General features: G+C 72.0%; 61 protein-coding genes (2 of these 61 running past the window's edge). 33 read left to right on the top strand and 28 right to left on the bottom strand.

The genetic code is table 11. The features are described from left to right. The 5 genes in view from gap to FHU40_RS22030 are tightly spaced (at most 46 nt apart) and all read left to right on the top strand, a layout consistent with a single transcriptional unit that may run on beyond the window. On the top strand, positions 1–197 hold the 3' portion of the coding sequence (gene gap, locus FHU40_RS22010) for a type I glyceraldehyde-3-phosphate dehydrogenase (RefSeq protein ID WP_183594532.1). Its footprint begins 802 nt before the window's first position; 197 of the gene's 999 nt are visible here — the last part of the coding sequence; its start codon lies off the left edge, out of view; it ends in the stop codon at positions 195–197. A gap of 2 nt (positions 198–199) precedes the next feature. Next, positions 200–1,399, top strand: coding sequence for a phosphoglycerate kinase (locus FHU40_RS22015; RefSeq protein WP_183594533.1), 1,200 nt, complete (start codon positions 200–202; stop codon positions 1,397–1,399). Positions 1,400–1,403: 4 nt separating this feature from the next. Then, positions 1,404–2,213 carry a triose-phosphate isomerase gene (gene tpiA / locus FHU40_RS22020; RefSeq protein WP_183594534.1) on the top strand — a complete coding sequence of 270 codons (810 nt, stop codon included), beginning with the start codon at positions 1,404–1,406 and terminating at the stop codon, positions 2,211–2,213. Between the two features lie 31 nt (positions 2,214–2,244). Continuing rightward, positions 2,245–2,475, top strand: a complete 231-nt coding sequence (secG, locus tag FHU40_RS22025; RefSeq protein ID WP_215524240.1) for a preprotein translocase subunit SecG — start codon at positions 2,245–2,247, stop codon at positions 2,473–2,475. Between the two features lie 46 nt (positions 2,476–2,521). Continuing rightward, positions 2,522–2,881 carry an RNA polymerase-binding protein RbpA gene (locus FHU40_RS22030; protein WP_183594536.1) on the top strand — a complete coding sequence of 120 codons (360 nt, stop codon included), beginning with the start codon at positions 2,522–2,524 and terminating at the stop codon, positions 2,879–2,881. A 281-nt stretch (positions 2,882–3,162) separates the two neighbouring features. On the opposite strand, the gene FHU40_RS22035 is transcribed toward FHU40_RS22030, so the two are convergent. The 9 genes from FHU40_RS22035 to tkt all read right to left on the bottom strand — a co-directional run bounded on the left by FHU40_RS22035 (position 3,163) and on the right by tkt (position 13,970). Continuing rightward, positions 3,163–4,098 carry a calcium/sodium antiporter gene (locus FHU40_RS22035; RefSeq protein ID WP_183594538.1) on the bottom strand — a complete coding sequence of 312 codons (936 nt, stop codon included), beginning with the start codon at positions 4,096–4,098 and terminating at the stop codon, positions 3,163–3,165. A 161-nt stretch (positions 4,099–4,259) separates the two neighbouring features. Next, a complete protein-coding gene (locus FHU40_RS29135) occupies positions 4,260–5,201 on the bottom strand; it encodes a methyl-accepting chemotaxis protein (RefSeq protein ID WP_221200100.1) in 942 nt (313 codons plus the stop codon). Continuing rightward, on the bottom strand, positions 5,198–5,740 hold the full coding sequence (locus FHU40_RS22045; protein WP_183594540.1) for a PAS domain-containing protein: 543 nt from the start codon (positions 5,738–5,740) through the stop codon (positions 5,198–5,200). The genes FHU40_RS29135 and FHU40_RS22045 overlap by 4 nt, the downstream gene beginning before the upstream one ends. Positions 5,741–5,800: 60 nt before the next feature. After that, complete coding sequence (pgl, locus tag FHU40_RS22050; protein WP_183594542.1) at positions 5,801–6,520, bottom strand: 6-phosphogluconolactonase; 720 nt, start codon at positions 6,518–6,520, stop codon at positions 5,801–5,803. After that, a complete protein-coding gene (locus FHU40_RS22055) occupies positions 6,517–7,428 on the bottom strand; it encodes a glucose-6-phosphate dehydrogenase assembly protein OpcA (RefSeq protein WP_183594544.1) in 912 nt (303 codons plus the stop codon). The genes pgl and FHU40_RS22055 overlap by 4 nt, the downstream gene beginning before the upstream one ends. Before the next feature lie 145 nt (positions 7,429–7,573). Beyond that, entirely contained in the window at positions 7,574–9,109 is a 1,536-nt protein-coding gene (gene zwf / locus FHU40_RS22060; protein ID WP_183594546.1) for a glucose-6-phosphate dehydrogenase, read from the bottom strand. Then, the gene (pgi, locus tag FHU40_RS22065; RefSeq protein ID WP_183594547.1) at positions 9,106–10,788 is read right to left on the bottom strand and encodes a glucose-6-phosphate isomerase; all 1,683 of its coding nucleotides are present in this window, start codon (positions 10,786–10,788) and stop codon (positions 9,106–9,108) included. Before pgi ends, zwf begins: the two co-directional genes overlap by 4 nt. Continuing rightward, positions 10,785–11,894, bottom strand: a complete 1,110-nt coding sequence (gene tal / locus FHU40_RS22070; RefSeq protein ID WP_183594549.1) for a transaldolase — start codon at positions 11,892–11,894, stop codon at positions 10,785–10,787. Before tal ends, pgi begins: the two co-directional genes overlap by 4 nt. Before the next feature lie 42 nt (positions 11,895–11,936). Beyond that, complete coding sequence (tkt, locus tag FHU40_RS22075; RefSeq protein WP_246391443.1) at positions 11,937–13,970, bottom strand: transketolase; 2,034 nt, start codon at positions 13,968–13,970, stop codon at positions 11,937–11,939. Between the two features lie 181 nt (positions 13,971–14,151). On the opposite strand from tkt, the gene FHU40_RS22080 reads away from it, so the two are divergent. Next, positions 14,152–15,096 carry a heme o synthase gene (locus FHU40_RS22080; protein WP_183594551.1) on the top strand — a complete coding sequence of 315 codons (945 nt, stop codon included), beginning with the start codon at positions 14,152–14,154 and terminating at the stop codon, positions 15,094–15,096. 167 nt (positions 15,097–15,263) lie between these two features. On the opposite strand, the gene FHU40_RS22085 is transcribed toward FHU40_RS22080, so the two are convergent. The 3 genes from FHU40_RS22085 to FHU40_RS22095 are packed head-to-tail and all read right to left on the bottom strand — an operon-like array spanning position 15,264 to position 17,807. After that, positions 15,264–16,172: a COX15/CtaA family protein gene (locus FHU40_RS22085; protein WP_343057984.1), complete on the bottom strand. Its 909-nt coding sequence runs from the start codon at positions 16,170–16,172 to the stop codon at positions 15,264–15,266. Further along, positions 16,163–16,936 (bottom strand): ABC transporter permease, encoded by a 774-nt coding sequence (locus FHU40_RS22090; protein ID WP_183594553.1) that lies wholly within the window; start codon positions 16,934–16,936, stop codon positions 16,163–16,165. Before FHU40_RS22090 ends, FHU40_RS22085 begins: the two co-directional genes overlap by 10 nt. Further along, entirely contained in the window at positions 16,929–17,807 is an 879-nt protein-coding gene (locus tag FHU40_RS22095; protein ID WP_425490203.1) for an ABC transporter ATP-binding protein, read from the bottom strand. The genes FHU40_RS22090 and FHU40_RS22095 overlap by 8 nt, the downstream gene beginning before the upstream one ends. Positions 17,808–17,912: 105 nt before the next feature. Between FHU40_RS22095 and FHU40_RS22100 the strand changes: the two genes are divergently transcribed. From FHU40_RS22100 to FHU40_RS22135, 8 genes are all read left to right on the top strand, one after another. Continuing rightward, positions 17,913–18,632 carry a helix-turn-helix domain-containing protein gene (locus FHU40_RS22100; RefSeq protein ID WP_183594554.1) on the top strand — a complete coding sequence of 240 codons (720 nt, stop codon included), beginning with the start codon at positions 17,913–17,915 and terminating at the stop codon, positions 18,630–18,632. Then, positions 18,632–20,050, top strand: coding sequence for a Fe-S cluster assembly protein SufB (gene sufB / locus FHU40_RS22105; protein WP_183594556.1), 1,419 nt, complete (start codon positions 18,632–18,634; stop codon positions 20,048–20,050). The genes FHU40_RS22100 and sufB overlap by 1 nt, the downstream gene beginning before the upstream one ends. 149 nt (positions 20,051–20,199) lie before the next feature. Next, positions 20,200–21,378 carry a Fe-S cluster assembly protein SufD gene (sufD, locus tag FHU40_RS22110; protein WP_343057985.1) on the top strand — a complete coding sequence of 393 codons (1,179 nt, stop codon included), beginning with the start codon at positions 20,200–20,202 and terminating at the stop codon, positions 21,376–21,378. Next, positions 21,375–21,722 carry a Rieske 2Fe-2S domain-containing protein gene (locus FHU40_RS22115; protein WP_183594560.1) on the top strand — a complete coding sequence of 116 codons (348 nt, stop codon included), beginning with the start codon at positions 21,375–21,377 and terminating at the stop codon, positions 21,720–21,722. Before sufD ends, FHU40_RS22115 begins: the two co-directional genes overlap by 4 nt. A 76-nt stretch (positions 21,723–21,798) precedes the next feature. Further along, the gene (gene sufC / locus FHU40_RS22120) at positions 21,799–22,560 is read left to right on the top strand and encodes a Fe-S cluster assembly ATPase SufC (protein ID WP_183594562.1); all 762 of its coding nucleotides are present in this window, start codon (positions 21,799–21,801) and stop codon (positions 22,558–22,560) included. A gap of 1 nt (position 22,561) precedes the next feature. Beyond that, the gene (locus FHU40_RS22125; RefSeq protein ID WP_183594564.1) at positions 22,562–23,833 is read left to right on the top strand and encodes a cysteine desulfurase; all 1,272 of its coding nucleotides are present in this window, start codon (positions 22,562–22,564) and stop codon (positions 23,831–23,833) included. 2 nt (positions 23,834–23,835) lie between these two features. Then, positions 23,836–24,288 (top strand): Fe-S cluster assembly sulfur transfer protein SufU, encoded by a 453-nt coding sequence (gene sufU, locus FHU40_RS22130; protein ID WP_183594814.1) that lies wholly within the window; start codon positions 23,836–23,838, stop codon positions 24,286–24,288. Further along, on the top strand, positions 24,281–24,664 hold the full coding sequence (locus tag FHU40_RS22135) for a metal-sulfur cluster assembly factor (protein WP_183594566.1): 384 nt from the start codon (positions 24,281–24,283) through the stop codon (positions 24,662–24,664). Before sufU ends, FHU40_RS22135 begins: the two co-directional genes overlap by 8 nt. 141 nt (positions 24,665–24,805) lie before the next feature. On the opposite strand, the gene FHU40_RS22140 is transcribed toward FHU40_RS22135, so the two are convergent. Beyond that, positions 24,806–25,750, bottom strand: a complete 945-nt coding sequence (locus FHU40_RS22140) for a hypothetical protein (protein ID WP_183594568.1) — start codon at positions 25,748–25,750, stop codon at positions 24,806–24,808. A gap of 57 nt (positions 25,751–25,807) precedes the next feature. Between FHU40_RS22140 and FHU40_RS22145 the strand changes: the two genes are divergently transcribed. The 4 genes from FHU40_RS22145 to FHU40_RS22160 are packed head-to-tail and all read left to right on the top strand — an operon-like array spanning position 25,808 to position 29,842. Beyond that, positions 25,808–26,413, top strand: coding sequence for an acVLRF1 family peptidyl-tRNA hydrolase (locus tag FHU40_RS22145; RefSeq protein ID WP_183594569.1), 606 nt, complete (start codon positions 25,808–25,810; stop codon positions 26,411–26,413). 24 nt (positions 26,414–26,437) lie between these two features. Beyond that, positions 26,438–27,355 carry an ABC transporter ATP-binding protein gene (locus tag FHU40_RS22150; RefSeq protein WP_183594571.1) on the top strand — a complete coding sequence of 306 codons (918 nt, stop codon included), beginning with the start codon at positions 26,438–26,440 and terminating at the stop codon, positions 27,353–27,355. Further along, positions 27,352–28,923: an ABC transporter permease gene (locus FHU40_RS22155; protein WP_183594572.1), complete on the top strand. Its 1,572-nt coding sequence runs from the start codon at positions 27,352–27,354 to the stop codon at positions 28,921–28,923. The genes FHU40_RS22150 and FHU40_RS22155 overlap by 4 nt, the downstream gene beginning before the upstream one ends. 10 nt (positions 28,924–28,933) lie before the next feature. Next, positions 28,934–29,842 carry a phosphotransferase gene (locus FHU40_RS22160; RefSeq protein ID WP_183594574.1) on the top strand — a complete coding sequence of 303 codons (909 nt, stop codon included), beginning with the start codon at positions 28,934–28,936 and terminating at the stop codon, positions 29,840–29,842. A 280-nt stretch (positions 29,843–30,122) separates the two neighbouring features. Here FHU40_RS22160 and ypfJ read toward each other — a convergent pair whose 3' ends face one another. Next, a complete protein-coding gene (gene ypfJ, locus FHU40_RS22165) occupies positions 30,123–31,049 on the bottom strand; it encodes a KPN_02809 family neutral zinc metallopeptidase (protein WP_183594576.1) in 927 nt (308 codons plus the stop codon). Between the two features lie 213 nt (positions 31,050–31,262). Between ypfJ and FHU40_RS22170 the strand changes: the two genes are divergently transcribed. Genes FHU40_RS22170 through FHU40_RS22180 form a run of 3 tightly spaced genes read left to right on the top strand, consistent with a single transcriptional unit; the run spans position 31,263 to position 35,566 of the window. Further along, positions 31,263–32,861: an ABC-F family ATP-binding cassette domain-containing protein gene (locus FHU40_RS22170; protein ID WP_183594578.1), complete on the top strand. Its 1,599-nt coding sequence runs from the start codon at positions 31,263–31,265 to the stop codon at positions 32,859–32,861. Positions 32,862–32,898: 37 nt separating this feature from the next. After that, entirely contained in the window at positions 32,899–33,675 is a 777-nt protein-coding gene (locus FHU40_RS22175; protein ID WP_183594580.1) for an enoyl-CoA hydratase/isomerase family protein, read from the top strand. A 13-nt stretch (positions 33,676–33,688) separates the two neighbouring features. Continuing rightward, positions 33,689–35,566 (top strand): ABC transporter ATP-binding protein, encoded by a 1,878-nt coding sequence (locus FHU40_RS22180; protein WP_183594582.1) that lies wholly within the window; start codon positions 33,689–33,691, stop codon positions 35,564–35,566. 156 nt (positions 35,567–35,722) lie between these two features. Here FHU40_RS22180 and FHU40_RS22185 read toward each other — a convergent pair whose 3' ends face one another. Beyond that, on the bottom strand, positions 35,723–36,724 hold the full coding sequence (locus FHU40_RS22185; protein ID WP_183594584.1) for an SURF1 family cytochrome oxidase biogenesis protein: 1,002 nt from the start codon (positions 36,722–36,724) through the stop codon (positions 35,723–35,725). A gap of 84 nt (positions 36,725–36,808) precedes the next feature. On the opposite strand from FHU40_RS22185, the gene moaA reads away from it, so the two are divergent. After that, complete coding sequence (gene moaA / locus FHU40_RS22190) at positions 36,809–37,798, top strand: GTP 3',8-cyclase MoaA (RefSeq protein ID WP_183594585.1); 990 nt, start codon at positions 36,809–36,811, stop codon at positions 37,796–37,798. A gap of 37 nt (positions 37,799–37,835) precedes the next feature. Here the strand turns inward: moaA and FHU40_RS22195 are convergent, their stop codons facing one another. Continuing rightward, positions 37,836–38,063, bottom strand: a complete 228-nt coding sequence (locus FHU40_RS22195; RefSeq protein WP_246391479.1) for an acetone carboxylase — start codon at positions 38,061–38,063, stop codon at positions 37,836–37,838. Between the two features lie 129 nt (positions 38,064–38,192). Next, entirely contained in the window at positions 38,193–38,540 is a 348-nt protein-coding gene (locus FHU40_RS22200) for a DUF3099 domain-containing protein (protein ID WP_183594587.1), read from the bottom strand. A 43-nt stretch (positions 38,541–38,583) separates the two neighbouring features. Here FHU40_RS22200 and FHU40_RS22205 point away from each other — a divergent pair, with 43 nt between their 5' ends. The 4 genes from FHU40_RS22205 to FHU40_RS22220 are packed head-to-tail and all read left to right on the top strand — an operon-like array spanning position 38,584 to position 40,849. Beyond that, a complete protein-coding gene (locus FHU40_RS22205; RefSeq protein ID WP_183594589.1) occupies positions 38,584–38,796 on the top strand; it encodes a dodecin in 213 nt (70 codons plus the stop codon). Positions 38,797–38,839: 43 nt separating this feature from the next. After that, the gene (gene fabG, locus FHU40_RS22210) at positions 38,840–39,559 is read left to right on the top strand and encodes a 3-oxoacyl-ACP reductase FabG (RefSeq protein ID WP_183594591.1); all 720 of its coding nucleotides are present in this window, start codon (positions 38,840–38,842) and stop codon (positions 39,557–39,559) included. 5 nt (positions 39,560–39,564) lie between these two features. Then, positions 39,565–40,338, top strand: coding sequence for an enoyl-ACP reductase FabI (fabI, locus tag FHU40_RS22215; protein WP_183594593.1), 774 nt, complete (start codon positions 39,565–39,567; stop codon positions 40,336–40,338). A gap of 4 nt (positions 40,339–40,342) precedes the next feature. Then, positions 40,343–40,849 carry a SixA phosphatase family protein gene (locus FHU40_RS22220; RefSeq protein ID WP_183594595.1) on the top strand — a complete coding sequence of 169 codons (507 nt, stop codon included), beginning with the start codon at positions 40,343–40,345 and terminating at the stop codon, positions 40,847–40,849. 192 nt (positions 40,850–41,041) lie between these two features. Here FHU40_RS22220 and serB read toward each other — a convergent pair whose 3' ends face one another. Then, positions 41,042–42,256, bottom strand: coding sequence for a phosphoserine phosphatase SerB (gene serB, locus FHU40_RS22225; protein ID WP_183594597.1), 1,215 nt, complete (start codon positions 42,254–42,256; stop codon positions 41,042–41,044). 59 nt (positions 42,257–42,315) lie between these two features. Between serB and FHU40_RS22230 the strand changes: the two genes are divergently transcribed. Then, positions 42,316–42,678 carry a VOC family protein gene (locus FHU40_RS22230; protein ID WP_183594598.1) on the top strand — a complete coding sequence of 121 codons (363 nt, stop codon included), beginning with the start codon at positions 42,316–42,318 and terminating at the stop codon, positions 42,676–42,678. Between the two features lie 16 nt (positions 42,679–42,694). Here the strand turns inward: FHU40_RS22230 and FHU40_RS22235 are convergent, their stop codons facing one another. Next, positions 42,695–43,429 carry a hypothetical protein gene (locus FHU40_RS22235; RefSeq protein WP_183594600.1) on the bottom strand — a complete coding sequence of 245 codons (735 nt, stop codon included), beginning with the start codon at positions 43,427–43,429 and terminating at the stop codon, positions 42,695–42,697. 54 nt (positions 43,430–43,483) lie between these two features. Here FHU40_RS22235 and FHU40_RS22240 point away from each other — a divergent pair, with 54 nt between their 5' ends. Beyond that, positions 43,484–44,278, top strand: a complete 795-nt coding sequence (locus tag FHU40_RS22240; RefSeq protein WP_183594602.1) for an ABC transporter ATP-binding protein — start codon at positions 43,484–43,486, stop codon at positions 44,276–44,278. Between the two features lie 15 nt (positions 44,279–44,293). Here the strand turns inward: FHU40_RS22240 and FHU40_RS22245 are convergent, their stop codons facing one another. Further along, complete coding sequence (locus FHU40_RS22245; protein WP_183594604.1) at positions 44,294–45,064, bottom strand: phosphotransferase; 771 nt, start codon at positions 45,062–45,064, stop codon at positions 44,294–44,296. On the opposite strand from FHU40_RS22245, the gene FHU40_RS22250 reads away from it, so the two are divergent. Next, positions 45,059–46,117, top strand: coding sequence for a phosphotransferase (locus FHU40_RS22250; RefSeq protein WP_183594606.1), 1,059 nt, complete (start codon positions 45,059–45,061; stop codon positions 46,115–46,117). The genes FHU40_RS22245 and FHU40_RS22250 overlap by 6 nt on opposite strands. Here the strand turns inward: FHU40_RS22250 and FHU40_RS22255 are convergent. Next, on the bottom strand, positions 46,105–46,596 hold the full coding sequence (locus FHU40_RS22255) for an adenylyltransferase/cytidyltransferase family protein (protein ID WP_183594608.1): 492 nt from the start codon (positions 46,594–46,596) through the stop codon (positions 46,105–46,107). The genes FHU40_RS22250 and FHU40_RS22255 overlap by 13 nt on opposite strands. Before the next feature lie 10 nt (positions 46,597–46,606). Further along, positions 46,607–47,476 (bottom strand): hypothetical protein, encoded by an 870-nt coding sequence (locus FHU40_RS22260; protein WP_183594609.1) that lies wholly within the window; start codon positions 47,474–47,476, stop codon positions 46,607–46,609. A gap of 71 nt (positions 47,477–47,547) precedes the next feature. Here FHU40_RS22260 and FHU40_RS22265 point away from each other — a divergent pair, with 71 nt between their 5' ends. The 3 genes from FHU40_RS22265 to FHU40_RS22275 are packed head-to-tail and all read left to right on the top strand — an operon-like array spanning position 47,548 to position 49,922. Then, on the top strand, positions 47,548–48,009 hold the full coding sequence (locus FHU40_RS22265) for an NfeD family protein (RefSeq protein ID WP_183594611.1): 462 nt from the start codon (positions 47,548–47,550) through the stop codon (positions 48,007–48,009). Between the two features lie 27 nt (positions 48,010–48,036). After that, positions 48,037–49,161, top strand: coding sequence for an SPFH domain-containing protein (locus tag FHU40_RS22270; RefSeq protein ID WP_183594612.1), 1,125 nt, complete (start codon positions 48,037–48,039; stop codon positions 49,159–49,161). Continuing rightward, a complete protein-coding gene (locus FHU40_RS22275) occupies positions 49,158–49,922 on the top strand; it encodes a sulfite exporter TauE/SafE family protein (RefSeq protein ID WP_183594614.1) in 765 nt (254 codons plus the stop codon). Before FHU40_RS22270 ends, FHU40_RS22275 begins: the two co-directional genes overlap by 4 nt. Positions 49,923–49,931: 9 nt before the next feature. Here FHU40_RS22275 and FHU40_RS22280 read toward each other — a convergent pair whose 3' ends face one another. Continuing rightward, positions 49,932–50,291, bottom strand: coding sequence for a DUF4267 domain-containing protein (locus FHU40_RS22280; RefSeq protein WP_183594616.1), 360 nt, complete (start codon positions 50,289–50,291; stop codon positions 49,932–49,934). A 49-nt stretch (positions 50,292–50,340) separates the two neighbouring features. On the opposite strand from FHU40_RS22280, the gene FHU40_RS22285 reads away from it, so the two are divergent. Beyond that, positions 50,341–51,000 carry a nitroreductase family protein gene (locus tag FHU40_RS22285; RefSeq protein WP_183594617.1) on the top strand — a complete coding sequence of 220 codons (660 nt, stop codon included), beginning with the start codon at positions 50,341–50,343 and terminating at the stop codon, positions 50,998–51,000. 19 nt (positions 51,001–51,019) lie between these two features. Here FHU40_RS22285 and FHU40_RS22290 read toward each other — a convergent pair whose 3' ends face one another. The 5 genes from FHU40_RS22290 to FHU40_RS22310 all read right to left on the bottom strand — a co-directional run. Continuing rightward, positions 51,020–51,991: an alpha/beta hydrolase gene (locus tag FHU40_RS22290; RefSeq protein WP_183594619.1), complete on the bottom strand. Its 972-nt coding sequence runs from the start codon at positions 51,989–51,991 to the stop codon at positions 51,020–51,022. Positions 51,992–52,061: 70 nt separating this feature from the next. Beyond that, a complete protein-coding gene (locus FHU40_RS22295; protein WP_183594621.1) occupies positions 52,062–52,763 on the bottom strand; it encodes a glycerophosphodiester phosphodiesterase in 702 nt (233 codons plus the stop codon). Beyond that, positions 52,760–53,473 (bottom strand): gamma-glutamyl-gamma-aminobutyrate hydrolase family protein, encoded by a 714-nt coding sequence (locus tag FHU40_RS22300; RefSeq protein WP_183594623.1) that lies wholly within the window; start codon positions 53,471–53,473, stop codon positions 52,760–52,762. Before FHU40_RS22300 ends, FHU40_RS22295 begins: the two co-directional genes overlap by 4 nt. Next, positions 53,473–54,252, bottom strand: a complete 780-nt coding sequence (locus FHU40_RS22305) for a 3-oxoacyl-ACP reductase (protein WP_183594625.1) — start codon at positions 54,250–54,252, stop codon at positions 53,473–53,475. Before FHU40_RS22305 ends, FHU40_RS22300 begins: the two co-directional genes overlap by 1 nt. Positions 54,253–54,366: 114 nt before the next feature. Next, positions 54,367–54,904, bottom strand: partial view of an aldehyde dehydrogenase family protein gene (locus FHU40_RS22310; protein WP_343057987.1) — the final stretch only. 830 nt of this gene lie beyond the right edge of the window; only the last 538 of its 1,368 coding nucleotides appear in the window; its start codon lies beyond the right edge, outside the window; its stop codon occupies positions 54,367–54,369.

The following is a 54,904-nucleotide window of genomic DNA, read 5'->3' on the forward strand; positions in this document are numbered from 1 at the left end:
ACGGCAAGATCCTCAAGTACTCCACCGACCCGCTGGTCTCGACCGACATCGTCACCGACCCGGCGTCCTGCATCTTCGACGCCCCGCTGACCAAGGTGATCGGCAACCAGGTCAAGGTGCTCGGCTGGTACGACAACGAGTGGGGCTACTCCAACCGCCTCGCCGACCTCATCGCCTACGTCGGAGAGACCCTCTGACGATGGGGGAGTACGCCGGCCTCGGAGACGTGGCTGGGATGCGCGTCCTCGTCCGCTCCGACCTGAACGTCCCGCTCGACGGAACGACGATCACCGACGACGGCCGGATCCGGGCGAGCGTGCCGACCATCCGGGAGCTGGCCGAGGCCGGCGCCCGGGTAGTCGTCACCGCCCACCTCGGCCGCCCGAAGGGCGCCCCCGAGGAGCGGTACTCGCTGCGCCCGGTCGCCGCGCGGCTCGGCGAGCTGCTCGGGCGGCCGGTGGCCTTCGCGACCGACACCGTCGGCGACAGCGCCCGCGAGACCGTCGCCGGCCTGGCCGACGGTCAGGTCGCCCTGCTGGAGAACGTCCGGTTCAACCCGGGGGAGACCAGCAAGGACGACGCCGAGCGGGGCGCGTTCGCCGATCGGCTCGCGGAGCTGGCCGACGCCTTCGTCTCCGACGGCTTCGGCGTCGTGCACCGCAAGCAGGCCTCGGTGTACGACGTGGCGCAGCGGTTGCCGCACGCGATGGGCCAGCTGGTGTCGACCGAGATCGGCGTGCTGCGCCGGCTCACCGAGGAGCCCGAGCGTCCGTACGTCGTGGTGCTCGGTGGCTCGAAGGTCTCCGACAAGCTCGGCGTGATCGACAACCTGCTCGGCAAGGCCGACCGGCTGCTGATCGGCGGCGGCATGGTGTTCACGTTCCTGCGGGCCCAGGGCCACGAGGTCGGCAAGAGCCTCCTCGAGGAGGACCAGCTCGACACCTGCCGGGCCTACCTGCAGCGGGCCCAGGAGTCCGGCGTCGAGATCCTGCTGCCCACCGACATCGTGGTCGACACCGAGTTCCCGGCGGGTGAGCGGGCCCCGGAGCCGCGCGTCGTCCCGGCCGCGGAGATCCCCGCCGACACCCTCGGCCTCGACATCGGGCCCCACTCCGCGGCGGCGTTCGCCGCGGCCCTCGCCGACGCGCGCACGGTCTTCTGGAACGGCCCCATGGGCGTCTTCGAGGTCGCCGCCTTCGCGGCCGGCACCCGGGCCGTCGCGGAGGCGCTCACGAAGATCGACGGCCTGTCCGTCGTGGGTGGCGGCGACTCCGCGGCCGCCGTCCGCACGCTCGGCTTCGACGAGGCCGCGTTCGGCCACATCTCGACCGGCGGTGGCGCCAGCCTCGAGTACCTCGAGGGCAAGGAGCTGCCCGGCATCCAGGTCCTGGAGGACTGAACCGATGGTGAACTCTGCGAAGTCCAAGGGACGCACCCCGCTGATGGCGGGGAACTGGAAGATGAACCTGAACCACCAGGAGGCGATCGTCCTGGTGCAGAAGCTCGCGGTCACGCTCTCCGACAAGAAGCACGACTTCAGCCGGGTCGAGGTCGTCGTGGTGCCGCCGTTCACCGACCTGCGGTCGGTGCAGACGCTCGTCGACGGCGACCGCCTGCAGATCCGGTACGGCGCGCAGGACGTGTCGACCCACGAGGCGGGCGCCTACACCGGCGAGATCTCGGCGGCGATGCTCGCCAAGCTCGGCTGCTCGTACGTCGTGGTCGGTCACAGCGAGCGCCGTGAGTACCACGCGGAGGGCGACGAGGTCGTCAACGCCAAGGCACACCGCGCCCTGGCGACCGGCATGACGCCGATCGTGTGCGTCGGCGAGGGCCTCGACGTCCGGCAGGCAGGGGCGCACGTCGCGCACTGCCTCGCGCAGGTGGACGGCTCGCTCGCCGGTTTCTCGGCCGAGCAGGTCGGTGGTCTGGTCGTCGCCTACGAGCCGGTCTGGGCGATCGGCACCGGCGAGGTGGCGACGCCCGAGGACGCGCAGGAGGTCTGCGCGGCGATCCGCGGGCGGATCCGCGAGGTCCACGGCGACGATGCGGCCGACGGCGTACGCATCCTCTACGGCGGCTCGGTGAAGGCGGCGAACGTGGCCGGCATCATGGCGCAGCGCGATGTCGACGGCTGCCTGGTGGGCGGTGCGAGCCTCCAGGCGGACGAGTTCGGGGGCATCTGCCGCTTCTACGACATGCCGGTCCTGTGATCGCGCCGAACCTGACGTAGGCTGTGCGACCGTGGAACTGATCTTCACCATCGTGCTCATGATCGCCAGCGGGCTGCTCATCCTGCTGGTGCTGCTTCACAAGGGCCGCGGTGGCGGACTCTCTGACATGTTCGGCGGTGGCGTCTCGAGCTCGCTGGGCGGCTCGTCGGTTGCGGAGCGCAACCTCGACCGCCTGACGGTCGGCATCGGCATCATCTGGTTCGCCTGCGTGATCGCCCTCGGGCTCTTGCTGGCGTACTGACACACAGGTTCAGAGCGGTCTCGAAGGACTCGAAGGGGAAACGTCGGTGGCTGGTGGAGGAAACGCGATTCGCGGGAGCCGGGTCGGCGCTGGTCCGATGGGCGAGGCGGAGCGCGGTGAGGCGGCTCCGCGGCAGACGGTGACGTACTTCTGCGCCCGCGAGCACCGCTCGGTGGTGCCGTTCTCGACCGAGGCGCAGGTGCCCGAGTCCTGGGACTGCCCCAAGTGCGGGCTGCCGGCCAGCCTCGACTCCGACAACCCGCCCCCGGCGCCGAAGATCGAGCCGTACAAGACCCACCTCGCCTACGTGAAGGAGCGTCGCTCCGACAAGGAGGCCGAGGACATTCTCGACGAGGCCCTCGAGCTGCTGCGCACGCGCCGCAAGGCCGGCGAGATCATTTTTTAGCGACCAGGAGCCAGGCGCAAGGTCGAGGAGCCGCGCGAGCGAGGAACGAGCTCGCGACCGGCGTCTCGAGACCAGCGGATCCAGCGGCAGGCTCGAGCCGCACGAGCGGCGCCTTGAGTTGACAGGTTCCAGCGGCAGGGTCGAGGAGCCGCGCGAGCGAGGAACGAGCTCGCGACCGGCGTCTCGAGACCAGCGGCCCAGCGGGAGGCTCGAGGAGCCACGCGACCCGCGTCTCGAGACCAGAGCACCAGGCGGCGCTGAACAGCAAGCGCCAGGGCGACTCACGCCCGGGTGGCGAGCAGCGTCGCCAGGTAGACCAGGTAGGCGCCGACGAAGAGCGCGCCCTCGATCCGGCTGAGGCCGCGTCTGGTCCAGAACACCGGCACGCACGCGAGCGTTGCGCCGACCATGAGCAGGAGGTCGCCGGCCAGGACGTCGTCGGGCACCGGGACCGCCGTGGGCGCCGCGAGCACGGTGGGGCCGAGGACGAGCGCGACGTTGAAGACGTTCGAGCCCATCAGGTTGCCGATGGCGAGCGCCCGCTCGCCGCGGACCGCCGAGACGACCGCGGTGACCAGCTCCGGCGCGGAGGTCCCGAAGGCCACGACCGTCAGTCCGATCACCGCGTCGCTGACGCCGAGGCGCTGCGCGATGTCCACCGCGCCGTCGACGAGGAGCTCGGCGCCGAGCACGATGGCCGCCAGGCCGGCGAGGAGGACGACGACCGTCACCGGCGCGCGCACGTCACGATGGCTCTTCGGTGCCGCGGCGCGCGCACCACGGGTCGAGAGCAGGATCGACGCGAGGTAGACCGCGCCGAAGGCCGTCAGCCAGAGCCCGTCCGCCGCCGACAGCGCACCGTCACGGGCCAGCACGAAGAGCAGCACCGCGGCGAGCGCTCCGGCGGGCAGGTCGTGGCGCAGCGTGCGTGCCTCGAAGCGGATGGGCGCGAGCAGGGCGGCCAGGCCGAGCACCAGGAGCGTGTTGACGAGGTTCGTGCCCACGATGTTGCCGACCGCGAGCTCTCCGGCACCGTCGCGCACGGCGCTGAGGCCGATCGCCAGCTCCGGGAGGCTGGTCCCGAGCGAGACCACGGTGAGGCCGACGACGAGCGGCGGCACGCCCAGCCGTGACGCGAGGTCGGACCCGCCGCGCACGACGCCCTCGGCGCCGACCACGAGCAGCACCAGGCCGGCCAGGAGGAGCCCGGCGCTCACCCCGCGGCCCGGTCAGCCACTGCGCTCCGACGGCCGGCGACCGCGCCGTTCGGCGCCGGCCATCGACCCGGGCACAGCCTGCTCATGACGTCCTCCTGCCGACATCGTGCCGCAGGTGGGTGGGCGCCACCACCCTCCACGTCGGTCCGGGCGCGAGACGTTCAGGCGCGCAGCTCGGCGAGCAGCCCGGCCACCTCCGCGCGGAGCAGCTCGGCCATCGCGGCCAGGCCCTGGGAGCCCCCGTCGACCCGGTCCCGCCCGTCGACCGCGACGGTGACGGCGTCGACCATCGGGCTCATGTCGGCCACGGTCGACTCGACGCTCGCCATGGCGGTGCTGCTCGCGCCCGCGACGTCCTGCATGGCCTCCACCTGGCTGGTGATCCGGCCGGTGGACTGGGCGGTCGAGTCGGCGAGCGTCTTCACCTCGGTCGCCACGACCGCGAAGCCCCGTCCGGCCTCGCCGGCGCGGGCGGCCTCGATGGTGGCGTTGAGCGCCAGCAGGCGGGTCTGCTTCGCGATCTCGGAGATCACCCGCACGACCTCGTGGATCTGCTGGGCCGCCCCGGTCGCCTCGCGTACGGCGGCGCCCGCCTGCTCGGCCTCGGCCCCGGCCCGCCGGGCGGAGTCCGCGAGGCTCGCCGAGGTGGTGCTGAGCTCCGCGGCGACCGCGGCCACCTGCTCGGCGACGGCGCCGACCGTGAGCTCGAGCCGCTCGGCCAGCTCGGTACGCCGGGCGGCCGTGGCGTCGAGGTCGGCCTGGGTGCGGGCCATCGCGGCGGTGGCCCGGTTGATGGTCTCGGCACCGGAACGGAAGACGCCGGTGGTCCCGGTGACCAGGAAGCGCCGGTAGAAGCGGCCCTCGGCCGCCGCCTGCAGTGACGCGGCGGACTCGCGCACGTAGGCGTCGGTGCGGTCGAGCAGGCCGTTGACCGCCAGCCGGAGGGCGGCGACCTCGGGCAGTTCGTCGGTGCCCGGCAGGGGGCAGACCCGGGCCTCGAGGTCGCCGTCGGCCGCAGCGGTGCAGACCCGCAGCAGCTCGTGGATCGCGGCGGCGTACGCCGCCGGGACGGCAGCGGGCGTGCGGTCGGGGCGGCGGATCATGCCGCCTCCGCCGCGTTGGTGAGCTCCCACACGTAGCGCTCGTAGGTCGTGCCCTGCTCGGCGAGGACCCGGTCGAGCCGGGCGCTGCCGGCGTTCGCGGCGTCGACCGCCCGCCGATGGTGCGCCTCCTCGGCGAGCAGCCGTTGGTACAGCGGTCGCACCCGGGCGATCGCGCCGGCGGCGGGGCGACGGCGGTTGGAGTGGTAGCCGACGATCCGGCCGTGGGCGTCTCGGGACGGCGTGACGTGGGCGAGCACCCAGTAGTGGGCGCCGTCGGCGGCGAGGTTCACGACGTATGCGAAGAGCTCCCGGTCCTGCTGGACGCTGTCCCACAGCAGCTTGAACACCGCCCGGGGCATCTCCGGGTGCCGGATCACGCTGTGCGGCTGTCCGATCACGTCGGTCTCGTCGAGGGCCGAGATGCGGCAGAAGACGTCGTTGGCGTAGGTGATCCTGCCCTTCAGGTCGGTCTTGGTCACGATGACGTCGTCTGATCGGAGCTCGCGCTCGATTCCAGACGGGTGGATTCCTGAAATCACACCCCTGTGATCGGCCGCCGGCCGGTGGACGTTACCCAAACCGCCGACGGGTCGGATTGGTCACAGCGCCGAGGCGGCCTCGCGGTCGAGGAACCAGACCGTCTCCTCGCGACCCGCTACACCGGCGGCCGGGATCTCGTGCACGTCGGCGCCCCCGAGGGCGGCGGCGACCGCGCGCGCCTTGCCGGAGCCGCTCACCAGGAACCACACCGATCGAGCGCGGTTCAGCGCCGGCAGGGTGAGGCTGATCCGCTCCGGGGGCGGCTTGGGCGAGCCGGTGACGCCGACCGCGATCGCGTCGGCGTCGAGCTGCGGGAAGCCGGGGAAGAGCGAGGCGATGTGACCGTCGGGGCCGATGCCGAGCATCACGATGTCGAACTCGCCGCTGCCGTGCCGGCGCAGCGCGTCGGCGTACGCCGCGGCGCCGGCGTCGACGTCGCTGGCGTCGGCCGTCGACGGCATCTCGTGGACCTGCGTCGCGCCCACGGCGTCGAGGAAGGCGGCGCGGGCCTGGCCGCTGTTGCGGTCAGGGGATTCGGGGGCGACGAAGCGCTCGTCACCCCACCAGACCACGACCCGGCCCCAGTCGACCTCCGAGCCGGGCGTGAGCCGCGCGATCTCGCGATGGATCTGGTCGGCGATCGTGCCGCCGGTGAGCGCGATCCGGGGGACGCCCCCGGCGTCCTGGGCGTCCGCGAGGCGACTGAGCAGCTCGCCGGCGACGGCGGTGGCCAGGGCCGGGCCGTCCTCATGCACCTCGACCAGGGGTTCAGGGGTCACCTCGAGGCCTCCATCCTCAGCAGCCGCTTCGTGGTCTCCGCGTAGACGTCATCCTCGTCGAGCCGGCGCAGCTCCTCGGCCAGCAGCTCCGGCAGCTCGCGCCGCTTGAGGGCGACGGGGCGGTCGGGGCGGTCCGGCGACGAGAACGTCGCCAGCCTGCCGTCGGGGCGCGAGATCCGGATCGGGCCCTCGCGGGTCTCGAGCACGACCTCGGTGATGCCGGGCCCGGAGGAGCTCGTGCGGGTGACGTCGACCTTGAGCCGGTCGGCCAGCCAGGCCGCCAGGAGGTCGGCACTGGGGCTGATCCGCTCCGCGGTGACCGATGCCCGGGTCACCTTGAGCGGCTGCTGGTCGAGCGCCGCGGCCAGCAGCGCCCGCCAGGGGGTGATCCGGGTCCAGGCCAGGTCGGTGTTGCCGACCGTGTAGGCCTCGCACTGGCGGTAGATCGCCTTGGTCTTGCCGCGCACGGCGGCCGCGGCGTCGGTGATGCGGCGCTGGGCCAGCCGGCCCAGCGGGTCGCCGGCGGGGTCGGCGGGTGGGTGGCTGGGCCACCACACGGCGACGGGGGAGTCGGGCAGCAGCAGCGGCAGCACCACGGACTCGGGGTGCTTGACGACCTCACCCTTGAGCCGGATCAGCGCCGTCTCGCCGGTCCAGCCCGACCCGGTGCCGACCTGGGCGCCGATCTCGGCGGCGCCGCGGGCGTCACCGAGGATGACGCCGAGCACCCGGGCCGGGTGCTCGTGCGAGGCCGCCCGGGCGGCGCGCATGGCACCCTCCGCGTCGTCCTCCGCGACGACGATGACCAGCGTCATCACCATGCCCATCGCGGGGCTGCCGGCGCGCACGCGGGCCCGCCGGAGCTCGGTCGCGATCTCGGCCGAGTTCGTGTTCGTCAGCTCGATCATCTCGGGGTCCCCTCGAAAGTGTGGAGCGGAGGGCGTCGGGGTCCCCGCGGGATCATGCGCCGGGGGAGCGTAGCGGAGGAGGCCGCGATCTCGTGGGGTGAAGCGTTGCGGGGGAGCTCCGCAGTTTCGTGGGGTGAGGTCATGCTCAGGGCCTCCTCCAGACGCGTCCGTCGCGGGCCAGCATCGCGTCGGCGGAGGCGGGTCCCCAGCCGCCCGACTCGTACGGCTCGGGCCGGCCCTTGCCCTTCTCGTCCTGCGCGGCCCAGTGGTCGAGGATGGGGTCGAGGATCTGCCACGAGAGCTCGACCTCCTCGTGCCGGGGGAAGAGCGGCGGATCGCCGAGGAGTACGTCGAGGATCAGCCGCTCGTAGGCCTCCGGGGAGGACTCGGTGAAGGCGCCGCCGTAGACGAAGTCCATGTTCACGTCGCGGATCTCCATCTGCGTGCCCGGCACCTTCGAGCCGAACCGCAGCGTGACGCCCTCGTCGGGCTGGATCCGGATCACCAGGGCGTTCTGCCCGAGCTCCTCGATCGAGGAGTCCGCGAAGGGCAGGTGCGGTGCCCGCTTGAAGACGATCGCGACCTCGGTGACGCGGCGGCCGAGCCGCTTGCCGGTGCGCAGGTAGAACGGCACGCCGGCCCAGCGCCGGGTCTCGACGTTGAGGGTCACCGCGGCGTACGTCTCGGTGGTCGAGGTGCGCTTGATGCCCTCCTCCTCGAGGAAGCCGGGCACCTTGACGCCACCGGCCCAGCCCGCGGCGTACTGACCTCGCGCGGTCGTCAGGTCGAGCCGGCGGGGGAGCGTCACGCTGGAGAGCACCTTCTGCTTCTCGATCCGCAGCGACCGGGCGTCGAACGAGGTCGGCTCCTCCATCGCGACCAGGCTGAGCAGCTGGAGCAGGTGGTTCTGGATCACGTCGCGGGCGGCGCCGATGCCGTCGTAGTAGCCGGCCCGGCCGCCGATGCCGATGTCCTCGGCCATCGTGATCTGCACGTGGTCGACGTAGTTGGAGTTCCAGATCGGCTCGAACATCTCGTTCGCGAAGCGCATCGCGAGGATGTTCTGCACGGTCTCCTTGCCGAGGTAGTGGTCGATCCGGAAGATCGAGTCGCTCGGGAAGACCTCGCCCAGGATGCCCTGGAGCTCGCGGGCCGACTCCAGGTCGTGGCCGAAGGGCTTCTCGATCACCACCCGGCGCCAGGAGCCCTCGCTTGCCCGCGCGAGGCCGTGCTCCTTGAGCTGCCCGACGACGTCACCGAAGAACCCCGGCGGGATCGCCAGGTAGAACGCGTGGTTGCCGCCGGTGCCGCGCAGCTCGTCGAGCTCCTCGATCGTGCGGCGCAGCCGGTCGAAGGCCTGGTCGTCGTCGAAGTTGCCCGGCACGAACCGGAAGCCCTCGGCGAGCTGCTGCCAGACCTCCTCGCGGAAGTCCGTGCGCGCGTGGGCCTTCACCGAGTCGTGCACGATCTGGGCGAAGTCCTGGTCGGCCCAGTCGCGCCGGGCGAACCCGGTGAGGCTGAAGCCGGGCGGCAGCAGGCCCCGGTTGGCGAGGTCGTAGATCGCCGGCATGATCTTCTTGCGCGACAGGTCGCCGGTGACCCCGAAGAGCACCATCCCGCTCGGGCCGGCGATGCGAGGGAGTCGTCGGTCACGGGGGTCGCGCAGCGGGTTGTCGCTCACGAGCGGTGCCTCCGGTAGTAGTCGATCAGCGCCCGCGTCGAGGCGTCCTGGGCGGCGGCCACCTCGACGTCACCGGCCACGGCCGGGGCGATCTGCTGAGCGAGCTGCTTGCCGAGCTCGACGCCCCACTGGTCGAAGGAGTCGATGCCCCAGACCGTGCCCTCGGTGAAGGTGATGTGCTCGTAGAGCGCGACCAGCTGGCCCAGCACCGATGGCGTCAGCGCCGGCGCCATGATCGAGGCGGTCGGGCGGTTGCCGGGGAAGACCCGGGCCGGGACGATCGCCTCCGCCGTGCCTTCGGCGCGCACCTCGTCGGCGGTCTTGCCGAAGGCCAGCGCCCGGGTCTGGGCGAAGAAGTTGGCCAGGAAGACCTCGTGCACATCGGTGCGCTGCCCGTCGTGGGCGTCGACCAGCGGGTACGCCGGGTTGGCGAACGCGATGAAGTCTGCGGGGATCAGCCGGGTGCCCTGGTGGATCAGCTGGTAGAACGCGTGCTGGCCGTTGGTGCCCGGCTCGCCCCAGAACACCTCGCCGGTGTCGGTCGTGACGGCCATGCCGTCCCAGCGCACGCTCTTGCCGTTGGACTCCATCGTGAGCTGCTGCAGGTAGGCCGGAAACCGGTGCAGCAGCTGGGAGTAGGGGAGCACGGCGTGGGTCTGCGCGCCGAGGAAGTTGGTGTACCAGACGTTGAGCAGGCCCATCAGGACCGGCACGTTCTGCGCCAGGTCGGCGGTGCGGAAGTGCTCGTCCATCGCATGGAAGCCGGCGAGGAGCTCCGCGAACCGCACCGGCCCGATCGCGATCACCAACGACGTGCCGATGGCGGAGTCGACGGAGTAGCGGCCGCCGACCCAGTCCCAGAAGCCGAACGCATTCTCGGGGTCGATCCCGAAGTCGGCGACCTTGTCGAGCGCGGTCGAGACGGCCACGAAGTGCCGCGCGACGGCGTCGGTCGGGTCGGTGTCGGGCAGGCCGTCGAGCAGCCAGGATCGGCACAAGCGGGCGTTGGTCAGCGTCTCGAGGGTCCCGAACGTCTTGCTGGCGACGATGAACAGCGTGGTCGCCGGATCGAGTCCGGCGAGGGTGGTGGCCGCGTCGGTCGGGTCGATGTTGCTGATGAACCGGCACTCGAGGCCCTCCTGGCGGTACGCCGCGAGCGCCTCGTACGCCATCACCGGACCGAGGTCGGAGCCACCGATGCCGATGTTGACGACCGTGCGGATCCGTTCGCCGGTGACGCCCGTCCACTCGCCCGACCGGACCCGGTCGGCGAACTCGTAGACCCGACGCAGCACGTCGTGCACGTCGCGCACCACGTCCTGACCGCCGACGCCGGGCCGGTCACCGGGCGCGGCGTCGGCCGGCAGCCGGAGCGCGGTGTGCAGGACGGCACGGTCCTCGGTGACGTTGATGTGCTCGCCTCGGAACATCGCGTCGCGCCGTGCCTCGAGCCCGACCTCGCCCGCCAGCGCCAGGAGCGCGGCGAGGACGACGTCGTCGACGAGCGCCTTGGAGAGGTCGACGTGGAGGTCGGCCGCGTCGAAGGTGAGCCGCCCGACCCGGTCGGGATCGTCGGCGAACCAGCGGCGCAGGTCGGGCTCGAAGCCGGACGCGATCTTCGTCAGCCGCGACCAAGCCTCCGTCGTCGTCGGATCGACCGGGTCGGCGGCCGCGTTCATACCGAGGCGGCCTTGTCCATCTGGCCCTTCACGGTCTCGACCAGCTCGTCCCAGGACTTCTTGAACTTGTCGACGCCTTCGGTCTCGAGCACCACCAGCACGTCGTCGAAGTCGATGCCGGCGGCGGCCAGCTGGTCGAAGATCGTCTGCGCCGCCCCGGCCCGCCCGGTGACCTGGTCGCCCTCGAGCGCACCGTGGTCGGCGAAGGCGTCGAGGGTCTTCTCCGGCATCGTGTTGACCGTGTCGGCGACCACGAGGTCGGTGACGTAGAGGGTGTCGGGGTAGTCGGGGTTCTTGACCCCGGTCGAGGCCCACAGCGGGCGCTGCGGGTTCGCGCCCGCCTCCGCCAGCAGCCGCCACCGGTCGGAGGCGATCACCTCCTCGAAGGCGGCGTACGCCAGCCGGGCGTTGGCGACCGCGGCCCTGCCGCGCAGCGCGAGCGCCTCGTCGGTCCCGATCTTCTCGAGCCGGGCGTCGACCTCGGTGTCGACCCGGGAGACGAAGAACGACGCCACCGATTGGATCCGGCTCAGGTCGAGACCCGCGTCGCGTGCCTGCTCGAGCCCGGTGAGGTAGGCGTCCATCACCTCGCGGTAGCGCCCGATGCCGAAGATCAGCGTGACGTTGACGCTGATGCCCTGGGCGATCGCGGCGGTGATGGCGGGCAGCCCCTCCCGGGTCGCCGGGATCTTGATGAGCGCGTTGCGCCGGTCGACCGCGGTCCAGAGCGCGCGCGCCGAGGCGATCGTGCCCTCGGTGTCGTTGGCGAGCGCCGGCTCGACCTCGATCGAGACCCGGCCGTCGGCGGCGGTGCTGTCGGCGACCGGCGCGAGGATGTCGCAGGCGTTGCGCACGTCCTCGGTGGTGAGCTCGAAGATCACCCGGTCGACCGGCTCGCCCTTGTCGACGAGCTGGGCGACCTGCTCGTCGTAGCGCTCACCGTTGGCGATCGCGGCGGCGAAGATCGTCGGGTTCGTGGTGACGCCGACGACGGACTTGTCCTTGACGAGACCGGCGAGATTGCCGGTCTCGATGCGCTCGCGGGACAGGTCGTCGAGCCAGATCGACACCCCCGCGTCCGACAGAGCCTTCAGGCGGTCATTCATCGTTTTCCTCTCTGGATCGCAGACGATGGGGGTCGAACGCGGCTAGGCGGTGACCGCCGCGATCGAGTCGTGGGCGGCGGCGACGACCGCGTCGGTCGTGACGCCGTACTCCTGGAAGATCCGCGCGAAGTCCGCGGACGCGCCGTAGGTCTCGATGGAGATGATCCGCCCGTGGTCGCCGACCACCTCGCGCCAGCCCTGGGCGATGCCGGCCTCGACGGAGACCCGGGCCTTCACGGTCGGGGGGATCACGGTCTCGCGGTAGGACTCCTCCTGCGCGTCGAACCACTCCCGGCACGGCATCGACACGACGCGGGCGCCGATGCCCTGCTCGGCGAGCCGGGCCCGCGCCTCGACGGCGAGCTGCACCTCGGAGCCGGTGCCGATCAGCACGACGTCGGGCAGGCCGCCCAGCGGGGTGTCCTGGAGCACGTACGCGCCGCGGTGGACGTTGCTGGTGTCGGAGAAGCCGTCGGTGCCCCGCGGGAAGACCGGGACGTTCTGCCGGGTCAGCGCGATGCCCGTGGGCCGGGAGGTGTTCTCGATCGCGGCCTTCCAGACGGCGGCCGTCTCGTTGGCGTCGGCCGGGCGGGCGACGTCGAGGCCCGGGATCGCGCGCAGCGCGGCGAGGTGCTCGATCGGCTGGTGGGTGGGGCCGTCCTCGCCCAGGCCGATCGAGTCGTGGGTCCAGACGTAGGTGACCGGCAGCCCCATCAGCGCGGCGAGCCGGACCGCCGGGCGCATGTAGTCGGAGAACTGCAGGAACGTGCCGCCGAAGACCCGGGTGCCGCCGTGCAGCGCGATGCCGTTCATGATCGCGCCCATCGCGTGCTCGCGGATGCCGAAGTGCAGCACCCGGCCGGCGTACGGGTCGCCCTCGAACATCTTGCTGGAGCGGTCCTTCGGGATGAAGGACAGCGCGCCCTCGATCGTGGTGTTGTTCGACTCCGCGAGATCGGCCGAGCCGCCCCACAGCTCGGGGATCACGGCGGCCATCGCGTTGATGACCGCGCCGGACGCCTTGCGGGTCGCCATGCCCTTCGGGTCGGCGTCGAACGACGGCAGCGCGTCGGCCCAGCCCTCGGGCAGGCTGCGCGTCTGCATGCGCTCGAAGAGCGCGACGTCGGCCGACGGCTTCGTGGTCCAGTGCTGGAACTGCTTGTTCCACTCCTCCTGGGCCTGCTGGCCGTGGACGACCGCCCGGCGGGTGTGCTCGATCACGTCGGCCGACACCTCGAAGGTCTGCGCCGGGTCGAAGCCGAGCACCTCCTTGGTGGCCTGCACCTCGGCCTGACCGAGGGCGGAGCCATGCGCCTTGCCGGTGCCCTGGGCGTTGGGCGCGGGCCAGGCGATGATCGTACGCAGCACGATGAAGCTGGGCCGGTCGGTGACGGCCTCAGCCGCCTGGATCGCGTCCCAGAGGGCCTGCACGTCCTCGCGGTAGCCGCGGCCGTCGTGGGTCCAGTCGACGGTCTGGACGTGCCAGCCGTAGGCCTCGTAGCGGGCCGCGGTGTCCTCGGAGAGGGCGATGTTGGTGTCGTCCTCGATCGAGATCTTGTTGTCGTCGTAGATCAGCGTGAGGTTGCCGAGCTGCTGGGTGCCGGCGAGCGAGGAGGCCTCGCCGCTCACGCCCTCCTCGATGTCGCCGTCGGAGCAGATCGCGTAGATGTGGTGGTCGAACGGCGACTCGCCGGGCGCGGCGTTCGGGTCGAGCAGGCCGCGCTCCTTGCGGGCGGCCATCGCCATGCCGACGGCGTTCGCGACGCCCTGCCCGAGCGGGCCGGTCGTGGTCTCGACACCGGCCGTGTGGCCGTACTCGGGGTGCCCCGGGGTCTTGCTGCCCCAGGTGCGCAGTGCCTTGATGTCGTCGAGCTCGAGGCCCCACCCACCCAGGTAGAGCTGGAGGTACAGGGTGAGCGAGGAGTGCCCCGCCGAGAGCACGAACCGATCCCGGCCCGGCCAGTGCGGGTCGGCGGGGTTGTGCCGCATCACCTTCTGGAAGAGCAGGTAGGCCGCGGGAGCCAGGCTCATCGCGGTGCCGGGATGGCCGTTGCCGACCTTCTGCACCGCGTCCATGGCGAGGACTCGGACCGTGTCCACCGCCTTCTGGTCGAGGTCGGTCCAGTCGAGTGCAGAGGTCTTGCTCACAGGGTTCCTTTCCGGAGGTTCGGCCAGTGCCGAGCCTACTCAGGTCTGGCGATAGACTCCCATCCGTCCAGCATCGCTCCGGTGCCCACCATTCCTCCCGAGGACTCCCGTGACCTACGTCGGCCATTCGGCCTCTGCCGCGAGGCAGTCGACGGTCGGACGGGCGAGCGTGAAGGACATCGTCGCGGCGTACGTCGGGCTGACCAAGCCCCGCGTCATCGAGCTGTTGCTGCTGACGACCGTCCCGGTGATGTTCTACGCCGCCCGCGGCGTACCGGACCTGGGCCTCGTGGTCGCGACGGTGCTCGGCGGGGCGTTCTCCGCCGGGTCGGCGTCGGTGTTCAACTGCGTCTACGACCGCGACATCGACGAGCAGATGCGGCGCACCCGCCGGCGGGCGCTGCCCCGGCACATCGTCTCGCCCCGCGCGGCGCTCGTCTTCGGGTTCGTGCTGGCGATCCTGTCGACGGCGATCCTGCTGCTGTGGGTCAACCCGCTGTCCGCGGCGCTGTCGGTGGCCGCGAACGCCTTCTACGTCTTCGTGTACACGATGCTGCTCAAGCGGCGGACCACCCAGAACATCGTCTGGGGCGGCCTGGCCGGCTGCTTCCCGGCGCTGATCGGCTGGACCGCGGTCACCGGCTCGCTGTCGTGGACCCCGGTGGTGCTGTTCCTGGTGGTCTTCTTCTGGACGCCGCCGCACACCTGGGCGCTCGCGCTCCGCTACCGCGAGGACTACGCGAACGTCGACGTCCCGATGCTTCCGGTCGTCAAGCCCGCCCACGAGGTGGGGCGGCAGATCGTGATCTACAGCTGGGTGATGGTCGCCACGTCCCTGGCGCTCTGGCCGGTCGCCGACACCAGCGTCGTCTACCCGATCGCGGCGACCCTGCTGGGCGCGGTGTTCCTGGTCGAGGCGCACCGGATGTGGCGTCGCGCCCGCGGCACCGAGAGCCTCACCGTGATCCAGCCGATGCGGCTCTTCCACACCTCGAACCTCTACCTGTCGCTGCTGTTCGTCGCCGTCGCGATCGACCCGCTCGTCACTCGCTGACCGCTCGCGGGGCCGGTGGTTTCGAGGCTCAGGCCTGGCGGCCTTCGCACCTCAACCACCGTGGTGGGGTGCCGGTGGTTGAGGTGTGAGGCGCGCGCGCTTGTACTGAGGTGCGAAGCGAAGCGAGCCTCGAAGTGCCGAGCCTCGAAACCACCCCGGCAGGACGGTCAGGACCGGTCGGGCTCGCGCACCTGCAACAGCGCCCAGGTGACCGCCGCGGAGGTGAGGCCGGCGCCGAGCATGTGGAAGCCGACCAACACGATCGGCAGGTCGGTGAAGTACTGCACGAAGCCGATCAGGCCCTGGGACAGCTCGACCACGAGCAGCACGACCACCGCGGACCGGGTCCTGCGCGGCTGGCCGGTGGCGATCACCGCGAGGAGCAGGCCGATCGTCAGCCCGATGAGCAGGAACACCAGGTCGGCGTGCACCTGGCTCCACTGGAGCGGGTCGAGGCCGTTGCGCGGGGCGTCCGCGTCGCCGGCGTGCGGACCGGCGCCGGTCACGACGGTGCCGACGTAGAGCACCGCCCAGGCGGCGGCGAACGCCGACCACGCGAGCCAGACCAGCGCGCCCCGGGGCGGTACGGCGGGCGCGGGCCGGTCGATCCGATGCCGGAACAGCACGGCCAGGCCGACGATCGCCATCGAGACCAGCAGGTGCAGCGACACCACCCACGGATTGAGGTCGGTGAGGACGGTGATGCCGCCGATCGCCGCCTGGGCCGGGATGCCGAGTGCGATCAGCAGGGCGATCGCGCGCAGGTCGCGCCGGCGGGACTGCCAGGCGGCGATGAAGGTGGCGATGGCGATGGCGACCAGGACCCAGGTGAGCAGCCGGTTGCCGAACTCGATGGCCGAGTTGATCGAGTAGGCGCCGTGCGGGGTGAAGGACTCCTCGGTGCAGCGCGGCCAGGTGGGGCAGCCGAGCCCCGATCCGGTGAGTCGGACGACGCCGCCGGTGACGACGAGGCCGACGTTGGCCACGATCGAGGCCCAGGCCCACCCGACGAGCCACTCGTCGAGGTGGCGCAGCCGGTAGGTCAGTCGGCCCTGGGGCCGGTCGGTCACTCCCACTTGAACGTCCTAGCCGTGAGGACCGTGCCGAGGCCGGCCCAGATGATCAGTACGCCGAGATCGCGCCACGCCACGCCGCCGTCGATGAAGCCGATGCGCATCGCCTCGCCGAGGGCGCCGGACGGCAGCCACCGGACGATGTCGCCGAACGCGCCGTAGGCGCTGAGCGGCAGCACCACGCCGCCCCCGGTCATCAGCAGCAGGTAGATCAGGTTGGCCGCCGCGAGGGTGGCCTCGGCTCGGAGCACGCCAGCCACGAAGAGGCCGAGGCTGGCGAACGCCGCGGTGCCGAGCAGGATGGCCAGGGCCACGCCGAGCACGCCCGGCTTCGGCGTCCAGCCGAGCAGCTGGCCGACGCCGCCGATCACGATGATCTGCAGCAGCTCGACCAGCAGCAGGGCGAGCACCTTGCCGGCGAGCAGGCCGGACCGGGGGAGCGGCGAGCTGCCGAGCCGCTTGATCACGCCGTACCGGCGCTCGAAGCCGGTCGCGATGGCGAGCGAGGTGAACGACGTGGACATCACGGCCAGCGCGATCACGCCGGGGGTGAAGATGTCGACCAGGGGAGTGCCGGACTCGAGGTTCAGGGAGAGGTGCTCGCCCGCAGTGACGCCGCCCACCAGGACCATCACCGGGATCACCACGGCGAGCAGCAACTGCTCGCCGTTGCGGAGCATCAGCTTGGCTTCCATACGGGCCTGCGCGACGACCTGGCGGTGCAGGGGCGCGGCCCCGGGTCGCGGGGCGAAGTCGAGCTCACTCATCGTCATCGTCCATCTCTCGCCCGGTGAGCTCCAGGAAGACGTCCTCGAGGGTGCGTGAGCCGAAGCTGATCGAGCGCACTCCGACGCCCTGCTCGGCGCTCCAGCGGTCGACCGAGGTCCGCAGCGCGGCCTCGGCGTCGACCGGGAGCTCCTGGTCGACGACGAGACGGACGGTCGCCGACGACCCGCGGGTGAGCTCCTCCGGCGTGCCCGAGGCGATCAGGCGGCCGCGATCGATGATGTGGACCTGGTCGGCGAGGTGCTCGGCCTCCTCCAGGTAGTGGGTCGTGAGCACCACGGTCACGCCGTCGTGCCGCAGTTCGCGCAGCAGGTCCCACGTCGTCCGCCGCGCCTGCGGATCCATCCCGGCCGTCGGCTCGTCGACGAACACGATCTCGGGACGACCGACCAGCGCCATCGCCAGCCCGAGGCGCTGCTGCTGTCCGCCCGAGAGCCGGCGGTACGGCGTACGCCCGCAGTCGCCCAGGCCGAGGCGCTCGGCCAGCAGGGCGGTGTCGAGCGGGTGCGCGTGCAGGCGGGCGACGTGGTCGAGCATCTCCATCGCCTGCACCCCGCTCCACGCGCCGCCGCCCTGGAGCATCACGCCGATCCGGGGCAGCAGGTCGGAGCGGTCGCGCACGGGGTCGAGGCCGAGCACCCGCACGCTGCCGGCCTGGGGGCGGCGGTAGCCCTCGCAGGTCTCGAGCGTCGTCGTCTTCCCGGCGCCGTTCGGGCCGAGCACGGCGGTGATCGTGTGTCGATCGACCGTCATCGACAGCCCGTCGACGGCGACCTTCTCGCCGTACCTCATCACCAGGCCGTCGATCTCGACGGCGGCCGCGGGCGAGACGGCGGGGGAGGCAGCGGGCACGGCGGTCAGTCTAGGGACGGCCCCCGTGTGGCCCGGCTCACCCCTCGATCCAGGTAAGGGTTGCCTTCCTTGAACGGACCGAAGCATTAACGGCACACTGACGTTGTGGAATTCGACGAGGCGCTCCCCAGGGATGGGGGAGTCGGACCCGACCAGCCGACGCGGCAGCGCGTCGTGCGGTCGATCCTCGTCAACGGACCCTCGACCGCGGCGGCGCTCGCCGAGCGGCTCGACCTCACCCCGGCGGCGGTCCGCCGCCACCTCGACCAGCTGCTCGAGGAGGGTGACGTCGAGGCGCGCGAGCCGCGTTCCCAGACCACCCGGGGCCGGGGCCGTCCGGCCAAGGTCTTCGCGCTGACCGAGATCGGCCGCGAGGGCTTCGACCAGCAGTACGACGACCTCGCCGTGCAGGCGCTCCGGTTCGTCGCCGAGACCGGCGGCGAGCAGGCGGTCCGGGAGTTCGCCGCTCGCCGCGTGGCGTTCATCGAGGAGCGGTTCGACGGGATCCGCGCCGAGCACCCCGACCTCGGCTCGGCCGAGGTGCTGGCGAAGATCTTCAGCGACGAGGGGTACGCCGCGGCGGTCCGCGACCTGCCGATCGGGGAGCAGCTGTGCCAGCAGCACTGCCCGGTCTCGCACGTCGCCCACGAGTTCCCCCAGCTGTGCGAGGCCGAGACCGAGGCGATCAGCAAGGTCCTCGGGCGGCACGTGCAGCGTCTGGCCACCATCGCCCACGGCGACGGGGTCTGCACCACCTGCATCCCCGACGTACCGATCACCGACGTGCCCACGGACACCGACAAGAAGAAGGAGCGGGTCAGCTGATGACCTCGATCGAAGAACTCAACCCGGAGCTCCAGGGCATCGGCCGCTACGAGTTCGGCTGGGCCGACCCCGACGTGGCCGGCGCGTCCGCCCAGCGCGGGCTCAACGAGGCCGTCGTCCGCGACATCTCCGGCAAGAAGAACGAGCCGCAGTGGATGCTCGACCTGCGCCTGAAGGGCCTCAAGCTCTTCGACCGCAAGCCGATGCCGACCTGGGGCTCGGACCTGTCGACGATCGACTTCGACAACATCAAGTACTTCGTCCGCTCCAGCGAGAAGCAGGCGACCTCGTGGGAGGAGCTCCCCGAGGACATCAAGAACACCTACGACAGGCTCGGCATCCCCGAGGCGGAGAAGCAGCGCCTGGTCGCGGGCGTCGCCGCGCAGTACGAGTCGGAGGTCGTCTACCACTCGATCCGCGAGGACCTCGAGGAGAAGGGCGTCCTCTTCCTCGACACCGACACCGCGCTGAAGGAGCACGAGGACCTCTTCAAGGAGTACTTCGGCACCGTCATCCCGGTCGGCGACAACAAGTTCGCCGCGCTCAACACCTCGGTCTGGTCGGGTGGCTCCTTCATCTACGTGCCGCCGGGCGTGCACGTCGACATCCCGCTGCAGGCCTACTTCCGGATCAACACCGAGAACATGGGCCAGTTCGAGCGGACCCTGATCATCGTCGACGAGGATGCCTACGTGCACTACGTCGAGGGCTGCACGGCGCCGATCTACAGCTCCGACTCGCTGCACTCCGCGGTCGTCGAGATCATCGTGAAGAAGGGCGGCCGCTGCCGCTACACGACCATCCAGAACTGGTCGAACAACGTCTACAACCTCGTCACCAAGCGGGCGACCTGCGAGGCCGGCGCCACCATGGAGTGGGTCGACGGCAACATCGGCTCCAAGGTGACGATGAAGTACCCCGCCGTCTACCTGATGGGCGAGCACGCCAAGGGCGAGACGCTCTCGATCGCGTTCGCGGGCGAGGGGCAGCACCAGGACGCCGGCGCCAAGATGGTGCACGCGGCGCCGCACACCTCGAGCTCGATCCTGTCGAAGTCGGTGGCGCGCGGCGGCGGGCGTACGTCGTACCGCGGCCTGATCCAGGTCAACGAGGGCGCCCACGGCTCGAAGTCCAACGTGCTGTGCGACGCGCTGCTCGTCGACCAGATCAGCCGCTCCGACACCTACCCCTACGTCGACATCCGCGAGGACGACGTGTCGATGGGCCACGAGGCGAGCGTCTCGAAGGTCTCCGACGACCAGCTCTTCTACCTCATGTCGCGCGGCATGGAGGAGGACGAGGCCATGGCGATGATCGTCCGCGGCTTCGTGGAGCCGATCGCGAAGGAGCTGCCGATGGAGTACGCCCTCGAGCTCAACCGCCTGATCGAGCTGCAGATGGAAGGCGCGGTCGGCTGACGGCAGCCGCAGCCGGGTGGTTTCGAGGTTCGGCGCTGGCGCGCCTCACGCCTCAACCACCGTCACGGTGGTTGAGGCGTGAAGGCCGCCAGGCCTGAGCCTCGAAACCACCACCACGATCGGAAACGAAGAAAGCAGACCTAGTGACTGTGACCGACACTGCCCGCGAGAGCGTGGCTGCCTCCCTGGAGCAGGACCGGGTGGAGAGCCACCTCAACCCGCCCGCGTCGTACGATCTGGCGGACCACCCGGTCCCGACCGGCCGCGAGGAGATCTGGCGCTTCACGCCGCTCAAGCGGCTGCGCGGCATCCTCGACGGCGAGGCGTCGGCGGCGGCGCTGACCTGGGAGACGACGCTCCCGGCGGGTGTGACGCTCACCGAGGTCGGCGACGCCGAGGCCCGCGAGCTCGGCGAGCTGGCGCCCAACGACCGGCCGTCGGCGCTGGCCGCCGCGCATGCCGGCGGTGCGCTGCTGCTCGACGTGCCCGCGGAGGCCGAGGTGGCCGAGCCGATCGTGCTGCGTCTGCACGGCGAGTCGGTCGACGACCTGGTCTGGGGCCGCCTGCTGATCCGGGTGGGCCGCCACGCGCAGGCGACGATCGTGATCGTGCACACCGGCTCGGCGCGCTACTCCGCGCTGACCACGGCGCTGATCGGCGACGGCGCGGTCGCGAACATCCTGTCCCTGCAGGACTGGGACGACGACGCCGTGCACCTCGGCCGCGACGCGATCCGGGTCGGCCGCGACGCCACGATCAAGCACACCTCGATCTCCTTCGGCGGCGACCTGGTGCGGATGAACGCCAACGTCGAGTACGCCGGTCCCGGCGGCGACGCCGAGCTGCTCGGCCTCTACTTCGCCGACGAGGGCCAGCACCTGGAGCACCGGCTCTTCGCCGACCACACCGCCCCGAGGACCAAGAGCCACGTCCTCTACAAGGGCGCGCTGCAGGGCGAGGGCGCCCACACGGTCTGGATCGGCAACGTGCTGATCCGCAAGGTCGCCGAGGGCATCGAGACCTACGAGGAGAACCGCAACCTGGTGCTCTCCGACGGCTGCCAGGCCGACTCGGTGCCGAACCTCGAGATCGAGACCGGTGAGATCGAGGGCGCGGGCCACGCGTCGGCGACCGCTCGCTTCGACGACCAGCAGCTCTTCTATCTCCGCTCCCGGGGCGTCTCGGAGAAGGAGGCGCACCGGCTGGTCGTGCACGGCTTCTTCAACGACCTGATCCGCAAGGTCGGCATCCCGTCGATCGAGGAGAAGTTGCTCGAGACCGTCGAGGCCGAGCTGGCGAAGAACCTGCTGCAGGAGGACGCATCGTGAGCTACGAGCGCGCCTGTGCGACCAGCGAGGTGCCCACCGACGAGGCGCTCGGCGTCACGATCGGGGAGTACGAGATCGCGATCGCCCGCTGCGGCGACTCCGGCGTCGACGAGTTCTTCGCCGTCCAGGACCTCTGCACCCACGCCGCGGTCCCGCTGAGCGAGGGCGAGGTCGCCGACTGCACGGTCGAGTGCTGGCTGCACGGCTCCCGCTTCGACCTGCGCACCGGCAAGCCCACCGGCCTGCCGGCCACCGAACCAGTCGCGACCTTCCCCGTCGAGATCCGCGGGGACGAGGTCTTCGTCGACACCACGACCACCCTGAACGGAGTCACCCCTTCATGAGTGAGCGAAGCGAACTCATCATTCAAGTCAGTGCGCACGGTGCCTCGTGCGTGCCCGGAGCGAAGCGAGGACACGCATGAGTGTGTTGGAGATCAAGGACCTGCACGTCTCGGTCGAGACCGAGGACGGTCCGAAGGAGATCCTCAAGGGCGTCACCCTGACGATCGCGGACGGCGAGACGCACGCGATCATGGGCCCCAACGGCTCGGGCAAGTCGACGCTCGCCTACTCGGTCGCCGGGCACCCGAAGTACACCGTGACCGGCGGTTCGGTGACGCTCGACGGCGAGGACGTCCTCCAGATGTCCGTCGACGAGCGGGCCCGCGCCGGCCTGTTCCTGGCGATGCAGTACCCCGTCGAGGTGCCCGGCGTCTCCGTCGCCAACTTCCTGCGCACCGCCAAGACCGCCATCGACGGCGAGGCCCCGAAGCTGCGCACCTGGGTCAAGGACGTCAACGCCGCCCTCGGCCACCTCGACCTCGACCCGACGTTCTCGCAGCGCTCGGTCAACGAGGGCTTCTCCGGCGGGGAGAAGAAGCGCCACGAGATCGCCCAGCTCGAGCTGCTGAACCCGAAGGTCGCGATCCTCGACGAGACCGACTCCGGCCTCGACATCGACGCGCTCAAGATCGTCTCCGAGGGCGTCAACCGGTTCCGCGGCCAGGAGGGCAAGGGGGTCCTGCTGATCACCCACTACACCCGCATCCTGCGCTACATCCAGCCCGACTACGTGCACGTGTTCGTGGCCGGCCGCGTGGCCGAGTCCGGCGGTGCCGAGCTCGCGGAGCAGCTCGAGGCCGAGGGCTACGAGAAGTACCTCGCCGGGGCGGCGGTCTGACATGACCACGACCCAGCTGGTCGGCCTCCTCCCCGAACTGGAGGTGATCCGCGCCGACTTCCCGATCCTGGAGCGCACGGTCGCGGGCGGCCTGCCGCTGGTCTATCTCGACAGCGCGAACACCTCGCAGAAGCCGCAGGTGGTCATCGACACGATGGTCGATCACCTCGAGCGTCACAACGCGAACGTCGCCCGGGCGATGCACGCCCTGGGCGCCGAGTCGACCGAGGCGTTCGAGGGCGGCCGCGACCGGGTGGCGGCGTTCCTCAACGCGCCCAGCCGCGATGAGGTGATCTTCACCAAGAACGCCTCCGAGGCGCTGAACCTGGTCGCGAACACCCTCGCGTGGGCGCAGGGGCCGCTGCGGGTCGGTGAGGGCGACGTGGTCGTCACCACCGAGATGGAGCACCACTCCAACATCGTGCCGTGGCAGCTGCTCACCGAGCGCACCGGCGCGACGCTGAAGTGGTTCGGCATCACCGACGACGGCCACCTCGACCTGGCGAACATCGACGAGCTGATCTCCGAGCGCACCAAGGTCGTCACGCTGACCTGGGTCTCGAACATGCTCGGCACCATCAACCCGGTCGCCGAGATCGCCCGCCGGGCGCACGAGGTCGGCGCGATCGTCGTGCTCGACGCCTCGCAGGCCGCGCCGCAGCTGCCGGTCGACGTGGTCGCGTGCGGCGCCGACGTGGTGGTCTTCACCGGCCACAAGGTGGTCGGCCCGACCGGCATCGGCGTGCTGTGGGGCCGGCGCGAGCTGCTCGAGCAGCTGCCGCCCTTCCTCGGCGGCGGCGAGATGATCGAGACCGTGCGGATGGAGGGCTCGACGTACGCCGGGATCCCGCACAAGTTCGAGGCCGGCACCCCGCCGATCGTCGAGGCCGTGGGCCTGGGCGCGGCGGTCGACTACCTCTCGCACATCGGCATGGACGCGATCCACCGCCACGAGCAGGCGATCACGGCGTACGCCCTCGAGGGCCTGCAGACCGTCCGCGGCCTGACCGTGCTCGGCCCGCTCGACGCGGCCGAGCGCGGGGGCGCGATCTCGTTCGAGCTCGACGGCGTGCACCCGCACGACGTGGCGCAGGTGCTCGACTCGCGCGGCGTCGCCGTGCGCGCGGGCCACCACTGCGCGAAGCCTGCGCACGCCCGCTTCGGTGTGCAGAGCTCGACCCGGATGTCGTCGTACCTCTACACGACGCCCGCCGAGATCGACGCGCTCGTCGACGGCCTGGAATACACCCGCTCGTACTTCAAGTTGGGCTGATGATGAGCCACGAACTCGACTCGCTCTACCAGGACATCATCCTCGACCACGCGAAGCGCCGGCTGAACGCCGGGCTGCGCGAGCCGTTCGAGGCCGAGGTCCACCACGTCAACCCGACCTGCGGCGACGAAGTCACGCTGCGGCTGCACCTGGAGGGCGACGTCATCCGCGACATCTCCTACGACAACCAGGGCTGCTCGATCTCGTCGGCGTCGGCCTCGGTGATGACCGAGCTGCTGATCGGCAAGACGGTCGCGGAGGCGAAGCCGATCCACGACGCGTTCCTCGAGATGATGCGCGGCAAGGGCCAGGTCGAGCCCGACGAGGATGTCCTCGAGGACGCGATCGCCTTCGCCGGGGCCGCCAAGCTGACGGCCCGCATCAAGTGCGCACTACTGTCGTGGATGGCTTACCAAGACGCTCTCGTCCGAGCCCAGGAGGAATCCGATGTCTGACACTGGTTCGATCGACCACGGCGACCTCCCCGAGGTCCCCGAGGCCACCGGTGGCGTGGCCACCTCCACCGTCACCGTCGACGACGTCACCGAGGCGATGAAGGACGTCGTCGACCCCGAGCTGGGCATCAACGTCGTCGACCTCGGCCTCGTCTACGGCGTGCACGTCGACGAGGACACCAACGTCGTCATCGACATGACGCTCACCTCGGCCGCCTGCCCGCTCACCGACGTGATCCAGGACCAGACCAACGGCGCCCTGGAGGGCCTGGTCAACGACGTCCTGATCAACTGGGTCTGGATGCCCCCGTGGGGCCCGGACAAGATCACCGAGGACGGCCGCGAGCAGCTGCGCGCCCTCGGCTTCAACGTCTGAGCCGCGACGGGGGCTCGCCCGCTTCGGGCTCGTGCGGGTTTCGGCTGCTGACAGCCAGGCCCCGCACGACACGCCGTGCCGGCCCGGCATGTCGTGCGGGTTTCGGCTGCTGGCAGCCGAAACCCGCGGCCCCGCCGACCCTCAGCGGGGCGGGGCCGGCTCGAACCTGAGCGGGGTGTCCTCGGCGCCGGCCGTCGACGCCGCCCGGGCCCGGTGGTGGGCCCCGTCGACGACGACGTCCACGTCGTACCTGAAGGGGCCGTCACCGAGCCCGTCGACCTCGGCGTCCACGACCCCGCGTGCGGTGAGCAGGACGTAGCGGTCGCCGGCGCAGCCCTGGTCGCCGACGCGCAGGTCGAAGGTCTCGGAGCGCTCGGAGCCGGTCACGCTCACCGTTCCGCCGACCGCGCCGTCGACCGCGGCACCGTCGAGCACCACCTGCACGGTGCCACTGCCGCCCTCGTACGGACCGTTCTGGTGCAGGTGCGCCCACGACATCGGGGCAACGGCGCCCGGGGTGGTCCACCGAGCGGCGCCTGAGGTGTCGCCGCCGGCAGACGGCTGGACGAAGAGCGAGACCTGGTACTCGCCGCCCGGCCCGCTGGGGGTCAGGTCGTACCGGCCGTCGCCCGTCGGGGTGAGCAGCACCGGGTAGACGGCGCACCGGCGCTCGCCCAGGAGGCTCACCGACCAGGTGGCGCCGACGTCCGCGAAGCCCGCCTCGGCCCGGGCCACGGCGCCGAGGACCGGCAGCTCGTCCCATGGCGGGGAGATCATGTCGACGCAGCGGGTGCCCCAGCAGTAGGACCCCTGCCAGGCTTCGGCCTGGGGACCGTCGCCGCGCACCACGACGGGCGGCGGCGTGCCGCCGGACCCGGACGGCGGTACGGCGAGAGGCGGTGGGGTGGCTGCCGCGGTCGCTGTCGGTGGCGCCTCGGCCGGGCCGGACGGCGCCGACGCCCCGTTCGCCAGGGCTGCGGCGCCGACCGCGCAGACCGCGACCGCGGCGGCCGCGATGCCGGCCGCCCGACGGCGGGAACGCCGGGAGCGGTCGTCGGTGCCGGACGGGTCGGGTTCGCTGGCCATGAGGGTTGTACGCGCCCGACCCGCGATCGGTTCCGCCGACCGGATAGCGTCGGGCCCGTGGAGGTGCTCGTACCCGCGTCGCGACTGGTCCGTTGGGTCGAGAACTTCACCCAGCGTCACGGAGACACCTCGCTGGGGGTCGTCGACGGCGCCCTGACGGGCTCCGCGGCCGACCGGTCCACCTTCACTGCCCGGCTGCCCTTCGACGCGCCGTACGTCGGGCCGCCTGAAGCGTCGTCCTTCGCCGCCGCGGTCGGCGCCCCCGACGACTGGGGCGTGCTGCTGGTGCGCAAGGGCGGGTTCGCGATCGCCCGGTTGCGCGGCCTGACCACCACCGACAGCAAGGTCGGTCAGCGCCACGTCCAGGGCCGCACGAAGGCGGGCGGACAGAGCCAGCAGCGGTTCGCCCGGCGCCGCGACAACCAGGCGCGGCAGGCGTTCGAGGCGGCGGCGGACCACGCCGCGCGCGTGCTGACCGGCCTCGCCGGGCCGGTGGTGGCCGGGGGAGACCATGTCGCGGTCGACGAGGTGCTCGCCGACCCCCGGCTGCGAGGCCTGGGCGTGGTCGGCCCGTGGCTCGCCGTACCCGATCCGAAGCGAGGTGTCCTGGAGCAGGCCGTGTCCGACGCGTGCGCGGCCCGGGTCGAGGTCCACAACGCCTGATCCGGGCGGCGGTACCGTCGGTGCGTGACCGACGAGCGCGTCATCGAGATCAGCGGTCTGGTGAAGACGTTCGGGAGCGTGCGCGCCCTCGACGGGCTGGACCTCGAGGTGCGGGCGGGGGAGGTGCACGGCTTCCTCGGGCCCAATGGGGCCGGCAAGTCCACGACGATCCGCGTGGTGCTCGGCCTGCTGCGCAAGGACGGCGGCGAGGTCCGCCTCTTCGGCGGCGACCCGTGGCGACAGGCGGCCGAGCTGCACCGACGGCTCGCCTACGTGCCCGGTGACGTCAACCTCTGGCCGAACCTCACCGGCGGCGAGGTGATCGACCTGCTCGGCCGGCTCCGCGGCGGCGTCGACGAGCGGCGCCGCGCCGAGCTGATCGCGGCGTTCGAGCTCGATCCGACCAAGAAGGGCCGTGCCTACTCGAAGGGCAACCGGCAGAAGGTCGCACTCGTCGCCGCGCTCGCCTCCGACGTCGACCTGCTGGTGCTCGACGAGCCGACGTCGGGGCTCGACCCGTTGATGGAGGCGGTCTTCCGGCGCTACGTCGACGCGTTCCGCGACCGGGGCCACGCCGTGCTGCTCAGCAGCCACATCCTGGCCGAGGTCGAGGAGCTCGGCGACCGCGTCAGCATCATCCGGTCCGGCCGCGTGGTCGAGAGCGGCACGCTCGCGGACCTCCGGCACCTGACCCGCACGTCGGTGAGCGCCGAGCTCGAGCGCCACGTCGACGGGCTCGACGGCGTCCCCGGCGTGCACGACCTGGTCGTCGAGGGCACCCGGGTCCGGTTCCAGGTCGACACGGCCCAGCTCGACCCCGCGCTCGGCGTCCTGGTCAGGAGCGGGGTGCGCACGCTGACCAGCCAGCCGCCCACGCTCGAGGAGCTGTTCCTGCGGCACTACGGCGACCGGGTCGACGACGCCCCGGGAGAGGAGTCGTGACCGGCTGGGCGTCGTTCCTGCGGCTCTTCCTGCGCCGCGACCGCTGGATGCTGCTGTGGTGGGGCCTGGGCACCATGCTCCTCTACGTCAGCCAGGCGGTGAGCGTCGACGACCTCTACGCCACCCAGGCGGAGTTCGACCGCGCGGCGGCGAGCATGGAGGGCAACGCGGCCTTCATCGCGATGGCCGGGCCCGCCCGGGCGCTCAACACCACCGGCGGCCAGGTGTTCTGGCAGGCGTCCGCGTTCGGCGCGATCGTCGCGGGGCTGATGAGCATGTTCATCGTCGGGCGACACACCCGCGCCGAGGAGGAGACCGGGCGCGACGAGCTGCTCCGAGCCACGGCGGTCGGTCGCCTCGCACCGACCACGGCGGCTCTGATCGCCGCGGCGATCGCCAACGTGCTCCTGGGCGTGCTGGTGGCGGGCAGCCTGGTGCTCTACGGGCTCGCGGTCGCGGACTCGATCGGCACCGGCGTCGGCCTGACCCTGTGCGGCTGGTTCTTCTCCGCGACCGCCCTGGTGGCCGCCCAGCTGACCACGAGCACGCGCGCGACGTACGGCGTGGCCGGCATCGTCATCGCGGTCTCCTACGTGCTGCGCGCGGTCGGCGACGTCGGGAACGGCGTGGCGAGCTGGCTGTCGCCGATCGGCTGGTACCAGGCCATGCACCCCTTCTCCGGCCTGCGCTGGTGGCCGGCGCTGCTCCTGGTCGCGGGCACGGCGGCCGCAGCCACGGTCGCCTACCGGCTGTTCGTGGGCCGCGACTACGGCTCGGGCGTGCTGGCCGCGCGTCCGGGCCCGCCGCGCGCGCCGACGACGCTCTCGGGCGGCTTCGGACTCGCGTGGCGGTTGCAGCGCGCACCGATGCTCAGCTGGACGGCGGGCATGTTCGCGCTCGGCCTGGTGTACGGGTCGATGGGCAACGACGTCTCGGACCTCGTCGGCGACTCCGAGACGTCCCAGGAGATGTTCCTGCAGGGCAGCAGCGACATCGTCGAGGGCTTCTACGCGACCTCGATGATCATGCTCGCGCTGATCGTCTGCGGCTTCGCGATCTCCTCCACGCTGCGTCCGCGCGGCGAGGAGGACGACGGGCACCTCGAGGTGGTGCTGGCGACCGCGCTCCCGCGCTCGCGATGGCTGCTCGCGCATGTCGCGATGACGGTCGCCGGCACGGCTGCGGCGCTCGCCGCCGCCGGGGTCGGGCTGGCGGTCGGCTACTCGCTGGTCACCGGCACCTCCGACGAGCTCTGGCACCTGTCCGTGCCGCTGCTCCAGTACGCCCCGGCGGTGCTCGTGCTCAGCGGCGTCGCCCGGCTCCTGTACGGTGTCTCGCCCCGCCTGATGGTGGTCGCGTGGCTGCCCCTGATCCTGGCCGCGGTCGTGATGCTGTTCGGCGACCTGCTGTCGATCCCACAGTGGGTCCAGGACGTCTCGCCGTTCGAGCATCTCGCGCTGGTCCCGGCCCAGGACGTCGACTGGGCGGCGCTCGTCGGCGTCGCCCTGGTCGCCGTCGCCCTGAGTGTCGCGGGCCAACTGGCCTTCCGGTGGCGCGACGTGCACTAGCGTGCGCAGCATGTGGCAGCCCGAACCCGGGTGGCACCCGCTGCCCGGCGGCAGCGGCGCGTCCACGGTTGGTGTCTGGAGGACGGTCGTCGGCGACCAGCCCGTGGCGGTCAAACGACTCGCCGCGCCGACCCCCGGGGACCCCGACGAGCTGTCCGACCCGCGGCACTTCGCCTACTGGCGGCGCGCGGCCGACGTGGTCGCGGTCGGCACGGTCGACGACACACCCGGGCTGCGGGGGCCGCGGCTGGGGGCGGTCGAGGAGGACGCCTCCGGCATCACGATCACCCAGGAGTGGGTCGAGGACGCCTCGAGCAGCGGGCTGTTCTGCGCGCACGCCCTCGGCCGCTTCGCCGGAGCGCAGCTCGCTCCCGCGCCCTGGCTGGCCCGCAACCAGCTGCGCGACCGGCTGACCCGGGTCGAGCGGTCCGGCGGCTGGCAGACCCTCGCCCGGACGACGGTCGCCGACGTCGCCGACCACCTGTGGTCGCGTCGCGTCGAGCTGCTGGGCGCCGTCGACGCGCTGGTGCAGGTGCCGCAGCACGGCGACGCCGTACCGGCCAACCTGCTCGGCCGGTCGGCGGACGACGTCATCGCGATCGACTGGGCGACCCTGGGCACCGGCCCGGTCGGCGCCGACCTCGGCTACTTCGCCCTGGCCGCCCGTGAGGAGCTGGAGCCGCTCGTCGACGCCTACCTGTTGGGGCTGCCCGGCGGCCTGGCCACCCGGGAGGAGGTCATGCTCGGCGCGCGGGTGACCACCGTCTACACGGTGCTGAACCGGGCGGAGTGGGCGCTGGCCCGGGCCGCCCGCGGCGAGGGTGCGCTCGCCGGGAAGTTCCGCCACCCCGCGGTCGCGCCGTACCTGCGCGCGCTGCAGCGGCAGTTCCCGCACATCGAGGCGTTGGTGCAGGGCTGAGATCGGGATAGTCCGTCACGAATCGGTTGTTCGACGGCGGGATCGACGACCAGAACGTGACGGACTATCGCTCGGACCGCAGGCGTCGGGTTAGCGCAAGCATCGGGATAGTCCGTCACGAATCGGTTGCTCGAGGGCGAGGTCGACGACCGGAACGTGACGGACTATCGCTCGGACCGCAGGCGTCGGGCTAGCGCAAGCATCGGGATAGTCCGTCACGAATCGGTTGCTCGACGGCGGGATCGACGACCAGAACGTGACGGACTATCGCGGCAGCCCCTCACAAAGCCCCAGGCGCGAACGTGTCGCACGCGTCGAGGGTGCCCTCCCGGTAGCCGCGGGTGAACCACTCGACCCGCTGCCGCGCCGAGCCGTGGGTCCAGGAGTCCGGGTCGACCTGGCCGCCGGAGGAGGACTGGATCCGGTCGTCGCCGACGGCGGTGGCGGCCGCGATCGCCTGCTCGACGTCCTGGCGGGTCAGATCGGAGATGAGCACGGCGCCCTGGGCGTCCTGGGTGCCGGTGGCAGACCCGGCCCACATGCCGGCGTAGCAATCGGCCTGGAGCTCGAGGCGCACGGCGTCGCTGCGGGCACCCTGCTGCGTCCTGACCCGCCCCATCGTGCCGAGCAGGTTCTGGACGTGGTGGCCGTACTCGTGGGCGAGCACGTACGGCTCCACGAACGCGCCCGACGGCCCGGCCAGCCGGTCCTGGAGCACGTCGGCGAAGAACGTCCTGTCCAGGTAGATCGTCTGGTCGACGGGGCAGTAGAACGGCCCGACGTCGGCGGACGCCGAGCCGCAGCCCGTCGACACCGCACCGGAGAAGGTCCGCAGCGACCTCTCGGGCGTGAACGCCGTCGCCGACTGCTCCGGCAGCGTCGAGGACCAGTAGTCGTAGAGCGAGTTCTCGACGGCGACCCGGGCGCAGTCGGCCGACCGGTTCGCGTCGTCGCCGGTCTCGCAGGAGGCATAGCGGTCGGTGTCGGCCATCCGGCCGGTGTCGTACGCCGTGGGGGAGTCGCCGCCGCCGAGGACCATGCTCAGCCCGACGATCACCAGGACCACGAGCAGCCCGCCCACGCCGCCGCCCGCCAGCCCACCCGGGACCGGGATCCCGCCCGAGCGACCGGCCGAGCGACCTCCGGCGCCCCGGCCGGCGTCCGACGTACGCCGCGCGTCCAGCCGTGCCTTCGGGTTGAACCGCATGACCACGCTCCACAGCCGAGCCGCCGATGTCAGACAGGACGCTACTCCCGCCTAGGATTGCCCAGACATGATCCTCACCCCACAGACTCGCGAGGTTCCCCCGCAACGCTTCACCCCACGAGCTTGCGGCTCCTCCGCTTCGCTCCTCCGTCACAAGCCCGCAGGGACCCCGAAGCTTCGCTCCTCCACCTCACCCTTCCGCGGGGACCCCGGATGATCACCACCCACCAGCTCGAGGTCCGAGCGGGGGCGCGCCTGCTCATGGAGAACGTCAGCTTCCGGGTCGCCGCCGGCGACAAGGTCGGCCTGGTCGGTCGCAACGGCGCCGGCAAGACGACGCTCACCAAGATCCTCGCGGGCGAGGCGCTGCCCGCAGCGGGCAGCGTGCAGACCAGCGGCGAGGTCGGGTACCTGCCCCAGGACCCGCGGATCGGCGACCCCGAGGTGCTCGCCCGCGACCGGATCCTCTCCGCGCGCGGCCTCGACGACGCCGTACGCCGGCTCCGGCTGGCGGAGGCCCAGATGGCCAGTGACGATCCCAAGGTCCGCGAGAAGGCGATGCGCCGCTACGAGCGGGCGGACGCCGAGCTGCACGCCGGTGGCGGCTACGCCGCGGAGTCGGAGGCCGCTCAGATCGCACACAGTCTCGGCATCGAGGACCGGCTCCTCGGCCAGCCGCTCAGGACGCTCTCCGGCGGTCAGCGCCGCCGCGTCGAGCTCGCCCGCATCCTCTTCTCCGGCGCCGAGACGCTGCTCCTCGACGAGCCGACCAACCACCTCGACGCCGACTCGATCCTGTGGCTGCGCGACTTCCTCAAGGCCCACAAGGGCGGCCTGATCGTGATCAGCCACGACACCGGCCTGCTCGAGGAGACCGTCAACAAGGTGCTCCACCTCGACGCCAACCGCGCCGAGATCGACGTCTACAACATGGGCTGGAAGGCCTACCTCCAGCAGCGCGAGACCGACGAGAAGCGCCGCAAGCGCGAGCGGATGAACGCCGAGAACAAGGCCAAGACGCTCACCGACCAGGCCAACAAGATGCGCGCCAAGGCCACCAAGGCGACCGCGGCCCAGAACATGCTGAAGCGCGCCGAGCGGCTGATGGCGGGCGTCGAGGGCGAGCGGCAGGCCGACAAGGTCGCGCGGATCGCCTTCCCCAAGCCGGCGCCGTGCGGCAAGACCCCGCTCACCGCGGCCGAGCTGTCGAAGTCCTACGGCTCGCTCGAGGTCTTCACCGACGTCGACCTCGCGATCGACAAGGGCTCGCGCGTGGTCATCCTCGGCCTCAACGGCGCGGGCAAGACCACGCTGCTGCGCATCCTCGCGGGCATCGACCAGGCGGACACCGGCCAGGTGGTCCCGGGGCACGGGCTCAAGATCGGCTACTACGCGCAGGAGCACGAGACGCTCGACGTCGACCGCACCGTGCTCGAGAACATGCAGAGCGCGGCGCCCCAGCTCACCGACACCGAGGCCCGCTCGGTGCTCGGCTCGTTCCTCTTCTCCGGCGAGGACGCGCACAAGCCCGCGCAGGTGCTCTCCGGCGGCGAGAAGACCCGGCTGGCACTGGCCAGCCTGGTCGTCTCCAGCGCCAACGTGCTGCTGCTCGACGAGCCCACCAACAACCTTGACCCCGCCTCCCGCGAGGAGGTGCTGGCGGCGATCCGCAGCTACGAGGGCGCGATCGTGCTGGTCACCCACGACGAGGGCGCGGTGTTCGCGCTCGAGCCCGACCGGGTGCTGATCCTGCCCGACGGTGTCGAGGATCTCTGGAACGCCGAGTACGCCGACCTGGTCTCGCTCGCCTGAGGGTGGCCAGGTCTGTGGCCAGGTCTAAGGTGCGGCCATGGACGCAGACACCCTCCTGGCGGCCGGGCTGAGGTACGACGTGGCCGGGCCGGTCGCGACGATCACGCTGCACCGGCCCGACGTGCGCAACGCCCAGACGCCTGCGATGTGGCGCGCGCTCGCCGACCTCGGCCGTGCGCTGCCCGCCGACGTACGCGTCGTGGTGGTGAATGGGGAGGGGCGGTCGTTCTCGGCCGGCCTGGACCGGGCCATGCTCGACCCGGGCAACACCTCGGGCGCGGAGTCGGTCGCCGGGCTGCTCGCGCTCTCCGACGAGGAGGTGTCGGCCACCATCGACGCCTACCAGCAGGGCTTCACGTTCCTGCGTGACCCGCGGTTCGTGTCGATCGCCGCGGTGCAGGGCCACGCCATCGGCGCGGGTCTGCAGCTCGCGCTCTCCTGCGACCTGCGGGTGCTCGCCGACGACGCCCAGCTGTGCATGAAGGAGGTCGCCCTCGGCCTGGTGCCCGACCTGACGGGAACAAAGCCGCTGGTCGAGTGCGTTGGCTATGCCAGGGCTCTGGAGATCTGCGCCACGGCGCGGACGGTGGGGGCGCAGGAGGCCGTGCAGATCGGGCTCGCGCTGACCGCCGTCCCCGCCACCGAGCTGGAGGCGACCGTGGCGGACCTCGCCGGGGCCCTGACCGCGCCGATGGCCGGCGCGGTGAGCGAGACCAAGGCACTGCTCCAGGGCGCCGCCGACCGCAGCCTCGACGACCAGCGCCGGCTGGAGCGGGAGGCGCAGACGCGGAGGTTCCGGGAGCTGGCCGGCTGACGAAGGAGGGGACATGTCGGGGATGAGCATGGGGCCCGCGTTCCGGGCCATGCGCGCCGACCGCAGCGCGACGCAGCAGCGGCTCGCTCGCGGCACGGTGCGTCGCGTGCTCGGCTACGCCCTCCCGCACCGCCGGCCGATCGCGCTCTTCCTGCTCCTGACCGTGGTCGACGCGGGACTCGTCGTGGTCTCGCCCCTGCTGGTGCAGCGGATCGTCGACGACGGCATCCTCGCCGGCAACGGCGCGCTGGTCACCGAGCTCGCCCTGGCGATGGCGGCCGTCGCGATCCTCGACGCCCTGCTGACGGTGCTGGTCGGCTGGCTCTCCTCGCGCATCGGCGAGGGTCTGATCTACGACCTGCGCACCGAGGTGTTCGGGCACGTCCAGCGCCAGTCACTGGCGTTCTTCACGCGTACCCAGACCGGTGCCCTGGTCTCCCGTCTCAACAACGACGTGATCGGTGCCCAGCGCGCGTTCACCTCGACGCTCTCGGGCACCGTCTCGAACGCGATCTCGGTGGTCGTCGTCGGCATCGCGATGGTTGCGCTGAGCTGGCAGATCACCCTGCTGTGCCTAGTGCTCTTCCCGCTGCTCTACCTCTCCTCGCGCTGGGTCGGCAACCGGCTGGCCGGGCTGACCCGCACTCAGATGGACGGCAACGCCGATCTCGGCAACGCGATGACCGAGCGCTTCAACGTCGGCGGCGCGATGCTGCTCAAGCTGTTCGGCCGCCGTGAGGAGGAGGACCGCGTCTTCGCCACCAAGGCCGCCGTGGTGCGCGACCTCGGCGTGCGCATCGCGCTGATCCAGCGGGTCTTCATGGCCGCGATGCTCGCCGTGCCCGCGCTGGCGACCGCGCTGGTGTACGGCGTGGGCGGCCACCTCGCCCTCGACGGTGCTCTCACCGTCGGCACGCTGCTCGCGCTGGCGACGCTGCTGGTCCGGCTGCTCGGCCCGCTGCAGGGGCTCTCCAACGTGCGGATCGACGTGATGACCGCACTGGTCAGCTTCGAGCGGGTCTTCGAGGTGCTCGACCTGCCGTCGCTGGTCCAGGAGCGGCCGGATGCCGTCGTGCTGCCGCCCTCCGCGGGGCGCCTCGAGTTCGACCGCGTGGCGTTCGGCTACCCCAGTGCCGACGCCGTCTCGCTGGCCTCGCTCGAGGTGGTCGCGCGCACCGACAGCCGGGACAGCGGCCAGGTGCTCTCCGACATCTCCTTCACCGCCGCCCCCGGCGAGATGGTCGCCCTGGTCGGCCCGTCCGGCGCCGGCAAGAGCACCATCACCCACCTCGTGGCGCGGCTCTACGACGTCGACCGGGGCGCGGTGCGGGTCGGCGGCCACGACGTCCGCGACGTCACCCTCGACTCGCTCGAGGACGCCGTCGGGTACGTCACCCAGGACGCCCACATGTTCCACGACACGATCCGGGCGAACCTGCTCTACGCCCGGCCGGCCGCCACCGACCCCGAGATCTGGGACGCGCTCGACGCCGCCCAGGTCGCCACCCTGGTGCGCGCGCTCCCCGACGGACTCGACACGGTCGTGGGCGACCGCGGCTACCGGCTCTCCGGCGGCGAGCGGCAGCGCCTGGCGATCGCCCGCCTGCTGCTCAAGGCGCCGGCGATCGTCGTGCTCGACGAGGCGACCGCCCACCTCGACAGCGAGTCCGAGGCCGCCGTGCAGCGGGCGCTCGACGCGGCCCTGGAGGGACGCACGTCGCTCGTCATCGCCCACCGGCTCTCCACCGTCCGCGACGCCGACCAGATCCTCGTCGTCGACGGCGGCCGGATCGTCCAGCGCGGCACCCACGCCCGGCTGCTCGCCGAGGGCGGGCTCTACGCCGACCTCTACCGGACCCAGTTCATCGCCGACCCGTCGGTGCCGGTGTAGCCGACTCGGGGTCGGTCGCCCGTCGGCCGGGGTTTCATCAAGGGATGAGGGCGAAGGCGCGCATCCCTGGCCGAGCTCACCGGGGTGGGCGCGGGTCGACCTTCATCCCTTGATGAAGCGACGCGCGCCCATCCACAGGCGGCAAGACGGAGCGCGCTACGGCGTATCCGAGGAGCTCGACCCGGTCGCGGTGCTCGTGCCCTGGTCGGCGGCATGGCTCCCGGGCCGGTCGCCGGCGGACGGCGCGGCCGGCGTGGTCGCCTGCTGGGCGTCGCGACGGGCCTCGCGGGCGGCCCGCTCGGCGGCGTAGGCCCGCTGGTAGGCCGCCTTCACCTTCTGCTTCTGGGCGCTCTTCGCGGCGCGTTTGCGCTTGCGTTCGCCCTCCGTCGGGTCCGGCTCGTCCGCGGCCGCCTCGCCGTCGGCCGGCTGGGTGCGGTGGCCGCGGCGCTCGTCCCAGGCGAGGTAGCCGAACCCGAAGACGGCGAACACGCCGAAGAACCACCACTGGAGGCCGTAGAAGAAGTGCGGCCCGTTGTTCAGCTCGGGCAGCTCGACCGGCTCGAGGCCCGCGGCCGGCTCGCCGTCCTCGGACTCGAGCACCACGAAGCCGCCGTAGACCTCCGTGCCGATGGCCGGGCCGATCTGCGCGCTGGAGATGGCGCGCGTCGAGTGGCCGTTGACCGCGGTGCTGTCGCCGGTGGCGTCGGCTCGGACCCAGCCCTCGACGGTGACCTCGCCGGTCGGCGCCGCGGGCACGTCGTCAGGGCCGGCACCCTCGTTGTCGGAGGCCATCCAGCCGCGGTCGACCAGGAGCGTGCTGCCGTCGCTGGTCCGGAGCGGGACGACGACGTCGATGCCCGACTGACCGTCGCGGGTGCGGTAGCGCACGATCACCGTGTTGTCGGCGTCGTAGGTGCCGGTCGCGATGACCTGGCGCCACTCGTCGTCCTCGGCGACGCCCCGCCCCGGCGCCAGCACCTCGCCGACGGGGGACGGCGCGCGGTCCTCGTTGGCACGCACCACGGCGTTGCTGGCCTTGCGCTCGTCGAGGCGGTGGAACTGCCACTGGCCGAGCCACCAGGCGCCGTAGCACAGCAGCACCACGACGGCGCCGAAGAGCAGCCACCGTCGGCTGAGCAGGAACCGCCACGATCGCACCACCCGAGGCTAACCGGCCGGGCCACGCCGACCGCCAGCGCCCCGGGTTCACGTCGAGGGCGGTCCACCTAGACTGTGATGGTGATGACACGCCGCCTCGAGGATCGCTACGGTCGGGTGGCGACCGACCTGCGGGTCTCGCTCACCGACCGGTGCAACCTGCGCTGCAGTTACTGCATGCCCGCGGAGGGGCTCGACTGGTTGCCCGACGACTCCGTGCTCACCGACGACGAGGTCGTCCGGCTGGTCCGGGTCGGGGTCGATCTGCTCGGCATCCGCGAGGTGCGCTTCACCGGAGGCGAGCCGCTGGTACGCCGCGGTCTCGTCGACATCGTGCGGCGTACCCACGAGCTCGGCGTCGAGACGTCGTTGACGACCAACGCGCTCGGCCTCGCCCGCACCGCGTCCGCACTCGCCGAGGCCGGGCTCGACCGGGTCAACGTCAGCCTCGACAGCATCCGCCCCGAGAGCTTCCTGGCGATCACCCGTCGCGACCGGCTCCACGACGTGCTCGCCGGCCTCGAGGCGGCCCGCGCCGCCGGCCTCGGGCCGGTCAAGGTGAACGCCGTGCTGATGCGCGGCATCAACGACCGGGAGGCTCCGGAGCTGTTGCGGTGGGCGCTGGCCGAGGGCTACCAGCTCCGGTTCATCGAGCAGATGCCGCTGGACGCCCAGCACGGCTGGTCCCGCGAGGGGATGATCACCGCCGAGGAGATCTTCGCGACCCTGGAGTCGGAGTTCACGCTGACGCCCGTCGAGGAGCCGCGGGGGAGTGCGCCGGCCGAGCTCTTCCATGTCGACGGCGGCCCGGGCACCGTCGGCGTGATCGCCTCGGTCACCCGCCCCTTCTGCGGCGACTGCGACCGGGTGCGGCTGACCGCTGACGGTCAGGTGCGCAACTGCCTGTTCGCGCGGGAGGAGTCCGACCTGCGGTCGGCGCTGCGCGATGGTGCCACCGACGACGAGATCGCCGATCGCTGGATCGTGGCGATGCGCGGCAAGCGCGCCGGGCACGGGATCGACGACCCGTCGTTCCTGCAGCCCGACCGCCCGATGTCCGCGATCGGCGGCTGAGTGGGTCGTCCGCCTCTCGCGGGTGTCGGCACCGGCCTCAGCCGGCTGACCCGGCTGACCCGGTCGAGTCGTGCGGTACGACGTCCTTGAGGAACTGCCGCGCGATGAGGAAGTCCGAGAGCGACTGTCGATGCTCGTCGCAGGCGAGCCAGACCTTGCGCCGGTCGGGCGTGTGGATCTTGGGGTTGTTCCACTGCAGCTGCCACACGGCGGTCGCCTGACAGCCCTTGGCCGAGCAGAGGTCGGGCGCGGCAGCGTCGGTCACGATCGGGTCGCCTCCTGGAAAGAGAAGTGGTGCCAGACAGCCACGGGGGAAGCCGTCCGGCACCACGACGAGCCAGGACGGGGGAGACCCGACTCGCGCCTCGGATTCTGTTCACCCGCTCGGGTGAAGTCAAGGATGAGGGTGTTCCGCGCCCGGAGTGTCGTCCTCCGGCCCCGCGTCGAGCTCGCGCACGTACTGCTGGTCCGGCAGGCCGAGGCTCTCGTCCTTCGTCTCGCCCGCGTTGGCCATCACGACCGCGACGTACGGCAGCAGCAGGGCCGCGGCGACCAGCACCCACCGGAGCACGCCGGGGCCGACCGCGATCGCGGCCACGAAGCAGACGGTCCGGATCGCCATGGACACGACGTAGCGGCGCTGACGAGCAGCGATGTCGACGTCGCGACTGGGCGCGGCCGTGGTGATCCGGACGGCCTCGTCGTCATGACGCGCGCCGTGCCGGCGCAGGTCCCGGGCCATTGCTCCATCGTACGTCGGCGCGCACATCGCTACGCTCGGGGGCATGAGCAACCGCACCTACCGCGTGACCGAGATCGTCGGCACCTCCCCGGACGGCATCGACGCCGCCATCCGCAACGGCATCGAGCGGGCCGGCCGCACGCTGCGGCACCTCGACTGGTTCGAGGTGACCCAGGTGCGTGGCCAGGTCAAGGACGGCACCGTCGAGCACTTCCAGGTCGGCATGAAGGTCGGCTTCCGGCTCGAGGACGACTGACCGGTTCCCGATTACTCGGCGGTAGTCGCTAGCGTCACGTGCCGTGAGTGCATCCCACGAACCCAGGTCGGTCCTCGTGACCGGAGGCAATCGCGGCATCGGTCGCGCGATCGCGGAGGCGTACGTCGCGAACGGTGACCGGGTCGCGGTCACCACCCGCAGCGGGGGTGCGCCGACGGGCACCCTGGATGTCCGGTGCGACATCACCGACGCCGAGCAGGTCGAGGCGGCGTTCGCGCAGATCGAGGAGGCGCACGGCCCGGTCGAGGTGCTGGTCGCCAACGCCGGCATCACCGCCGACACCCTGCTGCTGCGGATGTCCGACGACGACTGGTCGTCGGTCATCGACACCAACCTCACCGGCTCCTTCCGGCTCGCGAAGCGGGCCTCGAAGGGCATGCTCCGGCTGCGGCGCGGCCGGATCGTCTTCATCTCCTCGGTCGTCGGGCTGCTCGGCTCGGCCGGCCAGGTCAACTACGCCGCCTCGAAGTCCGGCCTGGTCGGCATGGCGCGCTCGATCGCCCGGGAGCTCGGTTCGCGGTCGATCACCGCGAACGTCGTCGCCCCCGGCTTCATCGAGACCGACATGACCGGCGTGCTCACCGACGAGCAGAAGGCGGCGATCAAGGCACAGGTCCCGCTGGGCCGCTACGGCTCGGTCGAGGACATCGCAGAGACGGTGCTGTGGCTGACCGGCCCCGGCGCGACGTACGTCACCGGGGCGGTCATCCCCGTCGACGGTGGACTGGGAATGGGGCACTGACACCGATGGCAGGCATCCTCGAAGGCAAGCGCATCCTCGTCGCCGGCGTGACGATGGACAGCTCGATCGGCTTCGCGGCCGCGAAGGTGGCCCAGGAGCAGGGCGCGACCGTGCTGATCTCGAACTTCGGTCGGGCGCTCGGCATCACCCGGCGGATCGCGAAGCGGCTGCCGGTCGAGCCGCCGGTGCTCGAGCTCGACGTCACCGACCCCGACCATCTCGCCGGGCTCGAGGCGCAGGTGCGCGAGCACGTGGACGGGCTCGACGGCGTCGTCCACTCCATCGCGTACGGCAACCCCGAGACGCTGCTCGGCGGTAACTTCCTCACCGGGCCGTGGGAGGACGTCGCGCAGGCGATGCACGTCTCGGCGTACTCGCTGAAGTCGCTGACCATGGCCTGCCGGCCGCTGCTGTCCCACGGCGGCTCCGTGGTCGGGCTGACCTTCGACGCGACGGTCGCCTGGCCGGCGTACGACTGGATGGGCGTGGCGAAGGCCGGGCTGGAGTCGTGCTCGCGCTACCTGGCCCGCGACCTGGGTCCGGAGGGCATCCGGGTGAACCTGGTCTCGGCCGGCCCGCTGAAGACGCTTGCGGCGAAGGCGATCCCCGGCTTCGAGGACCTCGAGTCGATGTGGGGCTCGCGCTCGCCGCTCGGGTGGGACAACACCGACCACGCCCCGACCGCGAAGGCGATCTGCGCCCTGCTGTCGGACTTCTTCCCGGCGACGACCGGCGAGATCGTGCACGTCGACGGCGGCTTCCACGCGATGGGCGCCTGATCCCATGTCCCGCCGGCTGGTCGTGATGCGACACGCGAAGGCCGAGCAGGAGGGCCCGACCGACTTCGAGCGCCCGCTGGCCGACCGCGGCCGCCGGGACGCCGCCGACGCGGGCCGCTGGCTGGCGGGCGAGGGCATCGCGCCCGGCCACGCGCTGGTCTCGGCCGCGCTGCGCACCCGGGAGACCTGGGAGGCGGTCGCAGCCGGTGCGTCGTGGGCGCTGGAGCCGGACGTCGACCGGGGGCTCTACGCCGCGGGACCCGAGACCGCCCTCGACCTGATCCGCCTCACCCCGGACACCGTCGGCACGCTGATCGTGATCGGGCACAACCCGACGATGGCCTACCTGGCCCAGCTGCTCGACTCGGGCGAGGGCGACCCGCCGGTGCCCGACGCACTCGCCGGAGGCTTCCCGACCAGCGCGGTCGCGGTCTTCTCGTACGACGGGGCGTGGGTCGACCTCGGCCCGGGCTCGGCCGACCTGGTCGCGGCGTACGTCGGCCGCGGCTGACGCGGATCCGGCGCGTGGATCGACCGGCCGTCTAGTGACCCGGGCGCGAAATCCGTGCCATAGGTCGTGCTCCGAGTGCGTGCCTCGCAAGGCGGCGGAGCGCAGGGCTACCGGGCGTATCTCGAGCTCTGCCAACGCCGCGAGGGGCGTGCTCGGGGTGCGACATAGGGTGCGGATTTCAAGTTCGGGTCACTAGACCGGCGGCGCCGGGGTGACGATCCCCGCCTCGGCGTCGGCGGCGACGATCTCCTCGCGGGAGATGCCGAGCAGGTACATGATCGCGTCGAGGTAGGGGACGTTCACGGCCGTGTCCGCGGCGTCGCGGACCATCGGCTTGGCGTTGTAGGCGATCCCGAGGCCGGCGGCGTTGAGCATGTCGAGGTCGTTGGCGCCGTCGCCGATCGCGATCGTCGCGGCCTCGGCCACCCCGATCTCGGCGGCGAACTCCCGCAGCGCCGCGGCCTTGCCGGCCCGGTCGACGATCGGGCCGACGATGCGGCCGGTGAGCCGGCCGTCGGCGATCTCGAGTTCGTTGGCGCGCGAGAAGTGGATGCCGAGGTCGACCGCGAGCCGGTCCGTGATCTGGCTGAAGCCGCCCGAGACGATCGCGAACCGGTAGCCGAGCCGGCGCAGGGTGCGGACCATGGTCCGAGCGCCGGGAGCGAGCTCGATGGCGTCGTACACGTCGTCGAGGGCGCTCGCCGGCACACCCTCCAGCAGTGAGACCCGCGAGCGCAGCGACTCCGCGAAGTCGATCTCGCCGCGCATCGCGGCCTCGGTGACCCGGGCGACCTCCGCCTCGCAGCCGGCGTGGGCCGCGAGCATCTCGATCACCTCGCCCTGCACCAGGGTGGAGTCGACGTCCATGACGATCAGGCGGGTGCCGCGGCGCAGCAGGTTGGCGGGCTGCACCGCGATGTCGATCCCGTGGGCGGCGGCCTCCGGCGCCAGCACCGTGCGCAGCGCGTCGGTCGCCACGCCGGAGACGTGCAGGTCGATCGCGGTGACGGGGTAGCGCGCCATCCGCTCGATGCGGTCGATGTTCGCGCCGGCGTCGGCGATCCGGCCGGCGACCGTGGCCATCGCGGCCGCCCGCAGCGGCAGCCCGATGACGGTCACGTGCGAGCGCCCGGCGCCGCGGGCCTTGTTGTCGCCGACGCCGGTCTCGACGTCGACATCCATGCCGAGCGCCCGCGCGGTGTCGACGACGGCCGCCCGGACGCGGGCGAGGTTGCGGGGCGCGGTGACCAGCACGCCGAGCACCAGTCGGCCGCGCAGCACGATCTGCTCGATGTCGACGACCTCGAGGCCGGCGCCGGCCAGGGCGCCGAACACCGCCGAGGTCACGCCCGGGCGGTCCTTGCCGGTGAGCGTGATGAGGAGGGTCTCTGGCTTCGCTGCGGTCATCTCAGGCGCGAGGCTATCGCTGACCGGGCGGTGTCGGTGGTCGGGTCCATGCTGGATCCATGGCCAACATCCATCACGCGATCGACTATCTCGAGCTCGGTGCCCCTGACCTTGCGGCGTCCAGGGCCTTCTACGAGGCCGCGTTCGGCTGGCGGTTCCACGACTACGGCCCCGACTACGCCGGCATCGTGGCGCCCGACGGCGACGGTGAGGTCGGGGGCCTCAACCGGGCCCGGCCGGCGGGGCGTGGTGGCGCCCTGGTGCTGCTGTTCTCCGACGACCTCGATGCCACGGCCGATGCGGTCCGAGCCGCCGGAGGGGAGGTGATCGAGGGTCCCTACGAGTTCCCCGGCGGGCGCCGGTTCCACTTCACCGACCCAGGCGGGAACGAGCTGGGCGTCTGGGCCACGCCCGACAACTGAAGAGCGACGGGCCGCCTCACTCGGGCGGCCACACCTCGGGCGAGCACGCCGCGACCAGCGCGTGACGGCCGGCGCGCTCCAGCGGCAGCAGTACCTCCCGACGGCTGCGCACGTCGTACGCCGTGACCGACCCACCGTCGTCCTCCAACGCGAGCGCGACGATCCCCGTGGCCTGGAGGCCGCGCGCCGCGAGCTCCACACAGCGCCCGGGAACGCCGTGCGGGGCGGGGGGTAGGTCGAGGTGTCGGAGGTTCATCAGCCGGTCGGCGACCTCGGGCCGCCAGCGTGCCACGTCGAGGTCGGCCAGTGCCTGCGCCGCGGCCAGCAGGGCGGCGCGGAGCTGGCGGTCGGCCTCGCCGACATCGGTCAGCTGCCGGCGATCGGCGGGCCGGGCGTGCCAGGCGACGGCGGCACCGGTGCGGTGGGGCACCAGTCCGAGTCCGACCTCCACGGCCATGACCGCCTCGCCCATCTCGAGGGCGTCGGCGTTGAGGTCGCGCGGACCGCCGAGCCCGGCCGGGTCGCCCTCCACCGGGAAGGCTGCGCCGAGGGCCGAGGCACCCGCCGCGCGCAGCCGCGCGAGGCCGGCGACCAGGGTCTCCGTGCTCTCGGCGCCGGGCAGGCCGACCACGGTGTGGGTGGCGTCGCCGTCGATCACCGCGTCGACCACCAGGTCGGCGACGGCGTGGCCGCGCAGCCACGCCGTGCCCCACCAGGCGAGCCTGGCGGCGGGCGGGAGCGATGTGGTCACGGCGCGTGACGATACGCTGCGGACGGTCCTTGTCCACTAGATAGGGTGTGCGACATGACCGCCGTCCTGGACTTCGCCGAGGTGACGATCCGGCGAGGACAGGCGACCCTGCTCGACCGCGTCAGCTGGCGCGTCGAGGAGGACGAGCGCTGGGTGATCCTGGGGCCGAACGGCGCCGGCAAGACGACCCTACTGCAGGTCGCGAGCGCGCAGATGCACCCGACCTCCGGCGTCGCGGGCATCCTCGACGAGGTGCTCGGCACGGTGGACGTCTTCGAGCTCCGGCCTCGGATCGGCATCACCAGCGCGGCCCTCGCCGAGCGCATCCCGCGCGCGGAGCGGGTGCACGACGTGGTGGTGTCGGCGTCCTACGCCGTGGTCGGCCGCTGGCGCGAGGCGTACGACGAGCTCGACCACGACCGGGCGACCGACCTGCTGACCGAGGTCGGGGTGTCCCACCTGGTCGACCGGACGTTCGGGACCCTGAGCGAGGGAGAGCGCAAGCGGGTGCAGATCGCTCGTGCCCTGATGGCCGACCCCGAGCTGCTGCTCCTCGACGAGCCCGCGGCCGGCCTCGACCTGGGCGGTCGCGAGGACCTGGTCTCGACCCTGTCGGTGCTGGCCGCCGACCCGGCGTCGCCGGCGACCGTGCTGGTCTCCCACCACGTCGAGGAGATCCCGCCCGGCTTCAGCCACGCCATGCTGCTGCGCCGGGGCGAGATCGTGTCCGCGGGGCCGATCGAGGAGGTCGTCACGGCGGCGAACCTCTCGTCGACGTTCGGCATGCCGCTCGTGCTCTCGCACGAGGACGGCCGCTGGGCGGCGCGCCGGCGCACGCGACACCGGTAGCGCACCGGGGCGGCGTCACGCACCGACGGCCGCGAGGCCCTCGCGGGCGATCTCGGCGTAGGCCCGGACCCGGTCGAGCCGCTTGCCGTGCGCGGCGTACGACACCGCGTGGCAGGCGCCCACGATCGCGGCCCACCCGGCGACCCGGTCCCGGCCGTAGTCCGCGCCGAGCAGGTCGATCCAGGCGCGCCGGGGCATCAGCTTGTCGGCCTTCAGCGACCAGACGGCGGCGTCGTACGCGGGGTCGCCGACCAGTCCCTTCGGATCCAGCAGGACCAGGCCGGTGCCGGTCGTGACCACGTTCGTGGGGTGGACGTCGCCGTGCAGGTAGGAGCGGTGACCGGTGCTCGCGAGCGCGACGGCCAGGTGTTCGGCCCGTTCGAGCAGTGGCTCGTCGACACCGCACGCCCCGGCCCGTGACAGCCGACCGCGGGCCGCGTCCAGGTGCCGGCGCACGTGCGGCCCGAGCAGCCGCAGCCCCGCGGTCTCGGGGACGTCGATGTGGATCCGGTCCAGGGTCGCGACGAGGTCGCCGGGGGAGATCTCGGGGTCGGCCGTCCGGCCGGAGATCCAGAAGGTGGCCATCGCGCCCCGCCGATATCGGTACGCTCGCGCGAGCGGTCGGATGTCGAGCTCCTGGGCGACCCCCAGGGCTTGGTGCTCAGCCTCGAGCTCGGGTTCGTCGAAGGACAGCTTCAGCGCCAGGCCACCTGACGAGGCGTCGTCGCACCGAGCGCGGAAGACCAGACCCGAGGTGCCCGCATGGAGGTTCTCCGTAGGATGCACGCCCCAGTCACGGGCGAGAGCCGCGAGCCGAGTCGGCACCTCGGAGAGCCATCGGACGCCACCACCGGGCCCGAGGACGTCGTCGACGGCCTTCGCCGCGTTCGGCGACAGGGCCAGATCCACCGCGGGAAGCTACCACACCGCGGACCGGTCGGACGGCTGGACGACCGGGTCGCCCGGGCCCTGCTCGCCGAGGCCGGCCTGGTCGGCTGGGCCCGGGTCCGGAGCGGCCACAACGCCGTCTACCGCTCGCCCGACGACGCGCAGATCGCCAAGGTGTACGGCGAGGCGTCCCGCTGCTCCGTCGACGTCACCGGTGCGCGTCGGGCCCGGGAGGCGGGCGTCTGTGTGCCGGCCCTGGTCGCGACGCCGCATCCGAGGGTGGCGGTCTGGCAACGGGTGCCGGGGGTGCCGGGACCGATCGGACCGGCGGCGTGGGCCCGGCTGGGCATCGACGCGCGGCGACTGGCGGCTGTGCCGGTGGCCGTCGCGCCCGTGCACTGGCTCGTCAACGTCACCGAGCGCGCCTCGGTGCTGGAGCAGCTGGCGGCCGGGACACCGACGGCGTACACGGGCCCGGTCGCGCTGCCGGCCCAGGTCGGCGCCGACGTCGCCTGGCTCGCGCACGAGCTGCGGTCCGTCGCGGAGTGCGACCTCGCCCTGGACGCACCGCTCGCCTTCCAGCACGGCGACCTGTCGCCGGCCAACCTCGTGCACGACGGTCGACGGCTCCACGTCATCGACTTCGAGACCGTCCGGGCCGCGCCCGCCGACTGGGACGTCGGGTGCCTGGTCGCGGCGACCCGCCGGTACGGCACCGTGCCGACCCGGGAGCTCGCGCCCTTCCTCGAATCGCTTGACCCGGCGCCCGACCCCGAGCTGCTCGCCCTGTGCGTGCGCACCAAGGAGCTCCTCAACGCCTCGTGGCTCGCCGTCATCGGCGCCGACCGGCCGGAGCTGGTCGGCGAGCTGCGACTCCGGGTCCGCTCGCTGCGCGACGGCACGGCGTACCGGTGGCGCGAGCTCGGTGGGCTCGCAGCTCAGGTCGTCTGACGCGCCCCGCCCAGCAGACGGTCGACCACCTGGGAGCTGGAGAACGTGTCCTCCTCGGTGTGCACCACCCGACCGCCGTACGCGACGACGAGGTCGCGCTCGGCGCGGAACTGCGCCGCCCGGCGCTCGTCGCGGACCGGGCCGAGGTAGTCGCTGCCCTTGACGAAGACGTCCGGTCGGAGCGCCTCGAGGATGGGCATCGCGTCGGGCGCCGACACGACGACGACATGGTCGACGAACGAGAGCGCCGCGAGCACCCGGGCGCGCTCCGCTGCCGAGAAGACCGGCCGGCCCGGCTTCGTGACGTACGCGTCGTCGGTGATCGACACGACGAGCCGGTCGGCGAGCGTCGAGGCGACCTCGAGGTGGTTGACGTGGCCGAAGTGGATGACGTCGAAGCACCCGTGGCAGAGCGCGACGGAGACCGCCCGGACGTCGGGCCGCAGGCGATCGGGGATGCGATCGGGCAGGGCGAGCACGCGCCGGTCCTCAGCGGCCGAGCAGCAGCTCGTAGAGCAGCGGCGACTCGGTGTCGGGCGGCTCGTCGAGCTGGATGTCGACGACCTGCTTGTCCGGCACGAGCTTGAGCTGACCGTCGTCCAGGCCGTCGGAGGGGTCGTGGTCGTACTGCACGACGTACCACTCGCCCTTGTCGCCGGTCCCGAGCAGCCCGCCGACCACCACGCGGTCGTCGTTGGTGAGGATCCGGATGTCCGGCGGCGCCTTGGGATGGACGTACGTGCTCATGATGCCGATCACCAGCAGGCCCACGAGTCCGGCGCCGAGGAGCGCGTTCGGGCTCATCAGGGCCGTGAACCGGCAGGCGAGCAGGAGGTAGCCGACGAGCGCGAGCATGACCAACGTGCCCTCCCACCACACCGAGGTGAGCAGCACGATGACGAGCAGGGCGCCCGCGGCGACCCGGGCCCCGATCGTCTCTCCTCGAGACCAGCGGCGGCCCACGGTGGACTGCCCGCTGCGGGGACTGAAGGTGTCGCGGACGAACGTGCGGACCCGTCCGTTGACGGCCATGCCCACCACGACGACCAGCGTCACGAGCGCTGGCACATGGGAGAGGATCGCGCCGAAGCCTTTCATGAGCACGTCGTCGTGCTTGAAGCCGGTCAGCGTGGCCGTGCTGTGCAGGCCGAGCGCCCGCAGCTGCCCCGCGAGCACCATCATGCCGAGGGCGTACGCGACGGCCACGACCACGGCGGTGACCTCGGCGACCTGCGCGAGGCTGCGGGTGACCAGCGCCTTGTCGATGCGCTGGCCGGCGAGTGACGCCGTGCGGACCTGATAACCGGGCGGCAGGCCGTTGCCCGCGGGCGACTCCGGCGCCGCCTCTGCGTCAGTCACCGGGGCAAGATAGCGACCCGCTGGCACCCCCGTCCGGGAAATGGGCGGCACCGGGGCACTAGGCTCGTGGAATGGACTGGCTGAGCGATCACGCATGGGCGGTCTGGGTCGGGATCGCCGCGTTCCTCGGAATCGCCGAGCTCCTCAGCCTGGACCTCGTGCTGGTGATGCTGGCCGTCGGTGCACTGGGTGGCGCGGTGACGGCCGCGGCCGGCGGAGCGGTCGTGCTCCAGCTGATCGTCGCCGCGCTGGTCGCGATCGGCATGCTGTGGCTGGTGCGGCCCTCGCTCGTGGCCCGGCTGCACCAGGGGCCGGACCTCAAGCTCGGCACCGGCAAGCTCATCGGTCAGCGCGCGACCGTGACCCAGCGGATCACCGGCCTCGCGACCGGTCAGATCCGTCTCGCCGGCGAGACGTGGACGGCCGCGCCGTACGACGAGCACATCGTGATCGAGTCCGGAGAGACCGTGGAGGTGCTCGAGATCCGCGGCGCCACGGCGTACGTCCACCCCGTGCCCGAGCTCGAGCCCTGAGATGCCTGAATCCGTGAGGAGGCTGCTGTGCCCGTAGCGATCCTGATCGTGGTCGCCCTGCTGTTGCTGTTCGTGGTGGTGGTGCTCGCCAAGACGATCCGCATCGTGCCCCAGGCGCGGGCGGCGATCGTCGAGCGGTTCGGCAAGTACAAGGAGACGCTGCCCGCGGGGCTGAACTTCGTCGTGCCCTTCATCGACCGGGTGCGCTTCACCATCGACCTGCGCGAGCAGGTGGTGAGCTTCCCGCCCCAACCGGTGATCACCGAGGACAACCTGACGGTCTCGATCGACACCGTCATCTACTTCCAGGTCACCGACCCGGTCGCGGCGACGTACGAGATCGCCAACTACATCCAGGCCGTCGAGCAGCTCACGATGACCACGCTGCGCAACATCGTCGGCGGCATGGACCTCGAGGAGACGCTGACCAGCCGCGAGTCGATCAACGCCGGCCTGCGCGGTGTGCTCGACGAGGCCACCGGCAAGTGGGGGATCCGGGTCAGCCGGGTCGAGATCAAGGGCATCGACCCGCCGCCGTCGATCAAGGACGCGATGGAGAAGCAGATGCGCGCCGACCGCGACAAGCGCGCACTGATCCTGACCGCGGAGGGCGAGCGGCAGTCGGCCATCCTCACCGCCGAGGGCAACAAGCAGTCCCAGATCCTGAACGCCGAAGGTCAGCGCGAGTCCCAGATCCTGCGTGCGCAGGCGGACCGTGAGGCCGCCATCCTGCGCGCACAGGGCGAAGGACAGGCGATCCAGACGGTGTTCCAGGCCATCCACGACGGCCGGCCGGACCAGTCCCTGCTGGCCTACCAGTACCTCCAGATGATGCCGAAGATCGCCGAGGGCGACGCCAACAAGGTCTGGATCGTGCCGAGCGAGATCGGCAAGGCGCTCGAGGGGCTGGGCTCGACGATGAACAGCCTGCAGGGGATCCCGCAGCACGTCGAGGGTCCCGCGAAGCGGATCGACATGGGCCCCTCGGAGCCGATCGACCCGAGGAAGGACGACGAGCTGAGCCAGACCGACGCCGCGGTGCAGGCGGCGATCGCGGAGGCCGCGAGCGCGGCCAACCCGGGCCGGGGCAGCGGCCAGCCGGTCGAGACGGACCCGGCCGTCGACCCCGGTGAGGTACCGCCCAGCCCGTGACGCTCTTCGAGGTGGTCGCGATCCTGCTCGCCGGGATCGCGGCCGGCGGCATCAACACCCTGGTGGGCTCCGGGACCCTGATCACCTTCCCCACCCTGCTCGCCTTCGGGGTGCCGCCGGTCACGGCGAACGTCTCCAACACGATCGGCCTGGCCCCAGGGTCGCTGTCCGGGGCGATCGGCTACCGCCGCGAGCTGAGCGGGCAGCGCTCGCGGGTGCTGCGGCTGAGCGTGGCATCGCTGATCGGTGGCCTGCTGGGCGCGGTCCTGCTGCTGGTGCTGCCGTCGAGCGCCTTCGAGGCGATCGTGCCCGCGCTGATCCTGCTCGGACTGGTGCTGGTGATCTTCCAGCCGCGGATCGCGGCCTGGGTCGCGCGCCGCCACGAGTCGGTCGGCGGGTTGCCCCACCACGGCGCCTGGTGGGTGCGGCCGGGCGTGCTGGGCGCGGGCATGTACGGCGGCTACTTCGGCGCCGCCCAGGGCGTGTTGCTGATGGCCGTGCTCGGCATCGGCATCGACGAGGACCTGCAGAGCCTGAACGCCATCAAGAACGTGCTCTCCGCGATCGTGAACGCCGTCGCGGGCCTGACCTTCGCGTTCGTCGCCGACGTCGACTGGTGGATCGTGCTGCTGATCGGCGTCGGATCGGCCATCGGCGGCCAGCTGGGCGCCACCGTGGGCCGGCGCCTCCCACCGCTCGGGCTGCGGATCGTGATCGTGCTGGTCGGCACCGTCGCGCTGGCCGTCTTCATGCTCGGCTGAGCAGGCGCCTCAGCGTCGCAGGAGTCCCACGACCCCCGACCCGATGGCGCCGACGGCCGGGCCGATCAGAGTCATCGCGGTCTTGCGGGAGATCGAACCGTCGCGCATCGCGAGGTAGCCGGTGGCCGCGTCGGCGGCGTCGACGAGCACGCCCAGGCCGATCAGCCCGCGCTGCGCCCGGCGACCACGGGCGAGCAACGTCACCGCTCCGAGCGCCACCTCGCGGGAGCCGAACAGCCGGAGCACGTAGGGGACCTGCGGGTTGCCCACCGGGTCGAGCTGGAAGGTCCGCGCGGCGAGCTCGGGCTTCGCGAGCGCCGCCACGCCGACGGCGATGCGTCCCAGGGAGAGGCCGATCACAGGGTTCATGCCGTGCACGCTAGCGGTCGTCAGCCCGCCGACGTGGCACGCTCGCCCCATGGACCTGTACGACGTGATGCGCTCGACCGCCGCGGTGCGGGAGTTCACCGACGAGCCGCTGCCCGACGAGACCCTGCACCGGATGCTCGACGCGGCCCGCTTCGCCCCGAGCGGGGGCAACCGCCAGGGGACCCGCGTGATCGTGGTGCGTGACGGAGCAACGCGCGGCCGGCTCGCCGAGCTCAACGAGCCCGCCGTACGCCGCTACGTCGCCCAGATCAAGGCCGGCCAGAGCCCCTGGAACCCGCTGGAGGCGCCGCTCCCGAGCGCCGAGGAGATCGAGGCGACCGCGGTCCCGGAGCAGTTCACCAGGCCGGTGCTCACCGCCGCCGCCGTGCTCGTCGTCTGCGTCGACCTCGGGGTCGTGGCCGCGATGGACCAGCACCTCGACCGGATCGGCCTGGTCGGCGGCGCGTCCGTCTACCCGCTGGTCTGGAACATCCTGCTCGCGGCCCGCGCGGAGGGCTTCGGCGGCACGATCACCACCATGGCGGTCGCCGAGGAGCCAGCGGTCCGCGAGCTGCTCGGCATCCCGCCGCAGTACGCCGTGGCCGCCGTGCTCCCGCTCGGCCGTCCGGTCCAGCAGGTGACGCGGCTGCGGCGCCGACCGGTCGAGGACTTCGTCACCCGCGACCGCTTCGACGGCGAGGCGTTCTGACGCCGGCCCGCGTGGGCCGTCACCCGACGTACGTCGACAGCCAGCGGCCGATCTCGGCGTAGGCCTTCGCGCGGGGCTCGGGGAGCGAGAGGATCACGTCGTGCCGGGCGCCCTCGACCGCCACGTAGGTGACGTGGCCGCCGAGCGCGGTGGCCCACTGTCGGATCTGCGGCACCTCGAGCACGATGTCGAAGTTGTGCGCGTCGGGGCCCATCTCGTGGGGCCAGCGGGTGCCCGACGACGACAGCACGAGCGCCGGGCAGCCGACCTCGAGGCCGGTGTGCAGCTCGTCGTGCCCGAGTCGGATCGCGCGCAGCCACCCGAAGGTCACCGGAAAGGAGTCGAGCGGCTTCCAGTCGGTGTTGAACATCCACTCGCCGGCGTGGTCGGCGTGCAGGCTGCGGCCGTAGTGGCCCTCGACGGTGCGGGGGATCAGGCGCTTGGGCTGGCGCGCGCCCACCTGCTTGATCACCGAGGTGCCGAGCCCGCGGATCAGCGTGCCGCCCTGCATGTCGAGCCAGGGCGAGTTCAGGACCATGCCGGCCAGGCCCGGCCCGCGGTCGCGGCGCTCGTTGGCCCACAGCGCGACGATCAGGCCGCCCGTCGAGTGGGCGCTGATCACGACGTGGTCGTGGTCGTCGCGCTCGGTGACCCGCAGGTACGCCGCGTCGAGCTCGGGGAAGTGCTCGCGCAGGTCGGTGACGTAGTTGGGCGTCTGGTGCGGGAGCAGCGAGCGGCCGTACTTGCGCAGGTCGAGCGCGTAGAAGTCGTAGCCGCGCTCGTTCCACCACTCGGCGTACGCCGTCTGGAAGAAGTAGTCGCAGAAGCCGTGCACGTGCAGCACCGCCCGGCCCGTCGGCCGGGCCGCGCGGCGTACGACGAGCGTCGCGACGACCGGGCCCTCGTCGTCGGGCGGCAGGGTGATGGTCTCGGCGAGGTAGGGCTCGCCGAGCACGTCGGGGACCAGCTCGTCGAAGACGCTGCGACTCATCCGAGGTCCCCGCGGATTGGTGGGGCGGAGGAGCGCAGCGGGGGAGCAACGCGATTCCGTGGGGTGGGGCTCATGGCGAGAGTCTCTCAGGACGACGCAGTCGCAGGGCCAGGTCGGGGTTGTTCGTGGTGACCAGCCAGGCTCGGCCGGTGCGGGTCCAGTGCCGCAGCGACGGCGCGGTGTCGACGGTCCACACCAGCAGCGGCAGCCCGTGGTTGCGGGCGAACCGGGCCACGGTCAGCCGGGCCAGCCAGTGGTGCGCGACCACGACGTTGGCCCGCGAGTGGCGGTAGCGCACCCGCGGGAAGAACTCCGAGAGCCGCACCCGCACCTGTCGCAGCACCGGGAAGCCGGACACCCCCCGCCCCAGCGACAGCCCGACGAGCAGCGCCGGGGCGTGCACGTCCGACCAGGCGCGGATCGCCGTCACCGATCGGTCCTCGAGCGTGGTGACGACCAGCCGGTCGGTGCCGAGTCGGTCGACGGCGTGGGCGACCGCGTCGACGCAGCCGTCGTGGAACTTCAGGTCGAGGTGGGCCCGCCCGCGCCCGGCGAGCACCTCGAGCACCTCGTCGTACGTCGTGGCGTCCGGCGGCGCGACCGCGACCGGATCGTGGGCCAGCACCAGCGAGCCGTCGGCGCAGCGCTGCACGTCGAACTCGACGTAGTCGACGCCGAGCCGCAGCGCGTGCTCGACCTGCTCGATCGTGAGGCAGCGGTGGGCGCTGACCAGCACCGGGTCGCGCCGCTGACGGCGTCGGGAGGGGATCATCGGCACTCAGCGTAGGCGGCGGCCGCGCGCACTAGGCCGGCCAGCAGCCCGACGTCGGCCGCGGTCTCGGGGTGCCACTGCACCCCGACGCAGAAGCGGTCGCCCGGCGCCTCCATCGCCTCCAGCGTGCCGTCGGCCGCGTGCGCGGTGGCCCCGAACCCGGGATGGGTGCGCACCGCCTGGTGGTGGTGGCAGTTGACCGCGAGCCGGTCGCCGACCAGCGCCGCGATCCGGCTGCCGGCCGTGGTCGCCACCTCGATCGCGCCGAACTCGTCGCCGCCGGGGGAGTGCCGCTCGTGGTCGACGAGGTCCGGCAGGTGCTGGTCGAGCGCGCCGCCCGCGTGCACCGCCATCACCTGCATGCCGCGACAGACGCCGAGCACCGGCAGCCCGACCGCGTCCGCGGCGGCCAGCAGCGCCAGCTCCCACGCGTCGCGGTCGGGGCGCCAGCCGGCCGTGCGGGCGTGCGCCTCGGCGTCGTACCGTGCCGGGTCGACGTCGGCGCCGCCGCTGATCACCAGGCCGTCGATGCGGGCGACGACGGCGTCGGCGGCCCCGACGCCGGCCGTCGGCGGCAGCAGCACCGGTACGCCGCCGGTCGCCTCGACCGCGACGGCGTACTGGCTCGGCAGCACGTCGGCGGTCTGGTTCCAGACGCCCCAGGCCGCCCTCTCGCGGTAGGTGCTCAGGCCGATGACCGGAGTCGTCATCAGAGGGGGGTGACGTAGGCCCCGGAGATGCCGCCGTCGACCAGGAACGTGGTTGCGGTCATGAAGGACGAGTCGTCGGAGGCCAGGAAGAGCACCGCCGCGGCCATCTCCTCCGGCTCGCCGAAGCGGCCCATCGGCACGTGCACGAGCCGGCGGGCCGCGCGCTCGGCGTCGGCCGCGAAGAGCTCCTGGAGCAGCGGCGTGTTGACGGGGCCCGGGCAGAGCGCGTTGACCCGCACCCCCTGGCGCGCGAACTGCACGCCGAGCTCGCGGGTCATCGACAGCACCCCGCCCTTGGACGCCGAGTAGGAGATCTGCGACGTCGCCGCACCCATCACCGCCACGAACGACGCGGTGTTGATGATCGAGCCCCGGCCCTGCTCGAGCATGTAGGGGAGCGCCGCCTTGCAGCACAGGTACACCGAGGTCAGGTTGACCTCCTGCACGCGCCGCCAGGCGTCGAGGTCGGTGTCGAGGATCGAGTCGTCCTCCGGCGGGCTGATGCCGGCGTTGTTGAACGCGATGTCGACCGACCCGTAGGTGTCCGCGGCGGTCCGGAACAGCGCGTCGACCTGCTCCTGGGAGGTGACGTCGACGTGCACGTACGTCGCGACGTCGGCCCCGCCGAGCTCCTCGACCAGCGTCCCGCCGCGGGCGTCGTCGATGTCGCCGATGACGACCTTGGCGCCCTCCGCGACGAAGCGCCGGACGGTCGCCAGGCCGATGCCCGAGCAGCCGCCGGTGACGACCGCGACCCGGTCCTGGATGCGTCCTGCCATGGTGACTCCTTCGTCGAGGTGGTTTCGAGGCTCAGGCCTGGCGGCCTTCGCACCTCAACCACCGCCACGGTGGTTGAGGTGCGAGCGAAGCGAGCCTCGAAACCACCCCTTCTCCTAGTGGGCGATGAAGACGTTCTTCTCCTCGGTGAAGGCCATCGGGGCGTCCGGGCCGAGCTCGCGGCCGAGCCCGGACTGCTTGTAGCCGCCGAACGGCGTCCAGTAGCGCACCGACGAGTGCGAGTTGACGCTCAGGTTGCCCGCCTCGACGGCCCGGGCGACGCGCAGCCCGCGGCCCAGATCGGTGGTGTAGATCGAGCCGGACAGGCCGTACTCCGTGTCGTTGGCCTTCGCGACCGCGTCGGCCTCGTCATCGAAGGGCATCACCGCCACGACCGGGCCGAAGACCTCCTCGCGCCAGATCCGCGTGGCCGGGTCGTCGACGGTCACCACTGAGGGGGACACCCAGAAGCCGTCCGACACCGGGCCGCCGGGCGTCGAGCCCGCGAACGCCACCTCGACCTCGTCGAGGTAGCCGAGGACGGACGCTCGCTGACGGGCGGAGATCAGTGGGCCCATCTCCGACGCCTCGTCGCCCGGGTCGAGCACCCGCAGCCCGGCGACGGCCGGCTCGAGGTGCGCGAGGAACTCGTCG

Source organism: Nocardioides soli (assembly GCF_014191495.1).
Taxonomy (GTDB): Bacteria; Actinomycetota; Actinomycetes; order Propionibacteriales; family Nocardioidaceae; genus Nocardioides; species Nocardioides soli.

Bases quoted from the DNA above. Each gene is read 5' to 3' on its own strand.
- FHU40_RS22015 (WP_183594533.1), top strand. From the start codon at position 200: ATGGGGGAGTACGCCGGCCTCGGAGACGTGGCTGGGATGCGCGTCCTC.
- tpiA (WP_183594534.1), top strand. From the start codon at position 1,404: ATGGTGAACTCTGCGAAGTCCAAGGGACGCACCCCGCTGATGGCGGGG.
- FHU40_RS29135 (WP_221200100.1), bottom strand. From the start codon at position 5,201: ATGATCCGCCGCCCCGACCGCACGCCCGCTGCCGTCCCGGCGGCGTAC.
- FHU40_RS22055 (WP_183594544.1), bottom strand. From the start codon at position 7,428: ATGATCGAGCTGACGAACACGAACTCGGCCGAGATCGCGACCGAGCTC.
- pgi (WP_183594547.1), bottom strand. From the start codon at position 10,788: ATGAACGCGGCCGCCGACCCGGTCGATCCGACGACGACGGAGGCTTGG.
- tal (WP_183594549.1), bottom strand. From the start codon at position 11,894: ATGAATGACCGCCTGAAGGCTCTGTCGGACGCGGGGGTGTCGATCTGG.
- tkt (WP_246391443.1), bottom strand. From the start codon at position 13,970: ATGGACGCGGTGCAGAAGGTCGGCAACGGCCATCCCGGCACCGCGATG.
- FHU40_RS22090 (WP_183594553.1), bottom strand. From the start codon at position 16,936: ATGAGTGAGCTCGACTTCGCCCCGCGACCCGGGGCCGCGCCCCTGCAC.
- sufB (WP_183594556.1), top strand. From the start codon at position 18,632: ATGACCTCGATCGAAGAACTCAACCCGGAGCTCCAGGGCATCGGCCGC.
- sufC (WP_183594562.1), top strand. From the start codon at position 21,799: ATGAGTGTGTTGGAGATCAAGGACCTGCACGTCTCGGTCGAGACCGAG.
- FHU40_RS22125 (WP_183594564.1), top strand. From the start codon at position 22,562: ATGACCACGACCCAGCTGGTCGGCCTCCTCCCCGAACTGGAGGTGATC.
- sufU (WP_183594814.1), top strand. From the start codon at position 23,836: ATGAGCCACGAACTCGACTCGCTCTACCAGGACATCATCCTCGACCAC.
- FHU40_RS22135 (WP_183594566.1), top strand. From the start codon at position 24,281: ATGTCTGACACTGGTTCGATCGACCACGGCGACCTCCCCGAGGTCCCC.
- FHU40_RS22140 (WP_183594568.1), bottom strand. From the start codon at position 25,750: ATGGCCAGCGAACCCGACCCGTCCGGCACCGACGACCGCTCCCGGCGT.
- FHU40_RS22160 (WP_183594574.1), top strand. From the start codon at position 28,934: ATGTGGCAGCCCGAACCCGGGTGGCACCCGCTGCCCGGCGGCAGCGGC.
- ypfJ (WP_183594576.1), bottom strand. From the start codon at position 31,049: ATGCGGTTCAACCCGAAGGCACGGCTGGACGCGCGGCGTACGTCGGAC.
- FHU40_RS22170 (WP_183594578.1), top strand. From the start codon at position 31,263: ATGATCACCACCCACCAGCTCGAGGTCCGAGCGGGGGCGCGCCTGCTC.
- FHU40_RS22175 (WP_183594580.1), top strand. From the start codon at position 32,899: ATGGACGCAGACACCCTCCTGGCGGCCGGGCTGAGGTACGACGTGGCC.
- FHU40_RS22180 (WP_183594582.1), top strand. From the start codon at position 33,689: ATGTCGGGGATGAGCATGGGGCCCGCGTTCCGGGCCATGCGCGCCGAC.
- moaA (WP_183594585.1), top strand. From the start codon at position 36,809: ATGACACGCCGCCTCGAGGATCGCTACGGTCGGGTGGCGACCGACCTG.
- FHU40_RS22200 (WP_183594587.1), bottom strand. From the start codon at position 38,540: ATGGCCCGGGACCTGCGCCGGCACGGCGCGCGTCATGACGACGAGGCC.
- FHU40_RS22205 (WP_183594589.1), top strand. From the start codon at position 38,584: ATGAGCAACCGCACCTACCGCGTGACCGAGATCGTCGGCACCTCCCCG.
- fabI (WP_183594593.1), top strand. From the start codon at position 39,565: ATGGCAGGCATCCTCGAAGGCAAGCGCATCCTCGTCGCCGGCGTGACG.
- FHU40_RS22220 (WP_183594595.1), top strand. From the start codon at position 40,343: ATGTCCCGCCGGCTGGTCGTGATGCGACACGCGAAGGCCGAGCAGGAG.
- serB (WP_183594597.1), bottom strand. From the start codon at position 42,256: ATGACCGCAGCGAAGCCAGAGACCCTCCTCATCACGCTCACCGGCAAG.
- FHU40_RS22230 (WP_183594598.1), top strand. From the start codon at position 42,316: ATGGCCAACATCCATCACGCGATCGACTATCTCGAGCTCGGTGCCCCT.
- FHU40_RS22240 (WP_183594602.1), top strand. From the start codon at position 43,484: ATGACCGCCGTCCTGGACTTCGCCGAGGTGACGATCCGGCGAGGACAG.
- FHU40_RS22250 (WP_183594606.1), top strand. From the start codon at position 45,059: ATGCACGCCCCAGTCACGGGCGAGAGCCGCGAGCCGAGTCGGCACCTC.
- FHU40_RS22265 (WP_183594611.1), top strand. From the start codon at position 47,548: ATGGACTGGCTGAGCGATCACGCATGGGCGGTCTGGGTCGGGATCGCC.
- FHU40_RS22280 (WP_183594616.1), bottom strand. From the start codon at position 50,291: ATGAACCCTGTGATCGGCCTCTCCCTGGGACGCATCGCCGTCGGCGTG.
- FHU40_RS22285 (WP_183594617.1), top strand. From the start codon at position 50,341: ATGGACCTGTACGACGTGATGCGCTCGACCGCCGCGGTGCGGGAGTTC.
- FHU40_RS22290 (WP_183594619.1), bottom strand. From the start codon at position 51,991: ATGAGTCGCAGCGTCTTCGACGAGCTGGTCCCCGACGTGCTCGGCGAG.
- FHU40_RS22295 (WP_183594621.1), bottom strand. From the start codon at position 52,763: ATGATCCCCTCCCGACGCCGTCAGCGGCGCGACCCGGTGCTGGTCAGC.
- FHU40_RS22300 (WP_183594623.1), bottom strand. From the start codon at position 53,473: ATGACGACTCCGGTCATCGGCCTGAGCACCTACCGCGAGAGGGCGGCC.
- FHU40_RS22305 (WP_183594625.1), bottom strand. From the start codon at position 54,252: ATGGCAGGACGCATCCAGGACCGGGTCGCGGTCGTCACCGGCGGCTGC.